This window comes from Actinoplanes sp. NPDC051346 (assembly GCF_040682215.1).
Classification (GTDB): Bacteria; Actinomycetota; Actinomycetes; order Mycobacteriales; family Micromonosporaceae; genus Actinoplanes.
Genome location: NZ_JBFBAJ010000008.1, coordinates 262,321 through 319,991 on the forward strand (window position 1 = coordinate 262,321; position 57,671 = coordinate 319,991).

A 57,671-nucleotide genomic window follows, 5' to 3' on the forward strand; every position below is an offset into this window, starting at 1 on the left:
CCCTGGTGTGCCTGGCCCTGGTGTGCCTGGCCCTGGTGTGCCTGGCCCTGGTGTGCCTGGCCCTGGTGTGCCTGGCCCTGGTGTGCCTGGCCCTGGTGTGCCTGGCCCTGGCGTGCCTGGCCCTGGCGTGCCTGGCCCTGGCGTGCCGGGCGCTGGTCCTGGCCCTGGCGCTGGCGTGCCGGGCGCTGGCGCTGGCGTGCCTGGCGCCGGCCAGCGTGGGTTTGGCCAGTCCGGGGTCGGGTCGGTCGGTGGTGTTGGGGCGCTCGAGGTTGTGCGGCCCGCATACGGGTTCGGGAGTCTCGCGGAGCTGCTGCCGAGCGTGAGTGCCGTGCTCGGGGTGCCCGGTGCTACGGATGTGCTGGGGCTCGGCGAGCTGCTCGGTGGCGTCGACCGGGTCGCGGTGCTGCTGGTCGACGGGCTGGGGGCGTACCAAATTCCGGTCGCCGCCCGGCACGCGCCGATCCTGACGCAGCTGCCCGGACGGACGCTGACCTCGGGTTTTCCCTCCACGACACCGGTCAGCCTGGTCACTCTCGGCACCGGCGCGCCGCCTGGTGCGCACGGCGTCCTCGGTTTCACGGTGCGGCGGCCGGACGGCGGCGTGCTCAACCACATCGCGTGGGGAACGGACCCGGACCCGGCCACCTGGCAGCCGATCCCGACGCGGTTCGAGACGGCGGCCGCCGCCGGAACGCGCACCACGCTGGTCACCAAGGCCGAGTTCGAGGGCACCGGGCTGACCGTCGCGGCCTACCGCGGCGCGGCGTTCACCGGAGCCGGTGATCCGTGTTCCCTCGCCACGGCCATGCTGGCGGCGCTGTCCGAGCCCGGCCTCGTCTACGGCTATCACCCCGACCTCGACCATCAGGGTCACGTCTGCGGCATCGACTCCGACCCGTGGCGCGCCGCCGCGACGACCGTCGGCGAGCTGATCGCGCGCCTGGTCGACGGGCTGCCATCCGGCGCCGCGCTGCTGGTCACGGCCGATCACGGGCAGCTCGACATCCCCCAGGACACCCGCGTCGACGTCGCCGCCGATCCCGCCCTCAGCGCGGGGATCGTGGGCGTCGCCGGCGAGCCGCGCGTCCGCTACCTGTACGCCCGGGACGGCGCTGTGGCCGATGTCGTGGCGGCGTACCGATCGGTGCTCGGCTCGTCTGCGTGGGTGCTCACCCGGGAGGAGGCGGTCGAGAGCGGCCTCTACGGCCCGGTGCCGCCCGGGCACCTTGGGCGCATCGGGGACGTGGTGGTCGTCTGCCTCGATCACAGCGTGGTGCTCGCCGGTGGGTGGGAGCCGCCGGGGGTCGCGCGGCTGGTGGCCTATCACGGCTCCATCACCGCCACCGAGATGACGGTCCCGCTGCTCAGTTTCGTCAACGCCGTCTAGCGGGACGTCGAGCTGTGGTGCCTGGCGGGTTGTGGTGCCTGGCGGGTTGTGGCGTCTGGCGGGTTGTGGCGCTCGGTGGGTTGTGGCGTCCGGCCTCATTGTCGCCGGCCGGTTTTTGTCAGACCTTCTGGCTAGTCTGCTGGCGTGGGACGGAGCCAGGCGATCGGGCAGGGGCGTGACCCGCGTTTCGGCCCGGACGCCGACGACGCGGGATGCGCGATCCTGCACGTCGACATGGACGCGTTCTTCGCCTCCGTCGAGGTGCGCCGCCGACCCGAGTTGCGGGGGCGGCCCGTCGTGGTCGGCGGGGCGGGTCCGCGCGGGGTGGTGAGCTCGGCCAGCTACGAGGCCCGGCGCTACGGCGTGCGCAGCGCGATGCCGGGCATGCGGGCCCGCGCGCTGTGCCCGCAGGCCGTGTTCCTGCCGCCCGACTTCTCCGCCTACTCGGCCGCCTCCGAGGCGGTCATGCGGATCTTCCGTGACGTGACTCCGCTGGTCGAGCCCCTCTCGCTGGACGAGGCGTTCCTCGACGTGGCCGGCGCCCAGCGGCTGCTCGGGCGTCCGGCGCGGATCGCCCGGTCGATCCGGCGGCGGATCTTCGAGGAGCAGCGGCTGACCTGCTCGGTGGGGGTCGCCGCGAGCAAGTTCGTCGCCAAGCTCGGCTCGACCCGCGCCAAGCCCGACGGCATGATGGTCATCCCGGCCGGCGAGATCCTCGAGTTTTTGCACCCGCTGCCCGTCGGCGCGCTCTGGGGCGTCGGGGAGAAGGCCGCCGCCCAGTTGCACCGGCTCGGCCTGACGACCGTCGGCGACCTGGCCCGCGCGCCGTTGCGCATGCTGCGCAGTGCGCTCGGTGAGGCGTCCGCCGCCCACCTCCACGAGCTGTCCTGGGGGCGCGACCAGCGCCGGGTGATCGCCGATCATGAGGAGAAGTCGATCGGTGCCGAGCTGACCTACGACATCGACGTCACCGACCCGACGACGATCCGCCGCAGCCTGCTCGCGCTCTCCGACAAGGTCGGCATCCGGCTGCGCGCGAGCGGCAACGTCGGGCGTACGGTGTCCATTAAGATCCGGCTCGCCGATTTTCGCACGGTCAGCCGCTCTCGCACGATGCGGACGACCACCGATGTCGCCCGCGAGATCTTCGAGATTTCCTGGGCCCTGTTCCAGGCGCTGGGTCTGGCCGAGCCGATCCGGCTGGTCGGCGTCCGGGTCGAGGGCCTCGCCGCCGCGGCGACCGCATCGCGGCAGCTCACACTGGGTGAGCCGGAGCGCGGCTGGCGCGAGGCGGAGGCCGCGGCCGACGCGGCGGCGGCCCGGTTTGGGCGTTCCATCGTCGGACCGGCCAGTCTTTTGGGGCGAACCGATCCCCGCCGGACCGAAAATCACCCGCACTCGACGGTCGTCCCGCTTTCCGACCCGCCAACCCCCTCGTAGACTTGCGGTAAGGCAGCCGGTCGGCTGCCTCGCACCATCGGCCCGCCCGCACCACCGCCGGAGGGCCGGACATGCGCCCGGGGAGGAATGCCGTGCCGCTCTCGGAGCACGAGCAGCGGCTGTTCGATCAGATCGAGCGGTCGCTTGCCGAGGACCCCAAGTTCGCCTCGGCTGTGCGCAACAGTGACCCGCGCTTCCACGCCCGACGCCGGCTGGTCGCCGGAGCGTTCGTGATCGCCCTGGGTCTCGCACTGGTTGTCTACGGCACGGTGAGCAGCAACACGCCGCTCGGCGTCGCCGGCTTCGTGGTCATGCTGTCCGCGGCCGCGTTCGCGATGCAGACCCGTCGAAAGGGGCAGGCTCCCGACCTGCACGCTGTGGGCGGCACCGCCACCCGCCGCACCCGGCAGACCCGCAAAGCGGGCCTCATCGACCGGCTCGAAGACCGCTGGCGCCAACGCCCCGAGGGCCACCGCTGACGCGGTGACCAACGGCGACACGATGGCGGCCACCTGGGCCGCCATCGCCATATCCGCCGCCTCATCACCCACAATGAGCCGGCCACCACCGAGCGGCGCCGGCCCACGACGACACGACGGCCCGGCCGCCGCTAAACGCTGCTGACCGGCCTCCATCGCCGAGCGCGGCTGACCGGCCCGGCTGTCGATGGGCGCTGCTCGCCCGCCTGGCCCGTCGGGTGGTCTTCGCCGAGCATTGCAATTTCGCCTGGCTGCCGCCGGATGTTCCTCAACTGCCTCGCGTCCCAGGACGCGTTGATCCGCGTTGCCGCCGGGCGTGTGCGGCCCTGGGCGTGTGCGGCGCTGGGCGTGTGCGGCGCTGGGCGTGTGCGGCGCTGGGCGTGTGCGGCGCTGGGCGTGTGCGGCGCTGGGCGTGTGCGGCCCTGGGCGTGTGCGGCCCCAGGCGTGTGCGGCCCCAGGCGTGTGCGGCGCTGGGCGTGTGCGGCCCCAGGCGTGTGCGGCCCCAGGCCTGCGCGGCCCCAGGCCTGCGCGGCCCCAGGCGTGTGCGGGTCTCGGGCGTGCGGTCTGCGGCGTGCGCGGCCCTGGGCGTGCGCCGGCCCCGGGCGTGAGCGGGTCTCGGGCGTGAGCGGGTCTCGGGCGTGAGCGGGTCTCGGACGAGCGGTCTCCGGCGGGCGCGGTCTCGGGCCTACCCGGCCACTGGTGCCCGGCCCCGGGCGCGCGAGGCCCCGAACGTCCGGCTTCAGCGTGTGTCGCTCCGGGCGTGTACGGCTCCGAGCACGCCCGACCCGGGCAGGTCCTGTCGGGCGCGGTGGCTCCGGGGCGCCTGGCTGAGGCTCCCCGGAGCCGTTCGTCAGCGGGTGCGTCCCGCCAGCAGGCGGCGCGGGCTGAAGCGGACCAGCATGTCGCGCCCCCGGCTGAATGAGCTCATCCAGCCCATCGACCGCTCGGCAAGGCCCAGTCGCCAGCGGAGCATGACCGACGGGGGCAGCAGGACCGCCCTCAGCCGGGTTCCGCGGGGTGCTGTGCGGGCCAGGCCTCGGCGCACCTGCGTCAGTGCCTCGGTGAGGCCCTCTCCCCGCACCGGGCGGCGGGCGTAGCGGGCACGTTCCTCGGCGTGGCCCAGCAGGACCGCGCTTTCGGCGGCCGGTGTGCCGATCAGCTCCGCCTCGCGGATCAGCCGCTGGGCGGTGTGCCGGGGCGTTTCGGTCGGATCCACGGGTACGCGGTAGTCGACCATCGTGTCCACGAGTTCGTCCCAGGCGGCGTGGGCGTCCTCGCGGGCGCGTACCGTCTCGGTCGTCACGGTGACGTCAACGCTGCCCGGTGGGCCTGTGGCCGTGGCCGCCGCGGTTGTCGGCGGCGGGGCCGTTGCCGCGTGTCGGCGCTTGCGGAGCAGGATCCGGCGCAGGGCCGGGACCAGGAGCAGCGCCACGGCCAGGGCGACGAGGCCGGTGATCAGCAGGCCGGTGGAGGAGCCGCCCGACGTGGTGTCGGTGTCGGCGGCGCCGAGGGTGTTCTCGTCGGGGTCGCGGTCGGGGCGGTTGGCCCCGCCCGGGCCGGCGGAGCCGGACACGCCCGGTGCGGCCGTGGCCGTCGCCGTCGCCGAGGGGGTGTCGACGCGGTCGGTGTCCGGGGCCCATTCCGAGCGGCTGGAGCCGACGATCGCCGCCGCCGGGGTGGCGTCGAACGGGATCCAGCCGAAGCCGTCGAGGTAGACCTCGGTCCAGGCGTGGGCGTTGCGGTTGGTCATCACGGAGGCGTCGCCGACGCGGGTGCCGCGGCTGAAGCCGAAGGCGACCCGGGCCGGGACGCCGGCCACGCGGGCCATCCAGGCGAGCGCCGTCGCGTACTGCTGGCAGTAGCCGGTCTTCTGGTTCAGGAAGGCGGAGATCGCCGAGGCGCCGGCCTCCGGGTTGGGCGCCTTCAGGCTGTACTGGAAGCCGTTCTCCCGGGAGAAGTGCCGATAGAGCGCCAGGACCTTGTCGTACTCGTTGTCCTCTTTCTTGGTCAGGCGCTCCACCAGGGTCTCGACCTCGACGTCGGTGGGGACCTGGGTGAACTCCTTGCGGATCGGGTCGTCGATGGTCAGCGGCTGGGCCCGGCGCAGCTGCGTGGGCGTGTACTTGGCGCGGACGTAGTCGAACGAATACTTCTGGTTCTTGGTGGTCGAACGGTTGGAGAAGACGACCTGGGCGTTCGGGTCGTACGACCAGGCGCCGTCGAGGCCGTCGACGGCGACGGTCGAGGAGTAGATCGGGGCGAGGGTCTGCGCGTAGTTCTTCGTGATCTCGACTTCGGCGTGGTACTGCTGCAGGCTTCCGCCGTCGGTGTTGCCGTTCTGCCTGGGGTCGTCGAGGCCTCGCGAGATCGGGCGCCCGGTCGGGGTGCGGTTGCCGATGCCGTCGGGGGTGAGCAGGTCCGCGGTGCCGAAGCGCAGGTAATACGGGTCCGGTTCGTTGGTTCTGACCTTGATGTAGTCGACGGTCTCGCTCTGGTTGAGGTTTCCGGTGAGCGAGGCGAAGAGGTTGACGCGTCCGCCGCCGCCGCCCGTACCGCCGCCGCCCACGCCCGCGCCCACCTGGGTGAGCCGGTTGAGCAGGCCGGTGTCGAGGCCGGGCACGACGAGCGGGAGCAGCACGGCCGCGGCGACGCCGATCATGGCGAGCCGGCGGCCGGCGGCGGCCAGCGGCGACGGCTCCCAGACGTCGACGTCGCGGCCGTCGCCGGTGAAGCGGCGGCCGAACCGGCGTACCCGGTCGACGTTGTCGGCGACGAGCAGCCAGAGGAAGCCGATCGCGCCCACGATGAACGGGACGACCGGGACGCTGTCGATGTATACCGCGACCGGCACCGAGTAGATGGCCAGCATCGGCAGGCCCGCCAGCGCGGGTCGGCGTGCCACCACGGTGAGCACGTCGACGACGATCGCGACCGAGCCGATGCCCAGCGTGGCGATGAAGAGCAGGCCGTCGCGGTCCGGGACCGGTACGCCGTAGGCCCGGGTGTCGGTGCCGGCCTCGACGAACAGCTCGCCGAAGTGCTGGAAGGTCGGCGGCGTCGGGATCAGCGACAGAAGCTCGTCGCCGCTGGGGAACATCCAGGAGAGGGTGAGCAGCAGGGTCAGCACCATGCCCACCACCTGGGCCCAGGTGGGCAGGCGCAGGCTGCGGGTCAGCACCGCGGCCCCGGCGACCAGGCCGACCGCGAGGACGCACTGCAACAGCCAGGTCCAGGAATCGAAGATCGCCGACAGTGGTGCCGCGGAGAGCAGCGTCGCCGCCGCGGCTACCAGCCCGAGTCGTCGTCGCCCGGTCACAGCAGAACTCCCGTCATCACATGCCCGCCACTGTCTCGGCCATCGGGGCCCGGTAGGCGAAGCCCTGGGATCCGCGGCCCGTTGCCGGCCACAGCGCCGCGAGTGAGTCGCCGTGCTTCACCGGCATCGAGCGCCAGCCGCTGCGGACCAGGGCCAGCGACGTCGCGGCGTGCTGCCGGTCCGCCTCCTGCCGGTCGGTGGGCGTCATGGTCACCCAGGTGGAGCTGTCGATGGCGAACCCTATGCAGGTGGCGCCGTTGCCGCGGAGCCCGGTCAGCACCTCGGCCTCGGCGACGGTCAGCGCGCCGAACAGGCCGATGATGAGGCCGCCGTCGGAGCGACGCCGGACCATGTCGACCAGGCCGGCGATGTCTCCGGTCTGGGTCAGCTTGACGTCCGCGAGGGTGTCCAGCACGGCGCCCTCGCCGCCGGCCTCGATCGCGTCGAGGTCGATGCCCGTACCCGTGACCAGGCGCAGCTTGTATCCGCCGTGCCGCAGGTGGACCGCGATGCTGGCGGCCGCCGAGACCGCCCACTCGAAGCTGGCCGCCGGACCGTCGCCGCGGTGGGCGTAGAGCCGGGTGTCGAGGACGATGGTGGCCCGCGACTCCCAGGGCTGCTCCTCGCGGCGCACCATCAGCTCGCCGGTGCGGGCGGTGGAGCGCCAGTGGACCCGGCGCAGGTCGTCGCCGCGGCGGTACTCGCGGGTGGCGGCGTCGTCCTCGCCGTGCACGGCGACCGAGCGGGCGCGGCTGTCGCCGGTGCCCGCGTACTCGCCGGCCAGGCGCACGGCGGGCAGCGCGATCACCTCGGGGATGACCATGAGCCGGTCGACGCTGGGGAAGGAGCGGGTCAGCTCGCACAGGCCGAACGGGTCGGTCAGCCGGATCACCAGCGGGCCCACCGGGTAGCGGCCGCGGACGTCGGCCCGCACCGTGTACGCGACGGAGCTCGCCATGTGCGCGCCGAGGCGTTCCAGCACGACCCGGGGGCGGCTGCCCAGCGCGTACGGCAGGCGGTCCTCCAGCAGCAGCGTGCCGGTGGGCAGCCGGGACATGTTCTGCAGGCGCAGCACGACCCGGGCGCTGGAGCCGACGGGCGCGCGGCCCGGCTCCAGCGACCGGGTGCAGGACAGCTTGTACCGGCTGCGTCCGACGTACGCCGCGGCCAGCAACGGCAGCGCCGCCAGCAGGATCGCGACCCGCAGCAGGTCCTTCTCGCCGAGGATCACGGCGGAGACCGCCGCCGCGCCGGCCGCGGCGAGGAACGAGCGGCCACGGGTCGTCATGCCCCGTAGGGCTTCCCGCATGTCAGATACCCCGCGACTCGTACTGGGTGCCCCCGCCGCCCGCGGCGCGGGTGTCGTACGGCGAGCGGCCGCGGTCGTGCGGAAGCGGCAGCCGGTGCACGATCTCGGCCACGATCGCGTCCGTGGTGCGGCGGTTGAGCTGCGCGTCGGCGGTCGGGATGATGCGGTGCGCGAGCACCGGCACGGCCAGCGCCTGCAGGTCGTCGGGGAGCACGTAGTCGCGGCCCTCCAGCGCCGCGACCGCCTTCGCCGTACGGATGAGCTGCAGAGTGCATCGAGGCGACGCGCCGAGACGGATCTCGGGTGCCTCACGGGTGGCCGTGACCAGCGCGATCGCGTAGTGCTGGACGGCTTCGGAGGCGTGCACGTCGCGGGCGGTGGCGATCAGCCGGCGTACCAGCGCGGCGTCGGCGACGGCCCGCAGGTCGTTGAGCGGGTCGTGTGCGCCGTGGCCGTTGAGCATGGCCAGCTCCGCGCGCGGGTCCGGGTAGCCCATCGCGATGCGGGCGGTGAACCGGTCGCGCTGCGCCTCGGGCAGCGGGTACGTGCCCTCCATCTCGATCGGGTTCTGGGTCGCGATGACCATGAACGGCGACTGCAACTCGTACGTGGTGCCGTCAACCGTGACCTGCCGTTCCTCCATGCACTCGAGCAGGGCGGACTGGGTCTTCGGGGAAGCCCGGTTGATCTCGTCGCCGACCACCAGGTTGGCGAAGACCGCGCCCGGCTTGAACTCGAAGTCGCGCGTCTCCTGGTTGTAGACGCTGACCCCGGTGACGTCGCTGGGCAGCAGGTCCGGGGTGAACTGGATACGGCGTACCGAGCAGTCGATCGAGCGGGCCAGGGCCTTGGCAAGTTTGGTCTTGCCGACGCCGGGCACATCCTCGATCAGCAGGTGGCCTTCGGCCAGCATCACGGCGAGCGCGAGCCGTACGGTCGCGCTCTTGCCCTCGATGACCTGCTCGATGTTGGCGATGATCGCTTCGCTGGCGGCGCGGAAGTCGTCAGCCGGCAGCGGACCGCCGGGCTCGTTCCAGGTCGGGGTTGTCACGGGCCTCCTCCATGTCGTTCAAGCCCCTTCACAGGTGTTGACACCGGAAGGGAACCGAGGGTTCGCGGGCGGCCGGGGTGTCCGTGGGCCTCCGGCGCCGCCGCCCGTTCCCCACAGGTTATCCCGGTCACACCATGTCGCCGAGTGGGGCGTTGAGCCCCATTTCGGCACGCGGTCAACCAGAGCCGCATATCGGATGGGTTACGAAACGGACAGGACGATACCGCTCGACGAGGGGCGAAGCGGGGCGGGTATCATCGGCCCATGGCCCGTGCCTTCCTGCTTCTTAGCTAGCCGTGCTGCTCGTCCGCGGACGAGAAACAGCGCGGCGCCCCCTCCTGCGAAGGGGGCTTTTTTGTGTCCGTAGGCAGGCCGAACAAGAACGAGATGGTGACGATGAGCGAGTCCGAGACCAACGCGGACGTCCCGCCGTACCGCTACACGGCCGCGATGGCGGCGGAGATCGAGCCGCGCTGGCAGGCATACTGGGCCGACCAGGGCACTTTCTTCGCGCCGAACCCCGCCGGTGAGCTGGCCGATTCCTCCCACCCTCGCGCGGGCGCGCCCAAGCTGCACGTGCAGGACATGTTCCCGTACCCGTCGGGCGCGGGCCTGCACGTCGGGCATCCGCTCGGCTACATCGGCACCGACTCCTACACCCGCTACAAGCGCATGGCGGGCTACAACGTGCTGCACCCGATGGGCTTCGACGCGTTCGGGCTGCCGGCCGAGCAGTACGCGGTGCAGACCGGCACGCACCCGCGCACCACGACCGAGGCGAACGTCGAGCGTTACCGGGGTCAGCTGCGGCGCCTGGGGCTGGCGTACGACGAGCGGCGTACCTTCTCCACCACCGACCCGGACTACTACCGCTGGACCCAGTGGATCTTCCTGCAGGTCTTCAACTCCTGGTTCGACCCGGACCTGCGCAAGGCCCGCCCGATCGACGAGCTGATCGAATCCTTCGCCTCCGGTGAGAGGTCGGTTCCGGGCGGAAGCTGGGACGCGTTGTCGCCGGAGGACCGGCGCGGGCTGATCGACGACCACCGCCTGGCGTACGTCAGCGAGGCGCCGGTCAACTGGTGCCCGGGGCTGGGCACGGTGCTGGCGAACGAGGAGGTCACCCCGGACGGCCGCAGCGAGCGTGGCAACTACCCGGTCTTCCAGCGGTCGCTGAAGCAGTGGATGATGCGGATCACCGCGTACGGTGACCGCCTGGTCGAGGACCTGGACGCGCTGGACTGGCCGGAGCCGGTCAAGCTGATGCAGCGCAACTGGATCGGCCGGTCGCGTGGTGCCCACGTCGACTTCCCCGCGGCGGGCGACACGAAGATCACGGTCTTCACGACGCGCCCCGACACGCTGTTCGGCGCCACCTACATGGTGCTGGCGCCCGAGCACGACCTGGTCTCGGCCCTGGTGCCGGCGGCCTGGCCGGAGGGAACCCAGGACGTCTGGACCGGCGGCGCCGCGACGCCCGGCGATGCCGTGGCCGCCTACCGGGCCGCCGCCGCGGCGAAGACCGAGGAGGAACGCACCGCCGACGCCAAGGTCAAGACCGGCGTCTTCACCGGCGCTTTCGCGACCAACCCGGTCAACGGCACGGCGATCCCGATCTTCATCGCCGACTACGTGCTGGCCGGCTACGGCACCGGCGCGATCATGGCGGTGCCCGGCCAGGACGAGCGCGACTGGGCGTTCGCGGAGGCCTTCGACCTGCCCATCATCCGTACGGTGGAAGCGCCGGAAGGTTTCGACGGACCCTTCACCGGCGAGGGACCGGCGATCAACAGCGACTGGCTGAACGGCATGGGCGTCGCCGACGCGAAGGCGGCGATGATCTCCTGGCTGGAGGAGAACGGTCACGGCCGGGGCGCGACCACCTTCCGCCTGCGCGACTGGCTGTTCAGCCGGCAACGCTACTGGGGCGAGCCGTTCCCGATCGTCTACGACGAGAGCGGCCTGCCGATCGCGCTGCCCGAGTCGATGCTGCCCGTCGAACTGCCGGAGGTCGACGACTTCTCGCCGCGCACCTTCGACGCGGACGACGCGGACAGCGAGCCGGAGACGCCGCTGTCGCGCAAGAAGGACTGGGTGCGGGTCGAGCTGGACCTGGGCGACGGCCCGAAGACCTACACCCGCGAGACCAACACCATGCCGCAGTGGGCCGGCTCCTGCTGGTACGAGCTGCGTTATCTGGATCCGCGCAATGACAAGGCGCTGGTCGAGAAGGAGAACGAGGCCTACTGGATGGGCCCGCAGGGTCCGGGCGACCCGGGCGGCGTCGACCTGTATGTCGGCGGTGTCGAGCACGCGGTCCTGCACCTGCTGTACGCCCGCTTCTGGCACAAGGTCCTGTTCGACCTGGGCCACGTCTCGTCCTTCGAGCCGTTCCGCAAGCTGTTCAACCAGGGCTACATCCAGGCGTACGCCTTCCGCGACGCCCGCGGCATGATCGTGCCCGCCGACGATGTCGTCGAGCGCGACGGCAAGTGGTACTACGGCGAGCAGGAGGTCGTCCGCGAGTACGGCAAGATGGGCAAGGGCCTGAAGAACGTCGTCACCCCGGATGAGATGTGCGACGAGTACGGCGCCGACACGTTCCGGGTGTACGAGATGGCGATGGGCCCGCTGGACGTCTCGCGCCCCTGGGACACCCGCGCGGTGGTCGGGTCGCAGCGCTTCCTGCAACGGGTGTGGCGCCTGATCATCGACGAGGCGACCGGTGAGGTGCGGGCCACCGAGACCCCGCTGGACCCGAAGACCCGCCGGGCGCTGCACCAGACCATCGCCGGCGTCCGCGAGGACATGGACGAGCTGCGCTTCAACACGGCGATCGCCAAGCTGATCCAGCTGACCAACACGCTGACGCCGATGGAGACGACGTCGCGCGAGGCGGTCGAACCGCTGGTGCTGATGATGTCGCCGTTCGCGCCGCACCTGGCCGAGGAGCTGTGGCGCAAGCTGGGCCACGACGGCACGCTGGCGTACGCCGACTTCCCGGTCGCCGACCCGGCCCAGCTGGTCGCGGAGTCGGTCACCTACCCGGTGCAGGTCAACGGCAAGGTGCGCGGCCGGGTCGAGGTCGCGCCGGACACGGCCGAGGCCGAGGTCCGGGAGGCTGCGCTGGCCGCGGTCGCCGAGGCACTGGGGGACCGCGAGCCCCGCAAGGTCATCGTGGTCCCGGGACGCCTGGTGAGCGTCGTCGTCTGACCCTGGGCATTCGTCTGACCCTGGTCATGAAAAGGGCCCGCCGCGCAGGTGCGCGGCGGGCCCTTCTGTTTGGTCTCAGGCGGCCGCGACGGCCGCGGTGCGGCGGGCGGCCAGGCGCCAGCGGAGGACGATCGCGGTGGTCAGGCCGAAGCCGATGGCGGCCGGCGCCAGGGTCAGCGGGCTCATCGAGCCAGGCGAGGTCACCGCGGCGCCGATCACGGCGTAGGAGACCGCGGACGGGACAGCGGCCAGGGTCGTGCCGAGCAGGTAGCGCATGCGGCAGACCGACGTCGTGCCGTACGCGTAGCCGATCAGGCCATACGGCGCGAGGGGGAGGAAACGCACCAGCAGCACCGCGGCCAGCCCGCGGCGGTTGAGCCAGCCGTCGAGGCGGGCCATCCGGCCGCCGGCCTTGGCGCCGAGCACGCCCCGGCCCGCCCAGCGGCCCGCGTAGTAGGTGGCGATCGCCGCGATCACCGCGGCGGCCAGCGCGGCGGCCGCGCCCGTCGCCGGGCCGAGGAGTGCGCCGCAGGCGAGGGTGATCGCCGTCCGTGGCACCAGCACCGACAGCAGCAGCCCGCCCACCACGGCGACGGCGACGGCGGCAGCGGGGCCGAGGGACAGCACCGAGTCGGCGACCGACTGGAGCGGGAGAGCGGCGGCGGCCGCGCCCAGCGCGACGACGACGGCGGCGAGGACGCCGAAGCGGGCGAGGCGGTGGCGCCACCCGATCGGCGTGTCCGGGGTCTGCTGGCTGGCCTGAGGGTCCGCGGCGGGAGACGGCGCGCCCGGCGGGGCGATCAGGGAGTCAGTCATGCAGGCGTACCGCCCCTACTTCTCGTCGGTCCAGGAGAACTTCTGGTCAGGCGTGGATTCGGGTCATACGGCGCCCGCTGCCGCGAGCCGCTCGTCCCGGAGCCGGTTGGCCCAGGTGTCGTCGAGCGGTTGAAGACTATCCGCGCCGGTCGCCCAACGCAGTAGCAGATCGGCTATAGCTGGGTTGCGGGCGAGCGCCGGGCCGTGCGCGTACGTGCCGAGGATCTTGCCGTGCCACGCGCCCTCGGTCTGACCGTCGTTGCCGATGCCGGCGGTGACCCGGGCCAGCGGTGTGACGCCGGGGCCGAGGTGGGTGCGCCCGCCGTGGTTCTCGAAGCCGGTCAGCGGGGGCAGGCCCAGCCGCGGGTCGATGTCGCCGCGCACCTCGCCGACCGCCCGGGTCTCGCCCCGGTCGGAGCTGAGGTCCAGCAGGCCGAGCCCGGCGCAGGTGGCGCCCTTGGCGGAGAACGAGGTGCCGAAGAGCTGGTAGCCGGCGCAGACTGCCAGCACGGCCGCGCCCTGGGCCACCGCGCGGTGCAGGCCGCCGTCGGCGATGAGCCGCTGGGCGGCCAGCGCCTGCGGGCCGTCCTCGCCGCCGCCGATCAGATAGATGTCGGCGGTGGTGGGCATCGGCTGGTCGGAGCGGACCTGGTAGGTCTCGACCGGGATGCCGCGCAGCTGGGCCCGACGGGCCAGGATCAGCATGTTGCCCCGGTCGCCGTAGGTCGACAGCAGGTCCGGATAGATCCAGACGATGCGTAGCACGCTCTCAGTCACGATTTGTCCTCGGTTTTCCGCCGCGGGAAGGCTCAGTTGACACGGTCCAGCTCCGCTCGGATGTCTTGGAACGCCGTGTAGTTGGCGATCACTTCGAGGCGGCCCGGCGGAGTGGCCCGGAGTGCCTCGTCGAAGGATTTAACGTGCCGGAAGGCCACATCGTTCACTTCCAGCCGGACCGCGAGGTCGTAGGCGCGGTCGCCGGTGATCAGGACGGGCCGTCCGCGCAGCGGCGAGAAGTCGACGTCGTAGAGCCAGGAGGTGTCGAAGCCGTCGGGGTCGCGGGCGTTGATGGAGAGCAGTGTGGGGGCCAGCTCGGCCATGTCGAAGGCCTCGAGCCAGCTGGCCGGGTTCTTCGCCAGCAGCAGGCGGATGGTGCGCCCGTCGCGTTCCACCTGGGCGTAGCGGCCGGCGACCGACGCCACGCTCGCGAGCCGGGGGACGGCCTCGATGGGGCGTACGCCGAATTCCGCGGCGAGGGCCAGCGCGGTGGCCGCGTTGCCGAGGTTGACCTGGCCCGGCAGCTGGAGCTTGACCAGGTGCCAGTCGCCCCTGGGGTCGAGCACACCCTCGTCCTCGACCGTCCACTGCGCCTGGGGCCGGCGCAGGGGGCAGCCGGTGCACCACCAGTCGCCGTTCGCGCGCTGGATGGAGCCGCCGCACTCGGGGCAGACCCACGAGTCGTCCGTCCACCGCTGACCGGCGCTGAACCAGGTGACGTGCGCGGTGTTGACCGCCGACCAGACCACCATCGGGTCGTCGGCGTTGGCGACCACGTGCACGTCCGGGTGGGCGGCGAGGGCGGTGCGCCACATCTGCGCCATCATCGCCACCTCCTTGGCCCGGTCGAGCTGGTCGCGGGAGAGGTTGAGCAGGGCGACCACGCGCGGGTTGGTCTCGTTGATCACCTGGGCGAGGTAATGCTCGTCGACCTCGAGGACGGCGAACGGGGTCGACCCGGCCTTGGCCAGCGCGGAGGTGTGCCCGGTGGGCATGTTGGCGCCGAACGAGTTGGTGGCGACCGGTCCCAGGACGCCGAGCGCCGCGGCGGCGAAGCGGGTCGTGGTGGTCTTGCCGTTGGTGCCCGACACGAGCGCGATCGCCCGGCCGGCGGCGAGGTTCCGCAGCAGGTCAGGGTCGATCTTGAGGCCGATCCAGCCCCCGATCACCGAGCCGTCGCCTCGTCCCGCGGCCCGTGAGAGGGCCGCGGCCGTGCGCGACACGGAGGTCGCAAGCTTGGCCCGCAAGGGCAATTTCCCGTCCGTCACGGCGACGAGGGTACCGGAAACGGACACTACGTCGAGTGGCCGCGAGTGCGACACCGTCCGTCCGGCGGCCGATCGGCCGAACGGTTGATCGGCTTTGGTCGTCCAGAGTGGTGTTTGGGCCGGTGAGAAGGTTTGCGGGGGCATTCGCCCGACATTGCTCCCATCCATGATCAGACGTGCCTTCGCCTTTTATGTGTTCTGTTTCACCCGTAACTTTCACCTGACTGTAATCAGGCACACACGCATTGTGGCGGCATATGTCACAGCCCGGTCTCAAACCGGACACTGTCCACTGTGCCAAATACGAAGAGTGACGATGCGGGGGCATGCGGTGGATCGAGAAATCCGGTAGGCAGGGTGTGCCGGTGAGCGACCGCCCACCGCTCGCACCGCACGGATCACGCCGAGCCCTGCCCCGATCCAGGCGGTACGACCACGAGTACGCGCACAACCACACAGGCATACGGGGGCAGGGACGGGGGACCCATATCCGGTCCGCACCGGGTCGCGAGACCCGGCGGACCTTGGGGTGAAGTCGCCATCCGGCGGCCGGGCACACCTTCCCGCCCGAACCCGACAGCTAACCTCGCAGGCGTGCCGGAGGGAATCATCTACCGTGCACGAACGCAGTTCGAGCCGGGGCCGCCGCATGTCCACCGGCACCGGAACCGTCGCACTGTCCCTGGGTCTCTGCCTCTGCGCCGGCCAATTGGTCGCCACACCGGCAGTCGCCGCCGCCGCTCCCGTCGTCACGGCGGTCTCGGCGAAGCCCGTCAAGCCCCGTATCACCGCCTCGTACAGCAAGCGGACGGTCAACTGGGGCTCGAAGGTCCGCGTGACCACGAAGCTGATCGACCCCAGGACCGGCAAGAAGCTGGTCCGCGGCTGGGTACGTCTCCAGTCGAAGGTCAACGGCAAGTGGAAGACCTGGGACCGACGGAAGAATTCCTCGGGAATGGTCACGTTCACCACCAAGCCTGGCAAGACGATGTGGTTCCGCACGTCTTACGAGGGCCAGAGCGGGGTCGCGCCCAACACCTCCTCGGCCGTCAAGATCACTGTCAGGTCCGGTGGCGCGAAGATCCTCGCCGAGGCCAAGAAGCACCGGGGCGCCCGCTACAGCTACGGCGCATCCGGGCCCAACCGCTTCGACTGCTCGGGCTACACGAAGTACGTCTACAAGAAGGCAGTCGGCAAGAAGCTGCCGCACAGCGCGAACGGGCAGCAGAAATACGGCAAGAAGGTCAGCAAGAGCAACAAGCAGGTCGGTGACCTGATCATCTTCCGTAACGGCTCGCACGGTTACCACGCCGCCATCTACGCGGGCGGTGGCTACATGTACGACTCGCCGCGTCCGGGCATGACGGTCGGCAAGCACAAGATCTGGAGCAACAACTACGTCGTTCGGCGCCTCGCCGCCTGACGCGATGCGGTAAAGGTAAAGCAGTACGACAGTTCAGTGGGGCGTGACCCGGTTCGGGTCGCGCCCCACTGTCGTTGTCGCTTCGCGCGGTCGCTCATTTCCTCCACTTCGCTCCCCACGATTCCTCCACTTCTCTCCCCAAGGGCGTTTCGCGCGTGCGGAACGTCCTTTTTCGGTGGAGTTTCGTGCCCGACTGGGCGGCTTGTCGGAAAGTGGACCATGATCGGAGGCGGCAAACCCTCCACCCCGGCTCCACCGCGTCTGACGTGCGCATTCATCCGCGAATCCGGTTCGCAGACGGGCCGATTCCGGTTGCGAGTGGAGGGAAGTGGAGTAGAGTGGAGCGCAGTGGCAGGCCGGAGCGGACCTGCCGGCCCGAGCGAACCGGCGGACCGCACCAGACATTCCATAAGCGGCGCCACAGGGCAGGGGGGTTTGGCCGATGTTCCTCGGCACACACACCCCGCGCCTGGACGACAAGGGTCGGCTGATTCTTCCGGCGAAGTTCCGGGACGAGCTGGCGGGAGGTGTCGTGATCACCAAGGGGCAGGAACGTTGCCTGTACGTGTTCCCGATGCCGGAATTCCAGCGGATCGCGGGGCAGCTGCGCGACCAACCGGTCACCAACAAGGCCGCCCGGGCATACAGCCGGGTGTTCTTCGCCAGTGCGCACGACGAGATCCCCGACAAGCAGGGCCGGGTAACCATCCCGGCGCACCTGCGGGAATACGCGGCTCTCGACCGTGAACTCGTGGTGATCGGTGCGAGTACGCGAGTGGAGATCTGGGACAGACAGTCCTGGGAGCAGTACCTCTCGGCGAGCGAGGACGACTTCGCCGACATCGAAGAGGGGGTGCTGCCCGGCGGCCTGTAGGCGTGGCTACCTGTCGGCCGCCGATGCGGTCCGGACGTCGCTGCCGCCGTACTGCGAGATCTCCAGCCGCTCCCGCTCCTGGCGCCTCTTCCCCGGTGCCAGGCGTGTGTCCGGTGGGGCGCGCCCGATGGCAACGGGCACGAGCGGATGGGGATCTGGCGGTACGGAAGACGATCGGACGCGGCTCGGGCAAGGTCGCGTGGCACGCGGGAAAGAGCAGGACGATGGGGGTCGACATGGGGGAGCCGCGCGGCACGCACGTGCCGGTGCTGCTCGAGCGCTGCCTCGAGCTGCTCGCCCCCGCGCTCGACCGTCCGGGTGCGGTGCACGTCGACTTCACGCTGGGCCTGGGCGGGCACGCCGAGGCCGTGCTGGAGCGGTATCCGGACGCGGTCCTCATCGGACTCGATCGGGACCAGGAGGCGCTCGCGCACTCCCGGCACCGACTCCAGCGCTTCGCCGATCGCGTCCATCTGGTCCACGCCGTCTACGACGAGCTCCCGGAGGTCCTCGCGGACCTCGGGCGCCCGGTTTTCCACAGTGGGCTTTTCGACCTGGGCGTGTCCTCGTTGCAGCTCGACGAGGCGGACCGCGGCTTCGCGTATGCCAAGGACGCGCCGCTCGACATGCGGATGGACCAGTCGCGGGGCGCTACCGCGGAGGAGGTCGTCAACGGCTACGAGCCGGGCGAGCTCGTCCGGATCCTGCGGGTGTACGGCGAGGAGAAGTTCGCGCCGCGCATCGTCTCGGCGATCGTGCGGGAGCGGGCCAAGGCGCGGATCGTCTCGTCCGCCCGGCTCGCCGAGCTGGTGCGGGACGCCATCCCGGCCGCCGCGCGGCGGACGGGTGGAAATCCCGCGAAAAGAACGTTTCAAGCACTACGTATTGAGGTAAATGCGGAGCTCACCGCGCTCGAGTCGGCGGTGCCATCCGCGCTGGACCACTTGGCCCCGAAGGGGCGCCTTGTAGTCATGTCGTATCAGTCGTTGGAGGACCGGATCGTCAAGCGCGCCCTGGCCGAGAGGGCGCGCAGCACCGGGCCGATCGACCTGCCGGTCGAGCTGCCCGGGACGGGACCGAGCCTGCGGCTGCTGACGCGCGGCTCGGAACCGCCCACGGAGGCGGAGGTTGCGGAGAATCCGCGCGCCGCGTCGGTCAAGCTCCGCGCCGCGGAGCGGATCGACGACAAGGACCAGGGACACGGGGCCGCCCGCGAACGGCCCCGGATGTCCGTGCACGGGGGACGAGGGCGGCGACGCCCGGGGGAACGCCAGGAGGGGGAGGGACATTGAGCGAGCGCATGACCACTGCGCCGCGGTCGGGGGGCCGGACCGCGGAGCGAGTGGACAAGGGCCGGCGCACGCCGGCCGACACGTTGGGAGCGACGCGGGGGGCGCGTCAGTTCCCGATCGAGGGGACCACCGCGCTGAAGCTCGACGCCGAGCAGCAGCGGGACACGGCCGCGCCGCCGCGCCTGCGGGTCGCGCCGCCGGCACCGATCAACGCGCCGCGGGCGCCGTTCATCGCGCTGGTGGTGGCGGTCGTCGTGGCCGGTGTGCTGGGCGTCTTGCTGATCAACACCAAGACGGCGGAGAACTCGTTCAAGCTCGACACGCTGGAGAAGCAGCAGGCCGATCTGAACGCGCGCCAGCAGGCGCTGGAGAACGAGATCGCGGCCAACAACATGCCGGGCAGCCTGGACGTGGCCGCGCGGCGGCTCGGCCTGGTCAAGGCCGATTCGCCGGCCTACATCCGGCTGCCGGACGGCAAGGTGTTCGGCGTGCCGAAGCCGGGCAGCGGGCCGAAGGCCGTGACCGCCCAGGACCCGGCCGCCAAGCCCGCGGAAAAGCCCGCGTCCACGGCGGGCAACAGCGCGTCCACCCAGGACGCCACCACCCGGGACGTGACGCCGGGTCAGGCTGTGCCGGGTCAGGCTGTGCCGGGTCAGGCTGTGCCGGGTCAGGGCACGCTTCCCGCAGCCGGGCGGTAGCGCGGTGACGCCGCCCTCCACGCTCCCGCCGCGCGGGGCCCGCGCCCCCCGGCGCGGCGCATCTTCTGAGGACCAGACTTCCGGCGAGGGCGAGCCGAGCCGCGGCTTCGGCGGCATCGGCGACGCGCGGGCCTACACCCCGCGCGGCCGGACCGTTCGCGAGGGCGACCAGCGCACGCGGTCGCCGCGGGCCGGCCGCAACAGCGAGGTGCGACCGGCGTTGCAGGTGCTCGACGGCGGGCGGCCGGCGCCGGAACGCCGCCGGGACGCCGAGGAGGACCTTCCGCCGCAGCGGCGTGGCCGCAACGACGGCGACGCGGAGACCACCCGTGGGCGTAACCGCCGTGGCACGGACGACGCGGGCTCCCGGCGGACCGGCCGGGGGCGGGACGCGGCACCTGGCGGGGAGACCGCCCGGGGCGGCAAGCAGTCGGCACGCGAACGCGAGACCGGCGACGGGGAGGCGGGCGGGCGCGACCGGTCGACCCGGACCGGCCGCACAGCGGACCGCGGGCGGGTTCAGGCGGGTCGCGGTGAGCCGACGCGCACGACCGCGGGTGCCGGCCGGGGTCGGCCGACCGCCAACCCGCGCCGGGTCTCCACCGGGCGCACGGAGGCGGGACGGGATCGCCGGACCCCCGGGCCACGGCGTGCGGGCGGGACCCGACCCGGCGCCGCCCCGCCGCGGATCGGCGACCGGCGCCCCAAGCCGGCCGTCCCGGCCGAGCCGCCGAGGCTGGCCAACAGCGCCAAGCGGTTGCGGCTGGGCACGGTGCTGGCAATGGCGCTGTTCGTGATGATCGGCGTACGGCTGGTCGTGTTGCAGGTCATGGACTCACCGGCCGCCGCGCAGAGCCTGCTGGAGCAGCGCAAGAACCGGCTGACCGAGGTCGTGCTGGCCGCACCGCGAGGCAGCATCCTGGACCGTTCCGGCGCCGTGCTGGCGCACAGCGTCGAGGCCCGGTACGTCTACGCCGACCCGGAGCTGGTCAAGGACCCGGTCCAGGCGGCGACGCAGCTCTCGCCGCTGCTCGGCGTGCCGAAGTCCGAGCTGGTGAGGCTCATGGCGAAGAAGAAGCGCCCCGGCGGCGGCGCGTCCCGCTTCGAGTTCCTGGCCCGTGGCGTCGACATCGCGGTCGCGGACAAGATCGAGAAGCTGAACCTGGCCGGCATCGGGTCCCGGCGCGACGAGCGTCGCGACGTGCCCGGCGCGGATCTGGCCGCGAACCTGATCGGCTTCACCGGCGAGGACCACACCGGACTGGAGGGCATCGAGGCCCGCTACGACGAGCTGCTGCGCGGCACCAACGGCCTCAAGGTGTACGAGACCGGGCGCGGCGACCTCGCCAAGGAGATCCCCGGCGGTTACCGCCGCGAGACGCCGGCCGCGCCGGGCTCGTCGCTCCAGCTCACCATCGACCGGGACCTGCAGTTCGAGGTGCAGCGCTACCTCAGCCAGCGGATGGAGAAGATCAACGCGACGGTTGCCGGTGCGGTGGTCCTGGACGTGCAGACCGGCGAGGTGCTGGCGCAGGCCAGCTACCCGCCCTACAACGCCCAGAAGCCGCGCGACTTCATGCCAAAGGAGCGCGAGGACGCGGTCTCCAGCGTGATCTCCGACCCGGGCTCGACGCACAAGGCGTTCACCATCGGCGCGGCCATGCAGGAAGGCCTCATCGACAAGAACTCCGACATCGTCGTCGGCAAGGGGATGCGGCTCGGCGGGAAGCTGTTCACCGACACGCATCCCTTCCCGAGCGGCACGAAGCTCAGCATTCCGCAGGTCCTGGCGTACTCGTCGAATGTGGGCTCGATCCGCATCGGCCAGAAGCTGGGCAAGGAGAAGCTGTACGAGTACCAGCAGAAGTTCGGTCTGGGCCGGCCCACCAACGAGGGCATGCCCGGCGAGGCGTCCGGCCGGTTGCTGCACCCGGACGAGTGGAGCGGCTCGGCCTGGGGCTCGGTGCCGATCGGGCACAGCGTCGACGCGACCCTGCTGCAGATGGCCGCCGGCTACGGCGCGATCGCCAACGACGGCGTATATATCCAGCCGCACCTGATCAAGGCCACCATCTCCGGACGCGACGGTACGGTCACGCCCGCCGCGCCGCCGGAGACGCACCGGGTGCTCGACGCCCAGGTGGCCCGCGACCTGCGCGAGATGATGGAGGCGGTCGTCGACTCCAAGGGCGCCACCGGCACAGCGGCCAAGGTCGAGGGCTACCGGGTCTCCGGCAAGACCGGCACGGGCAGCCTGCTGGTCGACGGCCAGTACACCAACCACAACGCGGGATCGTTCATCGGCATGGCGCCGGCCGAGAAGCCGCGTTTCGTCGTCGGCGTCTTCGCCGACGTCCCGAACGGCACCGGCGGCGTCATCGCCGCGCCGGCCTTCAGCAAGATGATGGGATCGGCGCTGCTGCACTACCGCGTCCCCCCGTCGGGCACGAAGCCGCCGACGTTCCGGTGGAAGGAGTGAGCCACGCGGATGGGGTTCGTCGCCGGATCCGCCTGAGCGGGTAGGGTCTGACGCCGTGTCCGGCATTCCCCGTCCCCAGACCGCCAGGTCGTTCCGGCTGGCCGACCTCGCGGCGCTGGTCGACGCGGAGTTCGCCGGCGCGGACGCCACGGTCACCGGCGTCACGCACGCCAGCGGCGAGGTCTGTCCCGGCGATCTGTACGCCGCGCTGCCCGGCACCCGCCGGCATGGCGCCGAGTTCGCCACGGCCGCGGCCGCCGCGGGTGCCACCGCCGTGCTGACCGACCCGGCCGGCCGCGACACCGCGGCCGCCGCCGGGCTGCCCGTCCTGACGGTGTCCGATCCCCGCGCGGTGCTGGGCACGACGGCCTCAGCGATCTACGGCGACCCGTCCGCGAAGCTGACCGTCATCGGGCTGACCGGCACGGCGGGCAAGACCAGCACCGCCTACCTGGCCGACGCGGGCCTGCGCGCCGCCGGGCTGACCACCGCCCTGATCGGCACGGTCGAGACCCGCCTCGGCGACCTGGCGGTGAAGAGCGCCCGGACCACTCCGGAGGCCACCGACCTGCACGCCATGCTCGCCGTCGCGGTGGAGCGCGGGGTCACCGCGGTGGTGATGGAGGTGTCCAGCCACGCGCTCGTGATGGGCCGCGTCGGTGGCGTCCGCTTCACCGTCGGCGGGTACACCAACTTCGGCCAGGACCACCTCGACTTCCACGCCAGCGCGGAGGAGTACTTCGCGGCCAAGGCGAAGCTCTTCGACGGCCGCTGCCGCTTCGAGGTGCTCAACGCCGACGACCCGGCGCTGCGACCGCTCGTCAAGCCGCACACCATCGGGTACTCGGCGTCCGGAGACCCGGCGGCCACCTGGTTCGCCACGGACATCCGCGGTGACGCCGCCGGCCAGCGCTTCACCGCGCACGGCCCCGACGGAGAAGTGCCGGCCGGGGTGGCGCTGCCCGGGCGGCACAACGTCGCCAACGCGCTGCTCGCGCTCGCCTCGCTGGTCGCGGCCGGCATCGCACCGCGGATCGCCGCACACGGCATCGCGGCCTGCCCCGGTGTGCCGGGCCGCCTCGAGCGGGTCCACTCCCCGGGCGATGTGACCGGCATCGTCGACTACGCCCACAAACCGGATGCGATCGTGGCCGCGCTGACCGCGCTGCGGGACGTCGCCTCCGCCCGCGGCGGCTCCCTGGTCTGTGTCGTCGGCGCCGGCGGCGACCGCGACACGGGCAAGCGCCCGCTGATGGGCGCGGCCGCGGCGCGTGGCGCGGACGTCGTCGTGGTCACGGACGACAATCCCCGCACCGAGGATCCGGCCGCCGTACGCGCCGCGGTCAGGCGGGGTGCGGAGCAGGCCGGGGCGAATGCAAAGATCATCGAAGTGGCGGGCCGTCGGGCCGCCATCGACGAGGCGGTACGGCTAGCCGGTCCCGGCGACGTCGTTGCCGTACTAGGCAAGGGACACGAACGAGGCCAGGAGGTGAACGGCGCGGTGCTGCCGTTCGACGATCGGATCGAGCTCGCCGCCGCGCTGGCCGGGCGTAGGGGTGGTGCTTCTTGAACCGCATGACGCGGGACGGGATCGCCGCCGAGGAGGTAGGCCCGTGAGGGCAGTCATCGTCGCGGCCGCGGTCGCGTTCATCATCTCGCTGTTCGGCACCCCGGTCGCCATCCGCGTGTTCACCGCGCTCAAGGCCGGCCAGCCGATCCGCTCGGTCGGCCCGGCCAGCCATCAGGGCAAGAAGGGCACGCCCACGATGGGCGGTGTCGCGTTCATCGTCGCGACGGTGCTCGCGTACGTGGCCGGGCACGCCGCCCTGGCCACACTGCCCGAGGCGCAGATCGCCCAGGTGCCGCCGACGATGACGGCGCTGGTGCTGCTGGGCCTGTTCGTCTTCTGCGGGGCGGTCGGCTTCCTGGACGACTTCCTCAAGGTGCGCAAGCGGCACTCCGGCGGGCTCAGCGCCAAGGGCAAGCTGCTGGGGCAACTGCTGGTCGGCGGCGGACTCGGCGTCGTGGCGCTCTTCTGGAAGAGCACCAACGGGCAGACCGTGGCGAGCGAGCACATCTCGTTCATCCGCGACATCAGCTTCCTCGACGTCGGCAAGGTCGGCTCGGTGCTGGTGTTCGTCTTCGTCATCATGTCGATGTCGAACGGCGTGAACCTGACCGACGGCCTCGACGGCCTGGCCACCGGCGCGTCGATCCTGGTGCTCGGGGCGTACACGCTGATCGGGTTCTGGCAGTATCGCCACTGGTGTGGTGACACCGCGTACACGGGTCGCTACTGCTACGAGGTGCGTGACCCGCTGGAGGTGGCTCTGATCGCGGCCGCGGCGGCGGGCGCCTGCGTCGGGTTCCTCTGGTGGAACACCTCTCCGGCGCGGATCTTCATGGGTGACACGGGCGCCCTGGGCCTGGGCGGTCTCATCGGCGGCCTGGCCATCGCGACCCGGACCACGCTGCTGTCGATCATCATCGGCGGCCTGTTCGTCATCATCACGATGTCGGTCGTGATCCAGATCATCTCGTTCAAGACCACCGGCAAGCGCGTCTTCCGGATGTCGCCGCTGCAGCACCACTTCGAGCTGGCGGGCTGGAGCGAGGTCAACATCGTGGTCCGGTTCTGGATCGTCGCCGGCATCTGCGTCGCGATCGGGCTGGGCCTGTTCTACAGCGACTTCCTGCGCGTCATGGGATAGATCTCCCGCGACACGCCACGGCGGTAGCCTCGGCGTGGCGTGTCGCGCCACCATGATGGTGGGCATGGGGGAGGACAAGCCAGAGGCCCGGACCACGGTCACCGTGTCGCCGGCCGCGACCGTGCAGCCCGCGTCGCCGCCGGCCCGACCGAAGACGCTCAGCCAGCAGTTGCTGCCCGCGGTGCACGGGCTGCTCGCACGGCCCCTGTCCTCGTACTACCTGCTGATCGCCAGCTCCGTGCTGCTGCTGGTGATCGGCCTGACCATGGTGTTCTCCGCGACCAGCGTCATGGCGTACGCGGAAAAGGGCAGTGCCTTCGGCGCCATCCGCAACCAGCTGGTCTTCGCGGTGCTGGGCCTGGTGGGCTTCTGGGTCTGTCAGCGCCTGCCGGCGGGCACCCTGCGTTTCTTCGGGGTCTACGTCCTCGGCGCCGCGGTCGTGCTGCTCGGGGTCCTGGACCTGCTGATGGCCCTCAAGGCGGTGGGGATCCTCAAGGTGCCGTCGCTCGGCCCGCTGCGCGCGGAGCTGCTCTGGCTCTACATCGGGCCGGTCGGCATCCAGCCCTCCGAGCTCGCCAAGCTGGGCGTGGTGCTCTGGGGCGCCGACATCATCGCCCGCAAGGGCGCGTCGCTCGGGTACTGGCGCGAGCTGTCGATGCCGCTGTTCCCGGCGGTCGGCCTGCTGTTCGTCCTCGTCGGCTACAACGACCTGGGCACGATGCTGGTCGTGCTGGCGCTGATCATCGGCCTGCTCTGGGCGGCCGGGGTGCGCCTGCGGGTGTTCGCGGCGCTGGGCGTGCTGGGGCTCGCCGGCATCGGCCTGCTGGTCGCCGCCGCCTCCCGCGGCGCCGGCTCCGGCTCCGCGGGTGAGCCGAACTACCGGTTACTGCGGCTGACCACGTTCCTGAAGTCGCCGGAGGACTGCAACTTCGACCTTTGCTACCAGATCCTGCAGGGCCGCTCGGCCATCTACGAGGGTGGCTGGTTCGGCGTCGGGCTCGGCAAGGGCGCCCTGAAGTGGAACTGGCTGCCCGCGGCCGAGAACGACTTCATCTTCGCCGTGGTCGCCGAGGAGCTCGGCGTGGTCGGCTGCATGGTGATCGTGGCGCTGTTCGCGGTGCTCGCCTACACCGGCTTCCGGATCGCCCGCCGCGTCGACGACCCGTTCCGGCGGCTCGCCGCGACGGGCATCACCACCTGGCTCGTCGCCCAGGCGGTCATCAACATCGGCGGAGTGGTCGGCCTGCTGCCGATCACCGGCCTGCCGCTGCCGTTCATCTCCGCCGGTGGCAGCGCGCTGGTGGTGACGATGGCCGGCGTCGGCATCCTCGCCTCCTTCGCCCGCGCCGAGCCGGAGGCCGCCCGGGCCCTGCACGCCCGTCCGCCCGCCCGATGGGTGCGACTAGTGTGGGCTCCGCTGCCGCCGCTCCCCCCGCCGCGGCGGCCGGGTCCGTCGCGCCCAAGCGCCCGTAAGCCGGGGGGTGTGGGGAGACGGTGATGGGTGTGCTGCGGTCTGTCGTGCTCGCCGGGGGTGGCACCGGCGGCCACATCTATCCGCTGCTCGCCTTCGCCGACGCGCTGCGCCGTCACTTCCCCGAGGTGCGCATCACCACCCTGGGCAGCCCGAAGGGCATGGAGAACGACCTCATCCCGCCGGCCGGATACGACCTGCGGGTGATCCCGGCGTTCCAGTTGCCGCGCGCGATCAACCTCGACCTGCTGCGCACCCCGGACCGGATGTACAAGTCCGCGCAGGCCGCCGCGAAGATCCTGCGGGAGGTCCAGGCCGAGGTCGTGGTCGGCTTCGGCGGGTACGTGTCGGTGCCGGCATACCTGGCGGCCTGGCGTCGCGAGGTGCCGATCGTCATCCACGAGGTCAATGTCCCACCGGGCGTGGCCAACCGGATGGGGATGAAGTTCACCAAGAACGTCGCGGTGGGCTTCCCCAACCAGCCGAAGGCCGCCGAGTCGCTGCGGGACGCCCGGGTGGTCGGCGTGCCGCTGCGGACGGCCATCGCCCGGCTGGACCGCGCCGCGCTGCGCCCCGAGGCGCTCCGGCACTTCGGCCTGCGCCCCGACCTGCCGGTGCTCTTCGTCTCCGGCGGGTCCTCGGGCGCCCGCACGATCAACCTGGCGGTGGCCGGGGCGGCCAAGAAGCTCGCCCACGCCGGCATCCAGGTGCTGCACGTGCAGGGCGGGCGCAACGACCCGTTCGAGGTACCCAGCGACCTGCCGGTGCCGTACGTCGTGGTGCCGTACCTGTCGGACATGCAGCTCGGTTACGCGGCCGCCGACCTGATGCTCTGCCGTGGCGGGGCGATCACGGTCGCCGAGACCACGGCGATCGGCGTGCCCGCCGTCTACGTGCCGTACCCGCACAGTAACCAGGAACAGAAGCGCAACGCTCTGCCGGTCGTTGAATCCGGTGGTGGGCTGCTCGTCGACAACGCCGAGCTGACTCCGGAGTGGATTGAGCGTACGGTCATCCCGCTGGCCCGCGACCCGCAGCGGCTTGCCACCATGGGCCGGGCGGCGGGGGCCTACGGCCGCCGCGACGGCGACGAGGCGTTGCTGGACTTCGTATGTGAGGCGGTCGCCCGCCGATGAACGATCTCGGATACAGGAGAGTGACCGCGTGAACACGGCGGAGCTGAAGCCGGCCGGCGGGTTGACCGCCGAGGACCTGGGCACCGTTCACCTCATCGGCATCGGAGGCGTCGGGATGGGCGGGCTCGCCCGCCTGCTGCTGACCCGGGGCATCCCGGTCTCCGGCAGTGAGCTGCGCGAATGGCCCGCCCTCGCGGCCCTGCGCGCGCTCGGCGGCACGGTGCACATGGCTCACGAGCCGGCCAACCTCGACGGCGTCGACACCGTCGTCTACTCCACCGCGATCCCGCAGGACCACGTGGAGATCGTCGAGGCGCGCCGGCGCGGCCTGCGGTTGCTGCACCGCTCCGAGGCGCTCGCGGCGGCGATGACCGGCCGGCGCACGATCGCCGTCGCCGGCACGCACGGCAAGACCACCACGACGTCGATCATGACCGTGATCCTCCAGCACGCCGGCGAGGACCCGTCGTTCGTCATCGGCGGCGAGATCTCCTCGGCCGGATCGAACGGCCACCACGGCACCGGCCCGTACTTCGTGGCCGAGGCGGACGAGAGCGACAGGTCGTTCCTGATCTACCGGCCGCACGTCTCGATCGTCACCAACATCGAGGGCGATCACCTCAACAACTGGGGCGACCTCGACGGGCTCAAGGCGGGGTTCCTGGAGTTCGCCGAGCTCTCCGACCCCGACGGCTTCGTCGTCACCTGCGCCGACGACGAGGGCGTACAGGAACTCATCGCGGCGCTGCGCGCCAAGGGCCGGACCGTCTACACGTACGGGGAGAGCGAGGACGCCGACCTCCGGCTGACCAACGTGGTCTCCTCCGTGCAGGGCGTGCGCTACCAGGCGACCCTCGACGGCAAGCCGCTCGGCGAGATCGCCCTCGCGCTGCCCGGCCGGCACATGGGCCTCAACAGCGCCGCCGCGGTGCTGACCGCCCTGCGGCTCGAGATTCCGCTGCGGAAGGTCACCGAGGCGCTCGAGTCCTTCCCCGGCGTGCGCCGGCGCTTCGAGCGCAAGGGCATGGCCGCGGGCGTACGGGTCTACGACGAGTACGCCTACCACCCGACCTCGGTCAAGGCGGCGCTGCGCACCCTGCGCGAGGTCGCCGGTGACGGGCGGCTCGTGGTGGTGTTCCAGCCGTACCGGGTCTATCGCACCCGCGACCTGCAGGCCGAGCTGGCCGAGGGGCTGGCGATCGCCGACGAGGTCGTCGTCATGGAGGTCTTCGGCCCGGGCGAGACCCGCGGCCCGGGCGAGGGCGGCGTCGCGTTGACGGCCGCGATCGACCTGCCGGCGGAGCGCAAGGTGTTCGTGCGGTCCTGGGAGGACGTGCCGGCCGAGGTGGTGCGGCGCAGTCGGCCCGGCGACGTGGTGGTGACCATGGGTGCTCCGCCGATCTCCCTGATGGGCGACGAACTGCTGGCCGCGCTGGCGGAGAGCTGATCCGACTTTTCGACGAGCTGCCGGCGGGCGGCCGGGCGACGGACACCGGGGGGTGCGATGAGCGACGGCGGCGGGCGCAACTGGCGGTTGGTGCGGGCGGACACTGACGCCGTGCCGCCGTCGGTGCGGCGGTTCATGGCACGCGCCCGGCAGCGCCGGCTGCGCGCGGCGCTGCCCTGGGCGGTCGGCCTCGGCGTGCTGGTCACCGTGGGCGCGCTGGTCTGGACCGTGTACGGCACGTCGGTGCTGGGCGTCCGCGAGGTCCGGATCGTCGGCACCGACACGCTGACCCCGTCGCAGGTCGAGGAGGCGGCCGCGGTTCGCATGAGCGAGCCGCTCGCCCGGGTCGACCTCGACGGGATCCGGGACCGGGTGCAGGCGCTGCCGGCCGTCGAGCGGGCGATCGTCACGCGCGGCTGGCCCGCCACGGTCGAGGTGCAGGTCGTGGAGCGTACGCCCGTGGCCGCCGTACCCGTGGGCAAGCAGTTCGCCCTCATCGATGTCGAGGGGGTCGCGTTCCGGACGGTCGCGAAGCGGCCGGGGGGACTGCCGGTCGCCAAGCTCGCCGCGCCGGGGCCGGCCGACATCAACACCCGGTCCGCGCTGGTGGTGCTCTCGTCGCTCACCGCCGAGCTGCGCGAGCAGCTCGTGTCGATCTCGGTGCCGGCGCCGGCGCAGGTCAGCCTCGGGTTGCGCAAGGACAGGACAATCATCTGGGGCGACGACACCGAGAGCGAGAAGAAGGCTCAGGTGGCGACCGCGTTGCTGGAGCGCAAGGGCGACACGATCGACGTGAGCGCGCCGACGGTGGTCACGATCCGGTAATCGGACAAGACACGCCAAACGGCTTATTACGTCGAAGGTTACGGCTGAGTCGGATACTCGCCTCATCAGCGGACGCCGACACGCCGCGTTGGTCCTTGGATCGGGCGACACGTCCGCTTACGTTGCCCCGAGAGGTTCAGTAGTTGACATAACACTAAGCCTCTAGTAGAGGGTGAGGGTTTCCTCGCCCTCCCTTGTACGGAGCGGACGTCGATGGCGGTTCTTGGCCGGACCGCTGGGGCCTCGACGTCCGCCAACCCTGGAAGGGAAGGCTGAGCCCGATGACACCTCCGCACAACTATCTTGCGGTCATCAAGGTCGTCGGCATCGGTGGCGGTGGCGTGAATGCCGTGAACCGCATGATCGAGGTAGGGCTCAAGGGAGTCGAATTTATCGCGATCAACACCGATGCCCAGGCGCTGCTGATGTCCGATGCCGACGTCAAGCTCGACGTCGGCCGCGAACTGACCCGCGGTCTCGGCGCCGGTGCGCAGCCCGAGGTCGGCAAGAACGCCGCCGAGGACCACCGCGATGAGATCGAAGAGGTTCTCAAGGGCGCCGACATGGTCTTCGTGACCTGCGGCGAGGGCGGCGGCACGGGTACGGGTGGGGCACCCGTGGTCGCGAACATCGCCCGCAAGCTCGGCGCGCTGACCATCGGCGTGGTGACCCGGCCGTTCTCGTTCGAGGGCAAGCGCCGCCAGGTCCAGGCCGAGTCCGGCATCGACGAGCTGCGCAACCAGTGCGACACGCTGATCGTGATCCCGAACGACCGGCTGCTGGCGCTCGGCGACCGCGGCATCAGCATGATGGACGCGTTCCGCCAGGCAGACCAGGTGCTGCTCTCCGGCGTGCAGGGCATCACCGACCTGATCACCACGCCGGGTCTGATCAACCTGGACTTCGCCGACGTCAAGAGCGTCATGAGCGGCGCGGGCAGCGCGCTCATGGGCATCGGCAGCGCCCGCGGGGACAACCGCGCGGTCGAAGCCGCCGAGAAGGCCATCTCCAGCCCGCTGCTCGAGCAGAGCATGGACGGCGCGCGCGGCGTGCTGCTCTCCATCGCCGGCGGCTCGGACCTCGGCCTCTTCGAGATCAACGACGCGGCGCAGCTGGTCACCGACGCGGCCCACCCGGACGCCAACATCATCTTCGGCGCGGTCATCGACGACGCGCTCGGCGACGAGGTGCGGGTCACCGTGATCGCCGCCGGCTTCGACGGGGGCACCCCGTCGTACAAGCCGTCGGAGCCGGCCCGCAAGGTGGTGCAGCAGCCGACGGCGCCGCCCGCGGTGACGCCCAGCGTCCCCGCGCCGGTCAGCCCGGCGGTGGTGACCCCGCCGGCCGCGGCGACCACGCCGCCGCCGCGGCGGGTGCTCTTCGACGACGTCGACGTGCCGGACTTCCTGAAGAACGGCTCCTGACGGCTTGCCGGAACAGGCACGCAGGGACGAGCTGGCCGCCTCGCTCGTCGAGGTGCGCGAGCGGATCGCGCGTGCCTGCACGGCGGCGGGACGTGACCCGGGCGACGTAGCCCTGGTCGCCGTCACCAAGACGTACCCGGCCGCGGACGTCGTGCTGCTGGCCGGGCTCGGCGTCACCGACGTCGGGGAGAACAAGGACCAGGAAGCCGCGGCGAAGGCGGCCGGGGTCGCCGAGGCGGGCGCCTCGGTGCGGTGGCACTTCGTCGGGCAGTTGCAACGCAACAAGGCCAACTCGGTGGTGCGCTACGCCGACGTGGTGGAGTCGGTCGACTCGCTGCGGCTGGCGTCCGCTCTGGACGCCGCCGCCGGCAGGCATCGGGACCGGCCGCTCGACGTGCTGATCCAGGTGAGTATCGACGGCGATCCGGAGCGCGGCGGGGCGATCGATCCGGTCACGGGTGGGTCGTCGGTCGAGCCGGGGCGGGAGCTGTGGCGGATCGCCGACTACGTGGCGTCCGCCGAGACGCTGCGGCTGCGGGGACTGATGGCGGTGGCGCCACGGGAGTGGGAACCGGCGCGGGCGTTCGAGGCGCTGGCCGCGACCGCCGCCCGGTTGCGGGCCGACCATCCGGACGCGACGGTGCTGTCGGCGGGCATGAGCGGCGATCTCGAGAAGGCCGTCCGGCACGGAGCGACACATGTGCGGATCGGCACTTCTTTACTCGGGATGCGAAACACGCTGCGGTAGCCTTGCGGCGGGCAGCAAACTACATACGTGTTGTTTACGCGCGACGTGCTCAGAGCCGCCGCGCCCGACGACGCAGCGTCGTTAGCGGGCGCCGGGGTCCGAAGGTTTGAAGATCACGGAATCCGTGCAAGGGGGGAAGCGGCACGCCCGGGGGAGTGGGCCGCACACGGATGGAGGTGGGGGGCATGGACGAGCGGTTCGGCGCCGAGCAGGGTCTGGTGATGGCATGAGCGCGCTGCGCAAGGCCGGCGTGTGGCTAGGCCTGGTCGAGGAGGACGACCAGTACGACGACCGTGGGTACCGCGAAGGCGGCTACCGCGAGCGGGAGCGTGACCGCGACCGTGACCGCGAGCGGGAGCGTGACTCCGGTTACCGCTACGCCGACGAGTACGCCGACGACGAGGACGACGTCGACGACGCGCCGTCGCTGCCACGGGCGCGCGCGTCCGAGCGGGGCAGCGGCCGGCTGGAGCGGGCCGCGGCGGCACTCGACCGCGAGGAGCACGAGCGCGCCGAGCGGGGCAGTGTGCGCTCGATCACCCGCCCGTCCGCGCCGGTGAGCGAGCCGTCCGGTGCGCTCGGCTACTCCACGCGCGACAACCTGGCGCTCGCGCCGCAGACGCAGGTGCACCAGCGGCCGGCCGAGGAGGAGCAGCGTTACCAGATCACGACGCTGCACCCGACCACGTACCGTGAGGCCCGCACGATCGGCGAGCACTTCCGCGACGGTGTACCGGTGATCATCAATCTCACCGAGATGGATGAGGGGGACGCCCGCCGTCTGGTGGACTTCGCCGCCGGGCTCGCGTTCGGCCTTCGCGGTACGATCGAGCGAGTGACCAACAGGGTTTTTCTGCTCTCTCCGGCCAACGTCCAGGTCACCGCGGAAGACAAGGCCAAGATCGCTGAGGGCGGTTTCTTCACCCAGAGTTGACCCCTAACGAGGGACCTGCCTGCCGTGCTACCGATCGTGCTGCAGATCATCTATCTGTTGGTCTATGTGTTCTTGCTAACCCTGCTGGCCCGGTTCGTGCTGGGTGCGGTGCTGCAGTATGGGCGCCGATGGCAGCCGGGAAGAGGGGCGTCGGCCGCATTGGAATCGGTGTGGAGCGTCACTGATCCACCCCTCAAGGCGTTGAGGCGTGTGATCCCACCGCTTCGAATTGGTACCGTGAGCTTGGACCTGGCGTCCCTGGTCCTGCTGGTTATCCTGTTCGTGCTTTTGAGATTCGTGTTAGCGAAGCTGATCTTCGCGTACGCCTGACCGCGGACGCTCTGATCGGCTGCGCCCCACGCGGCCGCAACTGACCCGAGGAGTTTCGATGCCGCTGACCCCGGCGGACGTGCACAACGTCGCCTTCAAGAAGCCCCCGATCGGCAAGCGGGGGTATGACGAGGAGGAGGTTGACGCCTTCCTGGACGAGGTCGAGCGTGAGCTCGCCCGTCTGATCGAGGAGAACAACGAGCTGCGTGCCCAGGTGGAGCGCGGTGGACGGGGTGGCGCACCGGCCGGCCCGAGCGCCGACCCGCGCCTGGCGGCCGAGCTCAACGACATGAAGGCGCAGCTGGACCGAGTCCAGCGCGACAAGACTGCGGCCGAGCAGGCAGCCCGGCAGATGCAGGCCGAGCTCGAGCAGGTCCGCGCGCAGGGCCCGGTCGGCGCCGGCCCGTCGGCGTCCGGCAGCGGCGACGGCGAGCAGCAGGCGCTGCGCGTCCTGATGATGGCCCAGCGCACCGCCGACGACCACGTGTCGGACGCGCGTCGCGAGGCCGACAAGCTTCTCTCCGACGCCCGCTCCAAGGCGGAGGAGGTCACCCGCGAGGCCCGCGCCAAGGCGGACGCCCTCGAGCGGGACGCGCGCCAGCGTCACCAGGAGGCCATGGGCGGCCTGGACGCGAAGCGTTCCGCCTTGCAGAAGCACATCGAGGAGCTCAAGCAGTTCGAGCGGGAGTACCGCACGCGACTGAAGGCGTACCTCGAGAGCCAGCTGCGCGACCTCGACGGCCGTGGCCAGGGCCTGGAGGCGGAGATGACCCGCGCCGACGCCAACCGCGCCGTCGGCGGTTCGGGTGGTCTCGCCGCAGCGGGCCTCGCCGGCTCGTACGGCGGCAGCCGCGCCACCTCGATCGAGACGGGCCGCTGACCCCCAGCGTCACCCCTGAACGACGTATCCACTGCGGCGGGGATGAGCCATGATCGTTGCGAGTCTGCTGCTCATCCTCGTCGCTGTGGTTCTGCTCGTCCTCGGCCTGGCCGGTGGCTCGAGCACTCTGCTGATCAGTTCCATCGTCGCCAGCCTGCTGGCCGCGGTGGCCCTGGTCATCGGCGCCCGGCAGGCCACGGCCAGCCGTCGCGCCGTCGGCGACCCCCTCCCCGCCGACCACGACGACCCCCCGTCCGCGTCCACGTCAACCACCGCGTCCGCCACCACATCCGCTGCTCGTCGTGAGCCCGCGGCTCGTGCGGACTCGGCCGCGTCCGCGGAGTCCGATCGCGCGTTCCGCGCGGAACCCGACCTTTACGCCGAGACCGGTGAGCCCGGGCTTCATTCGGAGACGGCTCTCTATGGTGAGCCCGGTCTCTATGCGGAGTCGGGCGATCATGCGGAATCGCCGCTCCACGCTGACGCTTCGTCCGTCGGCGCTTCGTCTGCGGGTGCTTCGTCCGTCGGCGCTTCGTCCGTGGGCGCTTCGTCTGCGGGTGCTTCGTCCGTCGGCGCTTCGTCCGTCGGCGCTTCTTTCGGGGGCGCCTCGTCCGTTGCTGGCGATTCCGCCGGGCTGGGCCGGTCCGGCGGTGTCGGATCCTCGTCCGGAGTGCGCACTCCGTCGGCGCCGGGCACTTCGGACGCCGAGGACGCGGAGCTGTCCCCGGGCCGTCCTCGAAACGACCACCACCCGGACGGCGTTCTCGCCTCCGACGACGAACCGAACCGGGCCGCCGCCTATGCCGCGGGTCAGCGCGACACCGAGGCGGTCCTCGCGGACCGGTCCCGGACGGCGGCTGGCCGCCCGGGTCCCGACGTGACCCAACGCCTCGAGCGGGGCGACGAGGTATCGAACGGCTTCGACAACGGCACGGACCGCGTCCCGCACTCGGGCACGGACGCGGACCGCGCCGCCACCGGCCGCCGTTCCTCCGATGTGACGATCACCGGCGATTACGACCAGGCGTCGTCGGTGATCGGCGGAGCCCGCGCGGAGGACGACGAATCATGGCGTCGCGCCGAGGCCGCCTCCTCCACCCGCGACTCCCTCGCCGCGGAATCCTCCGAACCCGGCGGTGCGTCGCTGTTCGGCTCGACCGAGCCTCCGGCGTCCTGGTCCGGTCCCGGTGAGCGGGTGGAGCCGTCCTGGTCCGGAGCGGAGGAGTCGCGATCTGCCTCGGGGTCGTCCTGGTCCGCGGCGGAGGAGTCGCGATCTGCCTCGGGGGCGTCCTGGTCCGCGGCGGAGGAGTCGCGATCTGCCTCGGGGGCGTCCGTCCCACGGGAGGACGGTCCACTGCTCGGCGGCACGCCGTACTCCGCCGGTGCGGAGACCGCGGGCCGGTCGGGCGGGGCGACGGGCGAGTTCGGCGACCCCGACCCCGACGACCCCGACGACGAGCCGCTCCCGCAGAAGGTCCGCCCCGCCGACGCGGTCCGGGTGGCGCGGCTCGACGCCGAAGTGATGGTCGTGGACGGACGGCCTCGCTACCACGTGGCGGTCTGCCCGCACCTGAGCGGCAGGCAGACCGAGGGGCTGCCGGTCGCGGAGGCGGTCGAGCTGGGCTTCAGCCCGTGCGGCCAGTGCCGGCCGGTCGATCGCCTGGTCGCGGCGGCTCTGCGCCACTGAGCCGCCCGGCTTCGCCTCTGCGCCACTGAGCCGCCCGGCTTCGCCTCTGCGCCACTGACCCGCCCGGCTTCGCGCCGGGCGGGTGGTCGGCCGTGCGGTGGCCGGCGTCGTGGGTGTGCGGGCGGTTGATGCCAGCGGGTCCGGTAACGGTGTGTTGTCGAGCGACCCCGCTTCGGTGTCGTCGTGAAGATCGGCACAATGGGGCATGGCCAAGCGGCGCGTGTCGTCCACCGAGCCCGGCGACCGGTCCCGCACCGCGCCGGCGCCCGGGGCCACGCCCACGCCCGGAGCCGGGCGTGTGGCCCGGGGCGGGCGTGTCGCTGGGGACGGGACCGGGCGTGTGGCCGGGGGCGGGACCGCGCCCGTGGCCGGGGCCGCGCCGACGGGCGGGGATGATCAGGGGGCGGGGGACCGGTCCGTCGCGGTGCGGGTGCGGCCCGGCGCTGGTCGGAACCGGGTGGGTGGCCGCTACGACGGGCCGCGCGGGCCCGCGCTGATCGTTGCCGTGTCGGCCCCGGCGGTGGACGGCAAGGCCACCGAGGCTGTCCGGCGGGCGCTGGCCGAGGCGCTGGGGGTGCGGCCCGCTGCCGTGGCACTGCGGGTCGGCGCTACCAGCAGGGACAAGGTTTTCACGGTCACCGGTGACGTCGGGCGGCGGCTCGTGGAGTTGCGCGACGGGGCCGCATGAGCGGCGGGCTGGATTTCGCGCTGCTCATCGGGGCCGCCGTGCTGCTCGTCGCGGTTGCCGCCGTGCGGCTGTCGACCCGCATGGGGGTGCCCAGCCTCCTGGTCTACCTGCTCATCGGGATGGCTCTCGGCGAGGCGGGGATCGGGATCCGGTTCGATGACGCGGAGCTCACCCGTACCCTCGGCTTCTGCGCTCTGATCATGATCATCGCCGAGGGTGGGCTGACCGCGCGCTGGAGCACCCTGCGTCCGGTGTTGGGTCTGTCCGCGGTCCTGGCCACGCTCGGGGTGGCCGTCAGTATCGCGGTCGTCGGCGCTGTCGTGCACTGGGTGCTCGGGCTCGACTGGCGCCTCGCGTTGCTCTATGGCGCCGTGTTGTCGTCGACGGACGCCGCGGCGGTGTTCGCGACCCTGCGGCGGCTGCGGCTGCCGCCTCGGCTGGTCGCGACCCTCGAGGCCGAGTCGGGCATGAACGACGCTCCCGTCGTGCTGCTCGTGGTGCTGCTGTCCACCGCCGGGTTCGCCCATCCGTGGTGGTACGAGCTGCTGGCTCTCACCTTCGAACTGACCGTCGGTGCGGCCATCGGGGTCACCGTCGGACTGGTGGGGCGGTGGCTGCTGCGGCACGCCGCGTTGCCGTCCGCGGGCCTCTATCCGATCGCGGCGGTGGGTCTGACCGTGCTGGCGTACGCGGCCGGTGCGGTGGCCCACGCCTCGGGTTTCCTCGCGGTCTACGCGGCCGGTGTCGTTCTGGGCAACGCCCGGCTGCCGCACCGTCGGTCGATTCTCGGGTTCGCCGACGGTCTTGCCTGGATCGCGCAGATCGGGCTTTTCGTCCTGCTCGGACTGCTGGTCTCTCCGCACGAACTGCCCGCCGCGCTGGTGCCGGCGCTGGTCGTCGGGACCGTGCTGGTGCTGCTCGCGCGGCCGCTGTCGGTCGCCATCTCCGCCGTCGCGACCCGCAGCACCCGGCGGCTCGGCTGGCGCGGTCAGGCGTTCCTTTCCTGGGCCGGTCTGCGCGGCGCGGTGCCGATCGTGCTCGCGACCATCCCGCTCTCCAGCGCAACCCCCGGCGCGGACGGGCTCTTCAACGCCGTGTTCCTGCTAGTGATCATCTTCACTCTGGTGCAGGCCGGCACGCTCGCTCCGGCCGCGCGCCGGCTCGGCGTCACGGCGCCGGCCGAGGCGGTGGAGATCCACGTCGAGACGGCGCCGTTGGAACGGATGCGCGCCGACCTGCTCCAGATCGACGTGGCGCCCGGGTCGCGGCTCGCGGGGGTGCACATCGACGAGCTCAGGTTGCCGGTGGGCGCGAGCGTCACGCTGGTCGTCCGCGGCGGCGCCGGCTTCGTGCCGGGACCGGACACCCGGTTGCGTACGGGGGACAGCCTGCTGATCGTCACGACGGCGGAGGTGCGGGACACCGCCGAGCGCCGGCTGCGCGCGGTCAGCCGGCGGGGACGGCTGGCCCGCTGGTTCGGCGAGGACGGGGCCGACCACGCGTGAGGCGGCGGCGGGGCGGCGTCGGGAATCTGACCGTGTGGAATGGGTGGTTCCTCAGCATTTGGCGGGAGTCCGGGTCGGTGCGCCGTGTTGTCGCTGGTCTTCACGTTCCGTATCCTTGCGAGCCTCCGGAGTGCGCGGCGGAAACGGCCGCGCTTTTCGTGCACGTGGGGGCCGTGCACCGGGTCGCGCGGGGGCGTGACCCGTCGCGCGGGGGCGTGACCCGACGACACGCAGGGGCGGTGGGCGACCGCATCCCTGCATCACCGACACCGCCGATTTCGCCGCGTCCTGCGCGGCTCAGGGGAGCGACGATGGCCAAGGCAACCGAGAAGGCTGCGCCCGAGCGGTCCCGCAGTGCGGCGGAGACCGAGAAGATCCGTGTCGCGCTCGTGGAGCGCCGCGACGAGCTGCAGGCCGAGTACGACCAGTCGCTGACCGAGATCACCGAGCTGCAGCGGGAACGGCTCGCCGACTCCGCCGGGGACGACCAGGCGGACACCGGCACGAAGACGTTCGAGCGCGAGCAGGAGATCACTCTCGCCAACAACCTGCTCGAGCGCATCACACAGGTGGAGCGTGCCCTCGAGCGGCTCGGCGAGGGCAACTACGGTTGGTGCGAGCGGTGCGGCAACGCCATCCCGGTCGAGCGGCTGGCGGCGTTCCCGGTCGCGACCCGGTGTGTGTCCTGCAAGCAGCTGGAGGAACGACGCTGAACGCCGACAAGTCAGCCGGCGACCACGCCCCCGAGGTGGATGGTCCCGGCCGGGAGCCGGGTTCGTCCGGGATGCGGGGCAGGGCCGTGGTCGTCCTCGGCGTCACCGCGCTGCTCGGCGTGCTGCTCGACCAGGGCACCAAGGCGCTCTCGACCCACGGGCTGACCGAGGGCGAGCCGGTTCGGATTCTCGGTGGCCTGGTCCACCTGTCCCTGCTGCGCAACAGCGGCGCGGCCTTCAGCCTGGGCAGCGGGTACACCTGGGTGTTCCCGCTGGTCACGCTCGTCGTGATCGGCTGGATCGGGTGGATGGCGCTGCGGCTGCGCTCGGTGCCGTGGGCGGTGGCGCTCGGCCTCGTGCTCGGCGGCGCGCTGGGCAACCTCGGCGACCGGCTGTTTCGGGCCCCCGGGGTGTTCCAGGGGCACGTCGTCGACATGATCAGCCTCTTCGGGCCGTACGGTGAGCATTTCGCGGTGTTCAATATCGCCGACAGCTGCCTGAGCGTCGGGGTGGCGCTCGCCGTCCTGCTCGAACTGACCGGCCGCCAGCGTGACGGCACCCGGTTGACGAAGGGTGCGACCGCGAGCGACGAGTCGGGGGAGAAAACCACAGCATGACCGCCCGTTCTTTGCCCGTACCCGATGGCCTGGACGGCATGCGTCTCGACCAGGCCGTCTCCCGGCTGTTCGGGCTGTCCCGGACGGCCGCCGCCACGCTGGTCGAAGCCGGCGACGCCCTGGTCGACGGCATTCCCCGGCCCAAGTCCGACAAGGTCAGCGCGGGCGCGTGGCTCGAGGTCACCCTGCCCGCTCCGGTCACCGCGCCGGTGGTCGTGGCCGAGCCGGTGCACGGCATGGGAATCGTCTACAGCGACGACGACATCGTCGTGGTCGACAAGCCGGTCGGGGTGGCGGCGCATCCGAGCCCGGGCTGGACCGGCCCGACCGTGATCGGCGGGCTGGCCGCGATGGGTCAGAACGTGGCCACGAGCGGCGCGGCGGAACGCCAGGGCGTCGTGCACCGCCTGGACGTCGGCACCACCGGGCTCATGGTCGTGGCGAAGAGCGAGACCGCCTACAGCGTGCTCAAGCGTGCCTTCAAGGAGCGCGAGGTCGACAAGCGCTACCACGCGATCGTGCAGGGCCACCTCGACCCGCTGCGCGGCACCGTCGACGCGCCGATCGACCGGCATCCGACCGCCGACTACAAGTACGCGGTCATGTCCGGCGGCAAGCCCAGCGTCACCCACTACGACACGCTCGAGGCGTTCCGCTCCGCGAGCCTGATCGACGTGAAGCTGGAGACCGGGCGTACCCATCAGATCCGGGTGCACTTCTCCGCCATGCGGCATCCCTGCGTGGGCGACCTCACATATGGCGCCGATCCGACCCTCGCCGCGCGCCTGCGGCTGGGCCGTCAGTGGCTGCATGCCCGCGAACTGGGTTTCGTCCACCCCCGAACGCACGAAGAGGTTCGGTTCGTCAGCGACTACCCTGACGATCTGGGGTACGCGCTGGACGTGCTCCGCGACGCGACCTGACAACCTCCTGACGGAGGAGGAACGCCATGAGGCCCGGGGACCGGATGATGCCGGCGGCGGCGCGCAGCCTGCCTCCGGCCGTCGCCGGGCCGGTGCGGCTGCGGATGCTGACCGGCCTGGCCCTGGTGACGGCCGTCGCCCTACTGGTCGCGGTCGTGGCGCGGACCGACCACGGTCCGGATCACGCGGTGGCACCGGACGGCGATGTCGTGCGGGTCGGCGTGGTCGAGGGCCAGTCGGTCTCGGGCTATCTGCGCTCCAGCGACCGTGAGCTCGCGACCCTGCTCCCGGCCTCGGGCGCGCCGACGGCCGGGCAGACGTGGGCGCTGGTCAGCCTGACCTCCTACTTCGGTCCGGACAAACTGACCGGCGCGCTGGACGGCGCGACGGTCGCTCAGGTGTACGCGCGGGTGCCGCTGCCGGACGTCCGGACCCAGGTGGTGAAGATTCCGGTCTACCTGATGCCGCAGGACGTCGTCGCCGGGATGCTCAACGCCGCCCTGGCCCGCGACCAGGAGCAGGCCGACTACCTCAAGCTGGCCGGCGAGTTGACCGGCGACGGCGTGGACGAGCTTCGGCTGCGGCGGGCGTACGACAGCGCGGCACAGACCGCCGCCCAGGAGGCCGCCGCCTTCCGCGCGCGCTGCGCCTGCGTCTTCGCCGCGGTCGTCCGGGCCGATCCGGTGGTCCTGTCGCGGATCGCCGCGCACAGCGAGGTCAGGGTCGTGGACCCGGCGCCGGAGGTGCGCCAGCTCGACCGCACCGAGTTCCGTCCGGTGCTGCCGGAGCAGACGGCGACCGTGCCCGATGACGAAGAGTCGCCCGGCTCGTCGCGGACCGCGACGGTTGCCCCGGCCGCCTCCGCGCCACTACCCTCATCGACCGGAGCGGGTGTGACCTCGGCCTCACCCGCCGGCCCTGTCCGGGAGACCGGATCCGCTGCCACGGCGTCGGAGGAGAGCGCAGCCGTGCCCCCAGCCCCGTCCGCACATCCGGGTCTCGACGTGCCGTCCTCGGCCGCGAGAGCATCCCGGAGCGCGCCCGGGCGTTAATTTTTCCGTCGGCGTCGACCGGGACGCCCCCCTGAGCCGTATGAACCGGTGGACGCACCTGGCCGGCAGCTCGCGCATTTGCGACTGTCAGGTGTGGCCCGAATGGGGTTGGCGTCCGTAGCCTGTTGCAGGAGCGGGGACGCCCGCCGAGGACACCGAGATCGAGTAGGCGCTGGGAGGACGAGCCGTGGACGGGACCGAGACCGGCTGGGGCCGGCCTGCGGAACCAGCCCCGCGATGGCGGGCGCTGCTCGACCGTGCCCGGCACGCCTCCCGCACGGGCGACGAGGCCGAGGAGGCCGAGGCCACCGAGGGCCGCCGCCCGACGAGCGGGCCGCCGCTGCCGAGCCGTCAGCCCGGCCGGCCGTTCAATCCGCTGGACCCGCGCATGCGCGAGCACGCCGCACGCGACGCCGCTCCGAACGGCTACGCCCCGGCGGAACCGCCCCGGCGGCCGCCGATCAACCCGCTCGACCGGCGTCCCGGCCGAGCCTCCCTGGGCGAACGCCTCGGCGCCACCGAGCCCCTTCCTCCGCCGGCCGATCCGCGCATTGCCGATCCACGCCTGGCCGATCCGCGCCAGGCCGATCCACGCCTCGCCGACCCACGCGCGGCCGACCCGCGCCTGGGCGATCCGCGTCAGGCTGATCCGCGTTTGGGCGATCCGCGTCAGGCTGATCCGCGTCCGGCGCATTCTCTGGAAGCGCGCCGGCAGTCGCGCATCAGCGAGGGTTTCCACGCTCGGCCCGAGGCCGAGCCGCACAGCTACTTCAACCCGGCCACCCGGGCCGTGCCCCCGTCGATCGGGCGGGTCGTGCCGGAACACGGCATGCCGCAAGGCCGGGGCGCCGCCCCGATCGGCTCGGCGTCGGTGCTGCGCCCGCCGGTGGCCCCGCCGCAGGCCGCCGCCCCGCCGCTGACCGCCCCGCCGCTGACCGCCCCGCCGCAGGATTCGCCGCCGGCCGTCGTTGCACCGCCCGCCGCTCCGGCGCCGGTCTCGCCGGCGCCCGCGCGCATCGAGTGGCGCCAGACCCGCCCGGAGCCCGAGGACCGCGCGGCCGGGGTGCTGCGGCGCAAGCTGGGCAAGCCGCGGGTGCTGGCCTTCGCCAACCCCAAGGGCGGCGTGCACAAGACCACGGCCACCGTGCTGGCCGCGGCGACCATCGGCAGCGTCCGCGGCCGTGGGGTGCTGGCCTGGGACGACAACGAGCTGCGCGGCACGCTCGGCCTGCGCGCCGGCAGCGCCCGGCACGCGCGGACGATCCGGCACCTGGTCGGCGATCTGATCGAGATCGAGAACATGCACGGCAACGACCTGATGCACTTCTTCGACGGCTACCTGCGGCACGCCTCCGACGGCTCCTACGACGTGCTCGCCGGTGAGGAGAATCCGCGCTTCGCGCAGCGGCTCGACCAGAGCACCGTACGGCGGGTGATGGACCTGTTACGGCGTACCCATGATGTGATCTGTGTGGACACCGGCAACAACGTCGAGAGCGTCAACTGGCAGACCGTCATGCGCAGCGCCGACCAGCTCGTCGTCACCACCGTGCCGCGCGAGGACGCCGCGTTCACCGCCGACTGGATGCTGGACGTGCTCAACGAGACCGGCATGGAGGATCTCGTCGCCAACGCGGTGACGCTGATCTCCTGCCCGTCACCCGGCAACCTGCCGCTCCTCGACGATCTCGCCAAGCACTTCGCCACCCGGACCCGCGAGGTGGCCGTCGTGCCCTACGACCCGGCGCTCGAGGTGGGCTCCTCCATCGAGTACGCCGTGCTGCAACCCGAGACGAAGCAGGCCTGGCTGCGCGCCGCCGCTGTGATGATCGAGCCATTCGCCGAATAGCCGGGTGTCACCGGTGCCGCCGTCGCGGTGCGAAGGACTAGGCTCTCAGGGCTGGATTCGCCGCGGGAGTGAGGGGGCCCTGGGTGTCTGACTCGTTCGTGCACCTCCATGTGCACACCGAGTATTCGATGCTCGACGGCGCCGCCAGGCTGAAGGACCTGTTCACCGAAGCGAATCGCCTCGGCATGCCCGCCGTGGCGATCACCGACCACGGCAACATGCACGGGGCGTACGACTTCTATCAGCAGGCCACCGCCGCGGGCGTCACGCCGGTGATCGGCATCGAGGCGTACGTCGCGCCCGAGTCGCGCCTGCACAAGGCGCGAGTCAAGTGGGGCCGTCCGGAGCAGAAGTCCGACGACATCTCCGGTAACGGCGCGATCACCCACAAGACGATGTGGGCGCGCGACGCGCGGGGCCTGAAGAACCTCTTCCGCCTGAGCAGCCGGGCGTCCATGGAGGGCCACTACGTCAAGTGGCCCCGGATGGACATGGACATCATCGCCGAGCACGCCGAGGGCATCATGGCGACGACGGGCTGCCCGTCCGGCGCGGTGCAGACGCGGCTGCGCCTGGGACAGGACGAGGAGGCCTACCGGGTCGCCGCGCAGTACCAGGAGATCTTCGGCAAGGAGAACTACTTCCTCGAGATCATGGACCACGGCCTGGAGATCGAGAACCGAGTCCGCGACGGCCTGCTCGACATCAGCCGTCGGCTCGGCATCCCGCCGCTGGTCACCAACGACTCGCACTACACCCACGAGGCGCAGGCCGAGGCGCACGACGTGCTGCTATGCGTGCAGACCGGCAGCAACATCGCCGACCCCAACCGGTTCCGCTTCGACGGCGGCGGCTACTTCATCAAGTCCGCCGACCAGATGCGCGCGGTCGACTCCTCCGACGCCTGGCTCGAGGGCTGCCGCAACACGCTGCTGGTCGCCGAGAAGGTCGACACCGAGGGCATGTTCACCTTCAAGAACCTGATGCCCCGGTTCCCCATCCCGGAGGGTTACACGGAGCCGGAGTTCTTTCGGCACACGGCGTTCGAGGGCCTGCGGCGGCGCTTCCCCGGCGGCATCCCGGAGACGCACGTCCAACAGGCGGAGTACGAGCTGGGCGTCATCATCGAGATGGGCTTCCCGGCATACTTCCTGGTGGTCGCCGACTTTATCCAGTGGGCCAAGAACAATGGCATCGCGGTCGGACCGGGCCGTGGCTCGGCGGCCGGGTCGCTCGTGGCGTACGCGATGGGCATCACCGACCTCGACCCCCTCCAGCACGGCCTGATCTTCGAGCGGTTCCTCAACCCCGAGCGCGTCTCCATGCCCGACGTCGACATCGACTTCGACGAGCGCCGGCGCGGCGAGGTCATCCGCTACGTCACCGAGCGGTGGGGTGAGGACAAGGTCGCGCAGATCGCCACGTTCGGCACGATCAAGGCCAAGGCCGCGATCAAGGACTCGGCGCGCGTGCTCGGCTATCCGTTCGCGGTGGGCGACCGGATCACTAAGGCCTTGCCGCCGGACGTGATGGGCAAGGGCATCCCGCTCACCGGAATCTTCGACAAGGACCACAAGCGCTACAGCGAGGCCGGCGAGGTCCGGACCCTGTACGAGCAGGACCCGGACGTCAAGAAGGTGATCGACACCGCGCGCGGCATCGAGGGCCTGATCCGGCAGACCGGCGTGCACGCCGCCGGCGTCATCATGAGCGCCGAGCCGATCATCGACCACATTCCGCTCATGCGCCGCGCCACCGACGGCGTGATCATCACGCAGTTCGACTACCCGACCTGCGAGACGCTCGGCCTGCTGAAGATGGACTTCCTCGGCCTGCGCAACCTGACGATCATCGACGACGCGGTGAAGAACATCCAGCTCAACCACGGCATGGAGCTGGACCTGCTGGGGCTGCCGCTGGACGACAAGGCCGCGTACGAGCTGCTGGCCCGCGGTGACACGCTGGGCGTCTTCCAGCTCGACGGCGGCCCGATGCGGTCGTTGCTGCGGCTGATGAAGCCGGACAACTTCGAGGACATCTCCGCGGTCCTGGCGCTGTACCGGCCGGGTCCGATGGGCGTCGACTCGCACACCAACTACGCGCTGCGCAAGAACAAGCTGCAGGAGATCACCCCGATCCACCCGCAGCTGGAGGAGCCGCTGCGGGAGATCCTGGAGCCGACGTACGGCCTGATCGTCTACCAGGAGCAGGTGCAGCGCGCCGCGCAGATCCTCGCGGGTTACAGCCTGGGCCAGGCCGACCTGCTCCGCCGGGCGATGGGTAAGAAGAAGAAGGAGATCCTCGACAAGGAGTTCATCCCGTTCCGGGACGGCTGCCGCGAGCGCGGCTACATCGACGAGGCCATCCAGGCGGTGTGGGACGTCCTGGTGCCGTTCGCCGGGTACGCGTTCAACAAGGCGCACTCCGCCGCGTACGGCCTGGTGTCGTACTGGACGGCGTACCTCAAGGCGCACTACCCGGCGGAATACATGGGCGGGCTGCTCACCAGCGTCGGCGACGACAAGGACAAGATGGCGATGTACCTGGCCGAGTGCCGGCGCATGGGCATCCAGGTCCTGCCGCCGGACGTCAACGAGTCCGCCGGGCCCTTCACTCCGGTCGGCAAGGACATCCGCTTCGGTCTCGCCGCGATCCGCAACGTCGGACACAACGTGGTGGAGGCGATCGCCCGCTGCCGCGAGGAGAAGGGCAAGTACCAGGACTTCTACGACTTCCTGTCCAAGGTGGACGCGGTTGCCTGCAACAAGAAGACCATCGAATCCCTGATCAAGGCCGGGGCGTTCGACTCGATGGGGCACAGCCGCAAGGGCCTGCTCGCCGTGCACGCCGAGGCGATCGACGCGTACGCGGACGTCAAGCGCAACGAGGCGGCGGGCCAGTTCGACCTGTTCGGCGCGTTCGGCGACGAGGCGGGCGGCTCCGCGACGGTGGCGATGCCGTCCATCACCGATAGCGAGTGGGACAAGCGCGACAAGCTCGCCTTCGAGCGGGAGATGCTCGGCCTCTATGTGTCCGACCATCCCCTGGCCGGCCTCGAGCAGGTGCTCGCCAACGCCGCGGACACCACGATCGCGGCGCTCAACGAGGAGGGCACGGTCGGTGACGGGCAGGTCGTCACCCTCGCCGGCATCCTCACCGGCGTGCAGCGACGCATCACCAAGCAGGGCCGCGCCTGGGCGTCGGCCACCCTGGAGGACCTCGCCGGCGGGGTGGAGGCCTTGTTCTTCCCCAACACATACGAAGTGATCGGCCAGTACATCGCCGAGGACGCCATCGTCGTGGTGAAGGGCCGGGTCGACCGCCGCGACGACACCCCGCGCATCATGGCGATGGACATGTCGATGCCCGATGTCACCCACAACCCGGACTCGAAGCCGATCACCCTGACCATGCCGATCACCCGGTGCACGCCGCCGCTGGTCTCCGAGCTCAAGGAGATCCTGGTCAGCCACCCGGGCGACAGCGAGGTGCACGTCCACCTGCTCAACGGCAGCCGCAAGACGGTCATGCGCCTGGGCGGGTTCAAGGTCGCGCCGACGCCCGCGCTGCGCGCCGACCTGAAGATGATCCTCGGCCCTTCGGCGGTTGCCTGATGGTCGCCGGAGCCGGTGCGACGGGACCTGGCAGGATCGGGGAGTGAACCCCAGCCAGGAGCCGGGCCCGCAGCCCTTCGAGCCGCCGCCCTACGAGCAGCAGCCCGTCGGTGAGTACGGGCCGCCGGAGCTCTCCGGCTGGGGGCCGCCGCCGCCGTCGCGGCGGCCCTGGCGCCGTACCGTCGTCGTCGCGGCCCTGATCACCGCGGTGATGGCCGTGGCCGGCGTGCCGCTCGGTCTGCTCTGGTCCTGGCTCGCGCCGTCGGTGCCGGTGGTCAACACCGGCCAGAACGGCATCATGGTCGCCGACCCCTCGCCGGAGCAGTACATCGCCGCCGACGGCTGGTTCACCATCGTCGGCTTCTCGTTCGGGCTGCTCGCCGCGATCGTCGCCTGGCTCGTCCTGCGGCGCGACCGCGGACCCGCGGTGCTGGTCGGGGTGGCCTTCGGCGGCCTGGTGTCGGCCGTGGCCATGTGGGGGACGGGGAGGCTGATCGGGCTCTCCGCGTGGAATGAGTGGCAGAAGACCTCGATCGCGGGCGACACCTACGGCCGCCCGCCGGACCTGCAGGCCTATGGTGCGCTGCTGGTCGCCGCCTTCGCGGCCGTGATCGTCACCACGCTGCTGGCCGGCTGGTCCAACGATCCCGACCTGGACCGGCCGGGCGCGAAGCCCGGCTACGGCCGCGACACATTCCCGGGACCGGAATACGCGGGAGCGGGCCCGGACTACCCGGCCCCGGAGCCGGACGGCGTTGCCGGGCCCAAGCCGTTCAGTTCGGGCTCACCGGACGCGCCAGATCCGACAGCGGCACCGGCACCGCCCGCACCTTGGCCAGCAGACCCGCCTCGCGGTTGAGCAGCCGGAGCTCGGTGCGCAACCGGCTGGCGGTGTCGGGCGCGGCGAGCAGCTCCTGCCGCTCGTCGGTGGTCAGCTGGGCGGTGGCGGCGACCAGGTGCGACAGCACGGTCGGATCATCCGGCACCTGGTCGAGGACCTCGGACTCGGGACGCAGCAGATCCAGGTAGGTGCGGAAGGCGGCCAGCACCCGCGGCGCGAGGAGCCGCGACGTCTCGTCGGCCGGCTCCTCGTCGTGCAGCCACTCGACCTCGGCGGTCAGATAGGGATGCGGATCGGCCGCGATGCTCAGCACCCGGAAGCGCCGCCGCCCGACGGTGACGACGTCGAAGCGCCCGTCGGGCAGCTCGGTCACCTGGCGCAGCTCGGCGGTGCAGCCGATGTCGTAGAGCTGGCCGGCCGCGACCGGCGGCTCACCGGCCGGCGGCTCACCGTCGGCCTCGCCGGACAGCACCTCCGATCCGTGCCGCAAGGTCACCACGCCGAACTCGTGCGGTTCGTCGGCGGTCGTGGCGACCAGGTCGCGCACGAGCGTGCGGTAACGCTCCTCGAAGATGTGCAAGGGCAGCACCAGGCCGGGAAAGAGCACCGTGCCCAGCGGGAAGACCGGGAGAATCGCGCCCACGGTGCGAGCGTATCGGCATGGTCGCCGTCCGCGCGCGCCCCGGGACGGTGATCTTTGCCCGGTGATCGGCAAAAGCCGCAAGTGAGACTTGTTCGCGACGGTGGCGATCGGCCGGTTACCTCACGCAAAGGACCTGGTCACGGTAGGTCGCGAACAAGCCTCAAGTGTCCCTTCCCACTGCCTGGTACGGCGTCGAAAACCTGTCGGTCCCCGGGCCTAGACTTGGCCGCGTGCTGAACCGGATCGACCTGCGCGGCTCCCGCCGAGACCCGCGTGGTCTGCTGCCTCGTGCCCAACTCGACGTCTCCCAGGCGGTCGAGAAGATCAGGCCCGTCGTGGAAGCTGTCCGGCATCATGGCTTCAGCGCGATCCGGGAGGCCGGCGAGAAGTTCGACGGTGTACGGCTGGAGCGCCTGCGCGTGCCGCGTGACCGGATCGCGGCGGCCCTCGAAACGCTCGACCCCGACGTGCGCGCGGCCCTGCTCGTGTCGATCGAGCGCGCCCGTCGGGTGCACGCCGACCAGCGGCGCACCGACGTCACCACCCAGGTCGTCCCCGGCGGCAGCGTCACCGAGCGCTGGGTGCCGGTGTCCCGCGTCGGCCTCTACGTTCCCGGCGGCCTGGCCGTCTATCCGTCCACCGTGGTCATGAACGTGGTGCCCGCGCAGGAGGCGGGTGTCGACTCACTGGTCGTGGCCAGCCCGCCCCAGCGCGACACCGGCCTGCCCGACGCCCGGGTGCTCGCCGCCTGCGCGCTCCTCGGCGTCGACGAGGTCTACGCGGTCGGCGGCGCCCAGGCGATCGCCATGCTGGGCTACGGCTGCGACGGCGCGGACGAGTCGGATCGCTGCGCGCCGGTCGACGTCATCACCGGCCCCGGCAACATCTGGGTCACCGCGGCCAAGCGGCTGCTGCAGGGCACGGTCGGGATCGACGCCGAGGCCGGCCCGACCGAGATCGCCATCCTGGCCGACGACACCGCCTCGCCAGTGCACGTCGCCGCCGACCTGATCAGCCAGGCCGAACACGACCCGATGGCCGCGAGCGTGCTCGTCACCGACTCGCCAGCCCTCGCCGACGCGGTCGACGGGGAGTTGGCCGTCCAGGTCCCGGCCACCAAGCACGAGGCCCGGGTCCGCGAGGCGCTGGGCGGAACCCAGTCCGGCGTGGTGCTCGTCGACGACCTGGCGCAGGGTCTCGCGGTCGTCGACGCGTACGCGGCCGAGCACCTCGAGATCCAGACGCGGGACGCGCGCGACTGGGCGATGCGGGTCCGCAACGCCGGCGCGATCTTCGTCGGCCCGTGGTCGCCGGTGTCGCTCGGTGACTACGCGGCGGGCTCCAACCACGTGCTGCCGACCGCGGGCTGCGCGCGGCACTCGTCCGGCCTCTCCGTGCAGTCGTTCCTGCGTGGCATCCACGTCGTGGAATACGACGAGGCGGCGCTGCGCGACGTCGCCCCGCATGTGGTGGTCCTCGCCAACGCCGAGGACCTGCCGGCACACGGGCAGGCCGTGACGGCGAGGTTCGGCTCATGACGACGCTCGACGACCTGCCCCTGCGCGACGATCTGCGGGGCCGGTCGCCGTACGGCGCACCCCAGCTCGACGTGGCGGTGCGGCTGAACACCAACGAGCACGCGTTCGCCGTGCCGGACAGCGTGGTCGAGGCGATGGGCAAGGCGCTCCAGGCCGAGCTCGCCGACCTCAACCGCTACCCCGACCGCGACGCCGTCGCGCTGCGTACCGACCTCGCCGACTACCTGGGCCACGGCATGGCGACGGCCAACCTGTGGGCCGCTAACGGCTCCAACGAGGTGCAGCAGCAGCTGCTCCAGGCGTTCGGCGGGCCGGGACGCACGGCGTTGGGCTTCGGCCCGTCGTATTCGATGCATCCCCTGCTCGCCGCCGGCACCGGCACCCGCTGGATCGGCGCGCTGCGCGACCCCGACTTCGGTCTCACACCGTCGGCCGCGGTCGCGCAGATCGAGGAGCACCGGCCCGACCTGGTTTTCCTCTGCTCGCCCAACAATCCGACCGGCACCGCTCTCGACCCCTCGGTGATCGACGCGGTGCTGGCGGCGACCGAGGGCATGGTGCTGGTCGACGAGGCGTACTACGAATATGCCCGCGCCGGCACCCCCAGCGCCCTCGGGTTGCTGCCCCGGCACCCGCGGCTCGTGGTGACCCGGACGATGAGCAAGGCCTTCGGGTTCGCCGGCGGACGGCTGGGCTATTTCGCCGCCGACCCGGCCGTCGTCGACGCCGTGCAGCTGGTTCGTTTGCCCTACCACCTCTCCAGCCTCACGCAGGCGGCGGCCCGGGCCGCGTTGTCGCAGCGTGACGCCCTGCTCGCCACCGTCGAGGCGATCAAGGAGCAGCGCGACCGCATCGTGACGACGCTGCGCGGGCGCGGCGTCGAGACCGCCGACAGCGACGCCAACTTCGTGCTGTTCCGCGCCGGCGACCAGAAGGCCACCTGGCAGGCGTTCCTCGATCGCGGTGTGCTGATCCGAGACGTCGGCCTGACCGGCTGGCTGCGGGTCACCGCCGGCACCGACACCGAGACGTCCGCCTTCCTGACCGCCGCCGAGGAGATTCTGTCGTGAGCCGCACCGCGCGCATCGAGCGCGTCACCAACGAGACCAAGGTTCTCGTCGAGATCGACCTCGACGGCACGGGCAAGGGCGACTTCGCCACCGGCGTCGGCTTCTACGACCACATGCTCAACCAGCTCGCCAAGCACGGCGGCTTCGACCTGACCGTGCGCACCGAGGGCGACCTCGAGATCGACGCGCACCACACCATGGAGGACACGGCGATCGCGCTCGGCGACGCCTTCGCGCGGGCGCTCGGCGACAAGGCCGGGATCCGACGGTACGGCTCGGCCACGATCCCCATGGACGAGGTGCTCTGCCGGGCCGCGGTCGACCTGTCCGGGCGGCCCTATGTGGTGCACGACGAGCCGGAGCTGGCGCCGTACATCGGGCCGGTCTATCCGACGAGCATGACCCGGCACATCTTCGAGTCGTTCGGCCACGCCGCCAAGGTGACCCTGCACGTCAGCGTGTTGCGCGCCGCCCGCGACGGCGGTCGGCCCGACGCCCACCACGTCGTCGAGGCGCAGTTCAAGGCGTTCTCCCGGGCGCTGCGCGAGGCTGTCGAGATCGACCCCCGCAACGCCGGTGCGCTTCCGTCCACGAAGGGTGTGCTGTGAGCAGCTTCCTCCCGGTCCTGCTGCTCATGCTCGCCGGCATCCTGGTGGGCGGGGTCATCTCGCTGGTGCGGCAGGGCGCCACCAAGTTCTCCATCGGCCTTGTCGCCGCGCTGGCCCTGCTCGCCCTCGTCGGCGGAGTGCTGTGGATGTTCCCCGGAGAGTCCACGTGACCCGGGTCGTCGTCCTGGACTACGGATCGGGCAATCTGCGGTCGGCGGAACGAGCCGTCGCGCGTACCGGCGTGGACGTGACCGTGACCGGCGACCTGCAGGCCGCCGCCGCGGCGGACGGCCTGGTCGTGCCCGGCGTCGGCGCGTACGCGGCCTGCATGGCCGGCATCGAGAAGCTCGGCGCCGGCCCGGTCATCGCGGACCGGGTCGCGGCCGGCCGGCCGGTGCTGGGCATCTGCGTCGGCATGCAGATCCTCTTCGAGTCCGGTGTGGAGCACGGCGTCGAGACCCGGGGCCTGGGGCTGTTGCCCGGCGCGGTGACCCGGCTGGCCGCACGCCGCATCCCCCACATGGGCTGGAACACGGTGGCGGTTCCGGCCGGCTCCGTCCTGCTGGCCGGGCTGGCGCCGGACACCCGGTTCTACTTCGTGCATTCGTACGGGGCCTCGAACCTGGCCGCCCTGGAAGCCGCCGGGGCCACGGTGACCACGGCCGCGCACGACGAGCCCTTCGCGGCGGTGGTGGAGCACGGGCCGCTGTCGGCCGCTCAGTTCCATCCCGAGAAGTCCGCCGACGCCGGGTTCGCGCTGCTGCGGACCTGGGTCGCCGGGCTCCCGGGGACGTGAGCAAGGAACGGGCCCGCAGACGGGCCGAGCGCCTCGCCGTCCTCGAGAAGCAGAAGGCGGCGCGGGCCCGCCGGGTCGGCCGGCGTGACCGCCGCCGTGCCTTCGTCCGCAGGCTCACCCCGCGGCGACGCGGTTCCGGACGGCTCTATCGGCGCGGCCGGGCCGAGCGCGTCGGCATCGTCGTCGTGCCGCTGATCGCGTCCGCGCTGATCTGGTTCCTGGTGCCGGACGTCGCGCTGCGCATCGTCCTCATCGCCCTCATCGTTCTCATCCTGCCCGCCCTGGTCGTCGTGGTCCTGGGCCGCCGCTAACCCCCTTGATCGGAGTTCCGCCGTGACCCTCACCCTGCTGCCCGCCGTCGACGTCGCCGACGGCCAGGCGGTGCGCCTCGTCCAGGGCGCCGCCGGTTCCGAGACCAGTTACGGCGACCCGCTGGAGGCGGCGCTGGCCTGGCAGAACGACGGCGCGAGCTGGGTGCACCTGGTCGATCTCGACGCCGCGTTCGGCCGGGGCTCCAACGCCGCCCTGCTCGCCGAGGTGGTCGGCCGCCTCGACGTCGCCGTGGAGCTCTCCGGCGGCATCCGCGACGACGAGTCGCTGCGCGCGGCGCTGGCCACCGGTGCCGCGCGGATCAACATCGGCACCGCCGCCCTCGAGGACCCCGAGTGGTGCGACCGGATCTGCGGCGAGTACGGCGACCGCGTGGCGATCGGCCTGGACGTGCGCGGCCGCACGCTGTCGGCCCGCGGCTGGACCCGCGACGGCGGTGACCTCTTCGAGGTGCTCGAACGCCTCGACAAGGCCGGCGCGGCGCGCTACGTGGTCACCGACATCACCAAGGACGGCACCATGAAGGGCCCGAACCTGGAGCTGCTGCGCGAGGTGTGCTCCCGTACGCAGGCTCCGGTGATCGCCAGCGGCGGCGTGTCCACCCTGGACGACCTGCGGGCCCTGGCAACCCTCGAACCCCTCGGTGTGGAGGGCGTGATCGCCGGCAAGGCGCTGTACGCCGGCGCGTTCACGGTGGCCGAGGCGCTCGAGGCGCTGCGGTCATGACGGTGGCGGTGCGCGTCATCCCGTGTCTGGACGTCGACGCGGGCCGCGTGGTCAAGGGCGTCAACTTCCTGGACCTGCGCGACGCCGGCGACCCCGTCGCGCTGGCGGCGGCCTACGACGCCGCGGGAGCCGACGAGCTGACCTTCCTCGACGTGACCGCGTCCGTCGACGACCGCGGAACGATGCTCGACGTCGTGCGTCGCACCGCCGAGTCGGTGTTCATCCCGCTGACCGTCGGCGGCGGGGTCCGCTCGGTGGACGACGTCGACACCCTCCTGCGCGCGGGCGCGGACAAGGTCGGCGTCAACACGGCGGCGATCCACCGCCCGGAGCTCATCTCCGAGATCGCCGGCCGCTTCGGCAACCAGGTTCTCGTGCTCTCCCTGGACGTGCGGAGGGTGGCGGCGGGGCCGGGCCCCGGGCACCCGTCCGGCTGGGAGGTCACCACGCACGGCGGGCGACGCGGTGCCGGCCTGGACGCGGTGGACTGGGCTCGGCGGGTGGCCGAGCTCGGCGCCGGCGAGATCCTGCTCAACTCGATGGACGCCGACGGCACCAAGGTGGGCTTCGACCTCGAACTCATCGCGGCGGTCCGCGCGGTGGTCGACATCCCGGTGATCGCGAGCGGGGGTGCGGGGGCGGTGACACACTTCCCGCCGGCCGTGGCGGCGGGTGCGGACGCGGTGCTCGCGGCGAGCGTGTTCCACTTCGGAGAGTTGACCATCGGCGAGGTCAAGGAGGGCCTGCGGGCGGCGGGCCATCCGGTCCGCTGACGGCCGGCGAGGTCTGCGGCGGCGGGCCACCGGGTCCGCTGACGGTCGGCGAGGCCGAGGAGGGTCTGCGGGCGGCGGCGCGCCCGGTCCGCTGACGGTCGGCGTGGCGGTTTGGTTCAGCGGCCGTCGGCGAGGCGCAGGGAATACTCGCGGACGGCGGCGTGGTAGGTGCCCTCGTCGAGCTCCCACGGCGCGTCGCCCGGGGTCACGGCCCGGTTGAGCTGGGTCTGCAGGGTGACGACCGCCGACGAGAGGCCGCTGAACGGTCGGGTGCGCCAGAGTTGCTCACCGGCCGGTGCCACCTCCACCAGATCGTCGTCGTCGACGGTGAGGAGCCCGGCGCCGGCCAGGCGGCGGACCGACTCCTCCAGTTCGGTGCGGCTGGGCACGCTGTGGTGCAGAAAGTCGGCGGCGGCCAGCAGATCGGCCAGTGTGGCGCCGGTCACCGGGAGGGCAGCGTGCATCGCCCGGTCGCGTTCCAGGCGCGCCGCGATCACCGCGGACACGAAGATCCATGCGTCGTTCCAGTGCCAGCCGCCAGCCCCCATGCCGCAATGATGCCGTCTGCCCGGCGAACCGGAAAGCGCAGGTGCGGCAGATGTTCACCGAACCGCCTGGACGCCTGCGACAATTCGCCCTCCCGGGGAGATGATCCCGCCGCGAACGGCGCGGGCCGCGCCGGGGTCATGGCAGGCCCGGTCATGGCAGGGCCGTCATGGCAGGGCCGGTCAATGGCAGGGCCGGTCATGGCAGGGCCGGGGCCAGCCGGGCCGGTGGGGTCCGTGGCTCGACCGCGAAGATCGGCAGGAACACCTGGGCCAGCGGGCCGATCGCGAGCGCGTACGCGATCGTGCCGATGCCGGCCGTGCCGCCCAGCAGGAAGCCGGTCGCCAGGACCGCCACCTCGATGGCGGTCCGGACCAGCCGGATGGACAGGCGGGGGAAGCGGTGGACGATTCCGGTCATCAGGCCGTCGCGGGGGCCCGGGCCGAAGCGGGCACCGATGTACATGCCGGTCGCCACGCCGTTGAGCAGGATGCCGGCCACCAGGTAGGTCACCCGCATCGCCAAGGACTCGCCGGGGCTGAGCAGGGCCAGGGCGGCGTCGACCACCACGCCGATCACGACCAGGTTGGCGATCGTGCCGAATCCGGGCTTCTGGCGCAGTGGGATCCACAGCAGCAGGATCGGGACGCCCGCCAGGATGACCACCCAGCCGAAGCTCAGCCCGGTGACCTCCGACACGCCCTGGTGGAAAACGTCCCAGGAGGTCAGGCCGAGGCCCGACTCCACCATGAACGCCATGCTCACGCCGTAGAGGATCAGACCCGCGAAGAGCTGACCCACGCGGCGGGGCAGGCGACGCCCGGCGGTGGCGGAGTTGCTTGGGATCGTCATGAGTGCCACTCTGAAGGCCAATTGGAGCGGCTGACAGAGCCAATTTCCCGGAGGTGGCCATGACGACGTCGGTGCGCGGAGGCCAATTGGCCCGACTGCTCGGCCAGTGGCACTCCCTTCCCGGGCGTCACCGCAGTCCCGACTATGCCGCACTCGCCGCGGCGATCCGTGGGCTGCTCACCGACGGGCGGTTGCCGCTGGGGGTACGGCTGTCCGCCGAACGTGAGCTCGCCGAGGCGCTGGGCGTGAGCCGGACGACGGTCACGGCCGCGTACCGAAGCCTGCGTGAGAGCGGCCACCTCACCAGCCGGCGCGGCGCCGGAAGCTGGACCACGCTGCCGAACGGCCACCGCGTCGCCAGCTCGGGCCTCTGGACCCCGGACGACGACATCGACATGATCGACATGGGTGTGGCCGCGTCCGCCGCGCCGGTCGAGCTGGTGCCCGCCGCCCGCGCGGCCGCCGACGATCTGCCACGGTTTCTCGGCAGCGCCGGCTACCACCCGAGCGGGCTGGGAGAGCTGCGGGAGGCTGTCGCCGCCGCCTACACCGCGCGCGGCGTGACGACCAGCGCCGAGCAGATCCTGATCACCAGCGGCACACAGCAGGCCCTGGACCTGGTGCTGCGGCTGTCCGTCCCGGCGGGGGCGTCGGTGCTGGTCGAGTCGCCGACCTATCCGAACGCGCTGGCCGCCCTCGCCGCGCGCCGCGCCCGGATCAGCACCCACGGCCTGGACGCGACGACCGGTTGGGACGGCGAACTGCTGCTCGCCGCGCTGCGGCAGACCCGGCCGCGGCTGGCGTACGTGATCCCCGAATTTCAGAATCCGACCGGCCACCTGATGCCGGCCGCCCTGCGCGAGCGGCTCGTCGCCGCGGCCCACGCGACCGGGACGGAGCTGGTCGTCGACGAGTCCTTCGTGGACCTCCCGCTCGACGGTGCCGAGATGCCGCCGCCGGTGGCCGTCTACGACCGACACTCGCGCGTCGTGTCGATCGGCGGGATGAGCAAGGCCTACTGGGGTGGCCTGCGGATCGGCTGGGTCCGCGCGTCGGCGCCCCTGGTGCAGCGGCTGGCCGCCCTGCGGGTCGGCGTCGACATGGCCAGCCCGGTGTTGGAACAACTCGTCGCCGTGCACCTGCTCGCGCAAGCCCCGGAGATCGTCGCGGCGCGTCGGCGCCAGCTCGCGTTCCGGCGGGACGCCCTCATCGAAGCGCTGCGCGAGCACCTGCCGGAGTGGCGGTGCTTCGTGCCCGGCGGCGGTGTGACCCTGTGGGCAGAGCTCGACGGACCGATCTCCAGCGCGCTGTCGCGGGCGGCCGAGGACGTGGGCGTCAGGCTTGCGCCGGGACCGCGCTTCGGACTGGACGGCACGCTGGAACGATTCGTGCGGCTTCCGTTCACCCTGGCGGCGGACGATCTGACGGAGGCGATCCGGCGCATCGCCTCCGTGCGTCACGACCTCGACCGCGCGACCCGCCCGGCCTGGCGCGCCCCCGCGGTCATCGCCTGACCCGCGGCGCCTGGGTGCCGGTCAGAGGAGCAAGGCGCGCTGATCTCGCCGGCCCCGGTGCGGGAGGCAGGGTGCCAACGGCCGTACCGAAAAAAAGCGGTGCCCGGGCCGATGAAGCCCGGGCACCGATGGTTGGTGTTGCGCGACCGCCTAGATCTGCGCGAGCGAGCCCGCGTACATCTTGTCGATCTGCTCGGCGAAGTTGGCCTCGACGCTGCGGCGCTTGATCTTCATCGACGGGGTGATCTCGCCGTGCTCGATGCTCAGGTCGCGGGGGAGGATGGAGAACTTCTTGACCGTCTCCCAGCGGTTGAGCTTGCCGTTGAGCTCCTCGATGAAGTCGGCGATCAGCTTCTGGGTCTCCGGCGCCGCGACGATCTCCTCGTAGGACTTGCCGGCGAGGGGGCCGCCCGCCGCCCACGAGGCGATGGCGTCCGGGTCGAGGCTGATCAGCATGGTCACGAAGTTGCGTGCCTGGCCGACGACCACCGCCTGGGAGGTGTACGGGCAGACCGCCTTGAACATGCCCTCGATCGCCGACGGCGCGACGTACTTGCCGCCGGAGGTCTTGACCAGGTCCTTCTTGCGGTCGGTGATGCGCAGGAAGCCGTCCGCGTCCAGTTCGCCGATGTCGCCGGTGCGGAAGAATCCGTCCTCGGTGAACGCCTCGGCGGTCTCCTCGGGCAGGTTGTGGTAGCCGCGCATGACCGGCTTGCCGCGCAGCAGGATCTCGCCGTCGGTGTCGACGCGGACCTCGAGGTCGCCGAGGGGGCGGCCCACCGAGCCGATCCTCAGCTCGTCGCGGCGGTTGACGAAGTTGGCGGCGCTGCTCTCGGTGAGGCCGTAGCCCTCCGAGATCGGCAGGTTGGCCGCGGCGAAGAACTCGGCGATGTCGTGGCTCAACGGCGCCGAGCCGGACACCAGCACGCGCAGCCGGCCGCCGAGGCGTTCCTGGAGCTTGCTGAAGACCAGCTTCTCGGCGACCGCGTACTGCGCCTTGAGCAGGCCCGGCAGCGGCTTGCCGGCCAGTTCGAGGGCGACCTTGCGCTTGCCGGTGG

At 71.8% G+C, this 57,671-nt stretch carries 48 protein-coding genes, 2 pseudogenes and 1 riboswitch (1 of these 51 running past the window's edge); of the genes and pseudogenes, 40 read left to right on the top strand and 10 right to left on the bottom strand.

Annotated elements, in window-relative coordinates; translation table 11 throughout:
- From AB0M36_RS21670 to AB0M36_RS21685, 4 genes are all read left to right on the top strand, one after another.
- Positions 1-323 (top strand): hypothetical protein (locus AB0M36_RS21670; protein ID WP_364160153.1); only part of this gene is annotated, 323 nt, incomplete at its 5' end.
- Positions 272-1,387: an alkaline phosphatase family protein gene (locus AB0M36_RS21675; protein ID WP_364160155.1), complete on the top strand. Its 1,116-nt coding sequence runs from the start codon at positions 272-274 to the stop codon at positions 1,385-1,387. The genes AB0M36_RS21670 and AB0M36_RS21675, both read left to right, overlap by 52 nt.
- A gap of 144 nt (positions 1,388-1,531) precedes the next feature.
- Positions 1,532-2,827, top strand: coding sequence for a DNA polymerase IV (locus AB0M36_RS21680; protein ID WP_364160157.1), 1,296 nt, complete (start codon positions 1,532-1,534; stop codon positions 2,825-2,827).
- 92 nt (positions 2,828-2,919) lie between these two features.
- Positions 2,920-3,306: a DUF3040 domain-containing protein gene (locus AB0M36_RS21685; protein ID WP_189201855.1), complete on the top strand. Its 387-nt coding sequence runs from the start codon at positions 2,920-2,922 to the stop codon at positions 3,304-3,306.
- 850 nt (positions 3,307-4,156) lie between these two features.
- On the opposite strand, the gene AB0M36_RS21690 is transcribed toward AB0M36_RS21685, so the two are convergent.
- The 3 genes from AB0M36_RS21690 to AB0M36_RS21700 are packed head-to-tail and all read right to left on the bottom strand — an operon-like array spanning position 4,157 to position 8,982.
- Entirely contained in the window at positions 4,157-6,622 is a 2,466-nt protein-coding gene (locus AB0M36_RS21690; protein ID WP_364160159.1) for a DUF3488 and transglutaminase-like domain-containing protein, read from the bottom strand.
- Between the two features lie 16 nt (positions 6,623-6,638).
- Positions 6,639-7,931, bottom strand: coding sequence for a DUF58 domain-containing protein (locus AB0M36_RS21695; RefSeq protein ID WP_364160161.1), 1,293 nt, complete (start codon positions 7,929-7,931; stop codon positions 6,639-6,641).
- A 1-nt stretch (position 7,932) separates the two neighbouring features.
- Positions 7,933-8,982: a MoxR family ATPase gene (locus AB0M36_RS21700; RefSeq protein WP_364160163.1), complete on the bottom strand. Its 1,050-nt coding sequence runs from the start codon at positions 8,980-8,982 to the stop codon at positions 7,933-7,935.
- A gap of 396 nt (positions 8,983-9,378) precedes the next feature.
- Between AB0M36_RS21700 and leuS the strand changes: the two genes are divergently transcribed.
- The gene (gene leuS / locus AB0M36_RS21705) at positions 9,379-12,195 is read left to right on the top strand and encodes a leucine--tRNA ligase (RefSeq protein WP_364160165.1); all 2,817 of its coding nucleotides are present in this window, start codon (positions 9,379-9,381) and stop codon (positions 12,193-12,195) included.
- Positions 12,196-12,270: 75 nt separating this feature from the next.
- Here the strand turns inward: leuS and AB0M36_RS21710 are convergent, their stop codons facing one another.
- The 3 genes from AB0M36_RS21710 to AB0M36_RS21720 form a co-directional block, all read right to left on the bottom strand.
- The gene (locus AB0M36_RS21710) at positions 12,271-13,011 is read right to left on the bottom strand and encodes a VTT domain-containing protein (RefSeq protein WP_364160167.1); all 741 of its coding nucleotides are present in this window, start codon (positions 13,009-13,011) and stop codon (positions 12,271-12,273) included.
- A 63-nt stretch (positions 13,012-13,074) separates the two neighbouring features.
- A complete protein-coding gene (locus AB0M36_RS21715; protein WP_364160419.1) occupies positions 13,075-13,791 on the bottom strand; it encodes a glutamine amidotransferase in 717 nt (238 codons plus the stop codon).
- A gap of 29 nt (positions 13,792-13,820) precedes the next feature.
- Complete coding sequence (locus AB0M36_RS21720; protein ID WP_364160421.1) at positions 13,821-15,041, bottom strand: MurT ligase domain-containing protein; 1,221 nt, start codon at positions 15,039-15,041, stop codon at positions 13,821-13,823.
- A gap of 449 nt (positions 15,042-15,490) precedes the next feature.
- Positions 15,491-15,666, top strand: a riboswitch (cyclic di-AMP (ydaO/yuaA leader).
- Positions 15,667-15,672: 6 nt separating this feature from the next.
- Between AB0M36_RS21720 and AB0M36_RS21725 the strand changes: the two genes are divergently transcribed.
- From AB0M36_RS21725 to AB0M36_RS21850, 26 genes and pseudogenes are all read left to right on the top strand, one after another.
- Positions 15,673-16,479: a C40 family peptidase gene (locus AB0M36_RS21725; protein WP_364160169.1), complete on the top strand. Its 807-nt coding sequence runs from the start codon at positions 15,673-15,675 to the stop codon at positions 16,477-16,479.
- Positions 16,480-16,921: 442 nt separating this feature from the next.
- A complete protein-coding gene (mraZ, locus tag AB0M36_RS21730) occupies positions 16,922-17,353 on the top strand; it encodes a division/cell wall cluster transcriptional repressor MraZ (protein ID WP_189201818.1) in 432 nt (143 codons plus the stop codon).
- 224 nt (positions 17,354-17,577) lie between these two features.
- The gene (gene rsmH / locus AB0M36_RS21735; protein WP_364160171.1) at positions 17,578-18,645 is read left to right on the top strand and encodes a 16S rRNA (cytosine(1402)-N(4))-methyltransferase RsmH; all 1,068 of its coding nucleotides are present in this window, start codon (positions 17,578-17,580) and stop codon (positions 18,643-18,645) included.
- Positions 18,646-18,653: 8 nt separating this feature from the next.
- Positions 18,654-19,160 (top strand): annotated as a pseudogene (locus AB0M36_RS21740) (hypothetical protein); the annotation flags it as partial.
- A gap of 187 nt (positions 19,161-19,347) precedes the next feature.
- Positions 19,348-21,822: a penicillin-binding transpeptidase domain-containing protein gene (locus AB0M36_RS21745; RefSeq protein ID WP_364160173.1), complete on the top strand. Its 2,475-nt coding sequence runs from the start codon at positions 19,348-19,350 to the stop codon at positions 21,820-21,822.
- Positions 21,823-21,877: 55 nt separating this feature from the next.
- A complete protein-coding gene (locus AB0M36_RS21750) occupies positions 21,878-23,392 on the top strand; it encodes a UDP-N-acetylmuramoyl-L-alanyl-D-glutamate--2,6-diaminopimelate ligase (RefSeq protein WP_364160175.1) in 1,515 nt (504 codons plus the stop codon).
- 43 nt (positions 23,393-23,435) lie between these two features.
- On the top strand, positions 23,436-24,533 hold the full coding sequence (mraY, locus tag AB0M36_RS21755) for a phospho-N-acetylmuramoyl-pentapeptide-transferase (RefSeq protein WP_364160177.1): 1,098 nt from the start codon (positions 23,436-23,438) through the stop codon (positions 24,531-24,533).
- Positions 24,534-24,597: 64 nt separating this feature from the next.
- Complete coding sequence (locus AB0M36_RS21760; protein WP_364160179.1) at positions 24,598-26,031, top strand: putative peptidoglycan glycosyltransferase FtsW; 1,434 nt, start codon at positions 24,598-24,600, stop codon at positions 26,029-26,031.
- On the top strand, positions 26,031-27,140 hold the full coding sequence (gene murG / locus AB0M36_RS21765) for an undecaprenyldiphospho-muramoylpentapeptide beta-N-acetylglucosaminyltransferase (protein ID WP_364160181.1): 1,110 nt from the start codon (positions 26,031-26,033) through the stop codon (positions 27,138-27,140). The genes AB0M36_RS21760 and murG overlap by 1 nt, the downstream gene beginning before the upstream one ends.
- 28 nt (positions 27,141-27,168) lie before the next feature.
- Entirely contained in the window at positions 27,169-28,587 is a 1,419-nt protein-coding gene (murC, locus tag AB0M36_RS21770; protein ID WP_364160183.1) for a UDP-N-acetylmuramate--L-alanine ligase, read from the top strand.
- Positions 28,588-28,644: 57 nt separating this feature from the next.
- Positions 28,645-29,412, top strand: coding sequence for an FtsQ-type POTRA domain-containing protein (locus AB0M36_RS21775; RefSeq protein ID WP_364160185.1), 768 nt, complete (start codon positions 28,645-28,647; stop codon positions 29,410-29,412).
- 281 nt (positions 29,413-29,693) lie between these two features.
- A complete protein-coding gene (gene ftsZ / locus AB0M36_RS21780) occupies positions 29,694-30,836 on the top strand; it encodes a cell division protein FtsZ (protein ID WP_364160187.1) in 1,143 nt (380 codons plus the stop codon).
- A gap of 4 nt (positions 30,837-30,840) precedes the next feature.
- Positions 30,841-31,584, top strand: coding sequence for a YggS family pyridoxal phosphate-dependent enzyme (locus AB0M36_RS21785; RefSeq protein ID WP_364160189.1), 744 nt, complete (start codon positions 30,841-30,843; stop codon positions 31,582-31,584).
- Positions 31,585-31,810: 226 nt separating this feature from the next.
- The gene (sepF, locus tag AB0M36_RS21790) at positions 31,811-32,518 is read left to right on the top strand and encodes a cell division protein SepF (protein WP_364160191.1); all 708 of its coding nucleotides are present in this window, start codon (positions 31,811-31,813) and stop codon (positions 32,516-32,518) included.
- Between the two features lie 24 nt (positions 32,519-32,542).
- Positions 32,543-32,848, top strand: a complete 306-nt coding sequence (locus AB0M36_RS21795; protein ID WP_364160193.1) for a YggT family protein — start codon at positions 32,543-32,545, stop codon at positions 32,846-32,848.
- 58 nt (positions 32,849-32,906) lie between these two features.
- On the top strand, positions 32,907-33,728 hold the full coding sequence (locus tag AB0M36_RS21800) for a DivIVA domain-containing protein (protein WP_364160195.1): 822 nt from the start codon (positions 32,907-32,909) through the stop codon (positions 33,726-33,728).
- Positions 33,729-35,178: 1,450 nt separating this feature from the next.
- Positions 35,179-35,415 (top strand): annotated as a pseudogene (locus AB0M36_RS21805) (hypothetical protein); the annotation flags it as partial.
- Between the two features lie 364 nt (positions 35,416-35,779).
- Positions 35,780-36,103, top strand: coding sequence for a DUF167 domain-containing protein (locus AB0M36_RS21810; protein WP_364160423.1), 324 nt, complete (start codon positions 35,780-35,782; stop codon positions 36,101-36,103).
- Positions 36,100-37,608 carry a potassium/proton antiporter gene (locus tag AB0M36_RS21815; protein WP_364160197.1) on the top strand — a complete coding sequence of 503 codons (1,509 nt, stop codon included), beginning with the start codon at positions 36,100-36,102 and terminating at the stop codon, positions 37,606-37,608. Before AB0M36_RS21810 ends, AB0M36_RS21815 begins: the two co-directional genes overlap by 4 nt.
- 311 nt (positions 37,609-37,919) lie before the next feature.
- On the top strand, positions 37,920-38,321 hold the full coding sequence (locus tag AB0M36_RS21820; protein ID WP_364160199.1) for a TraR/DksA family transcriptional regulator: 402 nt from the start codon (positions 37,920-37,922) through the stop codon (positions 38,319-38,321).
- A gap of 71 nt (positions 38,322-38,392) precedes the next feature.
- Positions 38,393-38,938 carry a signal peptidase II gene (gene lspA, locus AB0M36_RS21825; protein ID WP_364160201.1) on the top strand — a complete coding sequence of 182 codons (546 nt, stop codon included), beginning with the start codon at positions 38,393-38,395 and terminating at the stop codon, positions 38,936-38,938.
- On the top strand, positions 38,935-39,861 hold the full coding sequence (locus AB0M36_RS21830) for an RluA family pseudouridine synthase (RefSeq protein ID WP_364160203.1): 927 nt from the start codon (positions 38,935-38,937) through the stop codon (positions 39,859-39,861). The genes lspA and AB0M36_RS21830 overlap by 4 nt, the downstream gene beginning before the upstream one ends.
- 26 nt (positions 39,862-39,887) lie before the next feature.
- Complete coding sequence (locus AB0M36_RS21835) at positions 39,888-40,913, top strand: hypothetical protein (RefSeq protein WP_364160205.1); 1,026 nt, start codon at positions 39,888-39,890, stop codon at positions 40,911-40,913.
- A gap of 187 nt (positions 40,914-41,100) precedes the next feature.
- On the top strand, positions 41,101-42,762 hold the full coding sequence (locus tag AB0M36_RS21840) for an AAA family ATPase (RefSeq protein WP_364160207.1): 1,662 nt from the start codon (positions 41,101-41,103) through the stop codon (positions 42,760-42,762).
- A gap of 83 nt (positions 42,763-42,845) precedes the next feature.
- Entirely contained in the window at positions 42,846-46,376 is a 3,531-nt protein-coding gene (dnaE, locus tag AB0M36_RS21845) for a DNA polymerase III subunit alpha (protein ID WP_364160209.1), read from the top strand.
- A 43-nt stretch (positions 46,377-46,419) separates the two neighbouring features.
- Positions 46,420-47,235, top strand: a complete 816-nt coding sequence (locus AB0M36_RS21850) for a hypothetical protein (protein WP_364160211.1) — start codon at positions 46,420-46,422, stop codon at positions 47,233-47,235.
- Here AB0M36_RS21850 and AB0M36_RS21855 read toward each other — a convergent pair.
- Positions 47,150-47,860, bottom strand: coding sequence for an LON peptidase substrate-binding domain-containing protein (locus AB0M36_RS21855; RefSeq protein WP_364160213.1), 711 nt, complete (start codon positions 47,858-47,860; stop codon positions 47,150-47,152). The genes AB0M36_RS21850 and AB0M36_RS21855 overlap by 86 nt on opposite strands.
- A gap of 230 nt (positions 47,861-48,090) precedes the next feature.
- On the opposite strand from AB0M36_RS21855, the gene hisD reads away from it, so the two are divergent.
- The 8 genes from hisD to hisF are packed head-to-tail and all read left to right on the top strand — an operon-like array spanning position 48,091 to position 53,701.
- Positions 48,091-49,398: a histidinol dehydrogenase gene (hisD, locus tag AB0M36_RS21860; protein ID WP_364160215.1), complete on the top strand. Its 1,308-nt coding sequence runs from the start codon at positions 48,091-48,093 to the stop codon at positions 49,396-49,398.
- Positions 49,395-50,468: a histidinol-phosphate transaminase gene (locus AB0M36_RS21865; protein ID WP_364160217.1), complete on the top strand. Its 1,074-nt coding sequence runs from the start codon at positions 49,395-49,397 to the stop codon at positions 50,466-50,468. The genes hisD and AB0M36_RS21865 overlap by 4 nt, the downstream gene beginning before the upstream one ends.
- Positions 50,465-51,076: an imidazoleglycerol-phosphate dehydratase HisB gene (gene hisB / locus AB0M36_RS21870; protein ID WP_364160219.1), complete on the top strand. Its 612-nt coding sequence runs from the start codon at positions 50,465-50,467 to the stop codon at positions 51,074-51,076. The genes AB0M36_RS21865 and hisB overlap by 4 nt, the downstream gene beginning before the upstream one ends.
- Positions 51,073-51,246 (top strand): hypothetical protein, encoded by a 174-nt coding sequence (locus AB0M36_RS21875; protein WP_364160221.1) that lies wholly within the window; start codon positions 51,073-51,075, stop codon positions 51,244-51,246. Before hisB ends, AB0M36_RS21875 begins: the two co-directional genes overlap by 4 nt.
- Positions 51,243-51,872 (top strand): imidazole glycerol phosphate synthase subunit HisH, encoded by a 630-nt coding sequence (hisH, locus tag AB0M36_RS21880; protein ID WP_364160223.1) that lies wholly within the window; start codon positions 51,243-51,245, stop codon positions 51,870-51,872. Before AB0M36_RS21875 ends, hisH begins: the two co-directional genes overlap by 4 nt.
- Positions 51,869-52,183 (top strand): hypothetical protein, encoded by a 315-nt coding sequence (locus AB0M36_RS21885; protein WP_364160225.1) that lies wholly within the window; start codon positions 51,869-51,871, stop codon positions 52,181-52,183. Before hisH ends, AB0M36_RS21885 begins: the two co-directional genes overlap by 4 nt.
- A 22-nt stretch (positions 52,184-52,205) precedes the next feature.
- On the top strand, positions 52,206-52,928 hold the full coding sequence (gene priA / locus AB0M36_RS21890) for a bifunctional 1-(5-phosphoribosyl)-5-((5-phosphoribosylamino)methylideneamino)imidazole-4-carboxamide isomerase/phosphoribosylanthranilate isomerase PriA (RefSeq protein ID WP_364160227.1): 723 nt from the start codon (positions 52,206-52,208) through the stop codon (positions 52,926-52,928).
- The gene (gene hisF, locus AB0M36_RS21895; protein WP_364160229.1) at positions 52,925-53,701 is read left to right on the top strand and encodes an imidazole glycerol phosphate synthase subunit HisF; all 777 of its coding nucleotides are present in this window, start codon (positions 52,925-52,927) and stop codon (positions 53,699-53,701) included. Before priA ends, hisF begins: the two co-directional genes overlap by 4 nt.
- A 116-nt stretch (positions 53,702-53,817) precedes the next feature.
- On the opposite strand, the gene AB0M36_RS21900 is transcribed toward hisF, so the two are convergent.
- On the bottom strand, positions 53,818-54,249 hold the full coding sequence (locus AB0M36_RS21900) for a hypothetical protein (RefSeq protein ID WP_364160231.1): 432 nt from the start codon (positions 54,247-54,249) through the stop codon (positions 53,818-53,820).
- Positions 54,250-54,445: 196 nt separating this feature from the next.
- The gene (locus tag AB0M36_RS21905; protein ID WP_364160233.1) at positions 54,446-55,099 is read right to left on the bottom strand and encodes a hypothetical protein; all 654 of its coding nucleotides are present in this window, start codon (positions 55,097-55,099) and stop codon (positions 54,446-54,448) included.
- Positions 55,100-55,158: 59 nt separating this feature from the next.
- On the opposite strand from AB0M36_RS21905, the gene AB0M36_RS21910 reads away from it, so the two are divergent.
- A complete protein-coding gene (locus AB0M36_RS21910) occupies positions 55,159-56,613 on the top strand; it encodes a PLP-dependent aminotransferase family protein (RefSeq protein ID WP_364160234.1) in 1,455 nt (484 codons plus the stop codon).
- Positions 56,614-56,763: 150 nt separating this feature from the next.
- On the opposite strand, the gene AB0M36_RS21915 is transcribed toward AB0M36_RS21910, so the two are convergent.
- Positions 56,764-57,671, bottom strand: partial view of a long-chain fatty acid--CoA ligase gene (locus AB0M36_RS21915; protein WP_364160236.1) — the 3' portion only. Its footprint extends 916 nt past the window's final position; only the last 908 of its 1,824 coding nucleotides appear in the window; its start codon lies off the right edge, out of view; the stop codon is at positions 56,764-56,766.

What these genes read in the sequence shown, in the direction of transcription:
- AB0M36_RS21695 (WP_364160161.1), bottom strand. Translation starts at nt 7,931, where the DNA reads ATGCGGGAAGCCCTACGGGGCATGACGACCCGTGGCCGCTCGTTCCTC.
- leuS (WP_364160165.1), top strand. Translation starts at nt 9,379, where the DNA reads ATGAGCGAGTCCGAGACCAACGCGGACGTCCCGCCGTACCGCTACACG.
- AB0M36_RS21710 (WP_364160167.1), bottom strand. Translation starts at nt 13,011, where the DNA reads ATGACTGACTCCCTGATCGCCCCGCCGGGCGCGCCGTCTCCCGCCGCG.
- mraZ (WP_189201818.1), top strand. Translation starts at nt 16,922, where the DNA reads ATGTTCCTCGGCACACACACCCCGCGCCTGGACGACAAGGGTCGGCTG.
- rsmH (WP_364160171.1), top strand. Translation starts at nt 17,578, where the DNA reads ATGGGGGTCGACATGGGGGAGCCGCGCGGCACGCACGTGCCGGTGCTG.
- AB0M36_RS21760 (WP_364160179.1), top strand. Translation starts at nt 24,598, where the DNA reads ATGGGGGAGGACAAGCCAGAGGCCCGGACCACGGTCACCGTGTCGCCG.
- murG (WP_364160181.1), top strand. Translation starts at nt 26,031, where the DNA reads ATGGGTGTGCTGCGGTCTGTCGTGCTCGCCGGGGGTGGCACCGGCGGC.
- AB0M36_RS21775 (WP_364160185.1), top strand. Translation starts at nt 28,645, where the DNA reads ATGAGCGACGGCGGCGGGCGCAACTGGCGGTTGGTGCGGGCGGACACT.
- ftsZ (WP_364160187.1), top strand. Translation starts at nt 29,694, where the DNA reads ATGACACCTCCGCACAACTATCTTGCGGTCATCAAGGTCGTCGGCATC.
- sepF (WP_364160191.1), top strand. Translation starts at nt 31,811, where the DNA reads ATGAGCGCGCTGCGCAAGGCCGGCGTGTGGCTAGGCCTGGTCGAGGAG.
- AB0M36_RS21800 (WP_364160195.1), top strand. Translation starts at nt 32,907, where the DNA reads ATGCCGCTGACCCCGGCGGACGTGCACAACGTCGCCTTCAAGAAGCCC.
- AB0M36_RS21815 (WP_364160197.1), top strand. Translation starts at nt 36,100, where the DNA reads ATGAGCGGCGGGCTGGATTTCGCGCTGCTCATCGGGGCCGCCGTGCTG.
- AB0M36_RS21820 (WP_364160199.1), top strand. Translation starts at nt 37,920, where the DNA reads ATGGCCAAGGCAACCGAGAAGGCTGCGCCCGAGCGGTCCCGCAGTGCG.
- lspA (WP_364160201.1), top strand. Translation starts at nt 38,393, where the DNA reads ATGCGGGGCAGGGCCGTGGTCGTCCTCGGCGTCACCGCGCTGCTCGGC.
- AB0M36_RS21830 (WP_364160203.1), top strand. Translation starts at nt 38,935, where the DNA reads ATGACCGCCCGTTCTTTGCCCGTACCCGATGGCCTGGACGGCATGCGT.
- AB0M36_RS21835 (WP_364160205.1), top strand. Translation starts at nt 39,888, where the DNA reads ATGAGGCCCGGGGACCGGATGATGCCGGCGGCGGCGCGCAGCCTGCCT.
- AB0M36_RS21865 (WP_364160217.1), top strand. Translation starts at nt 49,395, where the DNA reads ATGACGACGCTCGACGACCTGCCCCTGCGCGACGATCTGCGGGGCCGG.
- hisF (WP_364160229.1), top strand. Translation starts at nt 52,925, where the DNA reads ATGACGGTGGCGGTGCGCGTCATCCCGTGTCTGGACGTCGACGCGGGC.
- AB0M36_RS21900 (WP_364160231.1), bottom strand. Translation starts at nt 54,249, where the DNA reads ATGGGGGCTGGCGGCTGGCACTGGAACGACGCATGGATCTTCGTGTCC.
- AB0M36_RS21905 (WP_364160233.1), bottom strand. Translation starts at nt 55,099, where the DNA reads ATGACGATCCCAAGCAACTCCGCCACCGCCGGGCGTCGCCTGCCCCGC.
- AB0M36_RS21910 (WP_364160234.1), top strand. Translation starts at nt 55,159, where the DNA reads ATGACGACGTCGGTGCGCGGAGGCCAATTGGCCCGACTGCTCGGCCAG.